The organism is Leptotrichia sp. oral taxon 218, assembly GCF_018128225.1.
Classification (GTDB): domain Bacteria; phylum Fusobacteriota; class Fusobacteriia; order Fusobacteriales; family Leptotrichiaceae; genus Leptotrichia.
This window is the reverse complement of record NZ_CP072377.1, coordinates 1-57,671: the sequence shown is the minus strand read 5'-3', so window position 1 is coordinate 57,671 and position 57,671 is coordinate 1. Positions and strand designations below refer to the sequence as shown.

Here is a 57,671-nt window from a genome sequence, read left to right as displayed (position 1 = left end):
TTCCAGTTTATCTATAAAAGTATCTTCTACACCAGGAAGAAGCTGAATTAAATAACCTCCTGCACGATTCACGCTTCCATCTTCGTTAAGTTTTACTCCAAGTGCAACAACTGACTTTATTTGTTCCGACTGTAAAAAATAACTTGCAACAATGTCTGCTATATCTTGATTTTCTAGCGCAACCATTCCAGAAAAAGGCATTTTTAATCCAATATCTTTTCTAACTTGCATTATTCCATCGCCAATAAGTTTAATTCTCCCTTTTTCATCTCTCACGAAATTTCCATCTTTGTCAATAAGTTTAGCATTTGAAGAATTTCCGACATATCCTTTTACATGGCCTTTCATATTCGCAGTTGCAACCATTTTTCCATAAGCTCCATCACCGCTTATTTCCACCGAAACTACTCCATCTTCCACTTTCAAATCTTTTCCCATCATAGCCGCAGCAGTGAGCAGTTTCCCAAAATTAACTGTTGCAATCGCATCAAGTCCATGCTTACTTTGCGCATCTTTTACAACTTGTGTTGTATCACAGACAAAAAATCTGGCACATTTACTTGTCCCTCTTATTAATTCTGATTTTTTTCCCATTTTTCCCACTTTCTGTTTTAATTTATTATTTTAGTTTTTGTTTTATGTTTTATGTTTTATGTGTAAATTATACAATATTTTTTTATATTTTCAAAATTATTTTTATTTAAAAAATAAAATAAAAAAACTCACTATCCAAAATTAATATAGTGAGAAAAAATTTTATTAAATAATATTTTTTTATTAAATAATTTATAAATCAATATCTTCTTTTCTAAGAGTCGGAAATAAAATAACATCTCTAATTGACGCAGAATTTGTCTGTAACATAACAAGTCTGTCTATTCCTATTCCAAGACCTCCTGCAGGCGGCATTCCATATTCCAGCGCTCTTATATAATCTAAATCCATTCCTTGAGCTTCGTCATCTCCCGCTTCTTTTAGTTTAACCTGTTCTTCAAATCTTTCTTTTTGATCTTGCGGATCATTTAATTCTGAATATGCGTTTGCAAATTCCCTTCCAGAAATAAACAATTCAAATCTGTCAACCCATTCAGTTTCACCTTTTTGATTTTTTGAAAGTGGAGAAATTTCTTTTGGATATTCTGTTATGAATGTTGGATTAATTAATGTTTCTTCCACTTTTTCTTCAAAGAATAAATTTAAAATTCCAAATTTTGTATAAGTTTTATCTTTTTCTAAAGGAATTCCAAATTCTTTCGCTTTTTCAACAGCTTCTTCATCACTTGAAATTGAATCAAAATCAAATCCAGTTGATTCTTTTACAGCTTCTTTCATTGTTACTCTTCTCCAAGGTTTAGCTAAATTAATAGTTTTATCTTCATATTCAATTTCATATTTTCCATGTAACTCGAAAGTCAAGTTAGAAATTAAGTCTTCTGTCAAGTCCATCATATCATTAAAATCAGCGTACGCTTGGTACAATTCCATCATTGTAAATTCAGGATTATGTTTTACAGAAATTCCTTCATTTCTAAAACTTCTATTAATTTCAAATACTTTTTCAAATCCACCAACTAATAATCTTTTTAAGTATAATTCAGGTGCGATTCTTAAGAATAATTCCATATCTAATGCATTGTGGTGCGTAACAAATGGTCTTGCAGTTGCTCCACCTGCGATTGGGTGCATCATTGGAGTTTCAACTTCCGTAAATCCTTTTTTTTCTAAATAGCTTCTAAAAAATCTAATAACTTGGAATCTTTTTTTCATAGTTTCCATAACTTCTCTATTCATTACTAAATCAACATATCTTTGTCTGTAACGAGTTTCTACATTAGTTAATCCATGGAATTTTTCTGGTAGTGGTCTTACATTTTTTGATAAAACTTCAAAAGATTTTACCCTTAAAGTTAATTCTCCAGTTTTAGTTCTAAATAACGATCCTTCAACTCCAAGAAAATCTCCAAGTCCCAATTTTTTATAAATTTCATATTGGTCTTCTCCAACTTCTTCTTTTTTAACATAATATTGAATTTGTCCAGTTGGATCTTGCAATTTTCCAAATCCATTTTTTCCCATTCTTCTGAATCCTACAATTCTTCCCGCTGTTTTAAATACTTTGTCACATGTTTCATCATATTTATTAATTTCGGCAATATCATTTACTTTGTCGTAATTTCTTCCATAAGGTTCAATCCCCAACTCTTTTAATTCTGCTACTTTTTTTAATTTTTCTCTTATTATACCATTGTCATTTGGTGTTTGATTTTTTTGATTACTCATCACTTTTCCTTTCTTTATTTTATTTTGCTTTTTTTTGTTTTTCTTTTATTTTTTCATAAAATAAATATTTAATTTTATGTTATTTATTATATTGTCATTATCCATTATATCATATTCTAACATTATTTTGTCAGTTTCTTTTTCAAATTTTTTTGTAAAAATTTTATATTTTGCATGAAATTGTTTTGTCATATAAATAAATGGCGTATGCTTACTAACTTTAAACACTTGCTTTGAATTGATTTCTCCACGGCGATAAATCTCGATAAAATCGTGATTATCAACAATTTTACAAATTCCATATTCATCGCTATAATGATATTCTTTTTTCTTGTCCAAATCTGTCACTTTTATAAGCTCAAATTCTTTTTCATAATTTTGTGAAAATTTATCGAAACTTTTTATTTTTATTTTCATAATTTTCCCTTTTTAATTTTTTTATTATTCATCCAAAAATTCATCCAGAAATTCATCCAAATCTTCGTCAATTTCTTCATCGTCGTCATCTTCAACATCCACTTCCAAAAATTCATCGTCTTCGCCATCCAGTATTCCAAAATCATTTTCATCAATTTTTTCTTCAAAATCTCCTTCTTTATCATATTCCCCAAAATCTTCATTCCAGTACATATAATCTTTATCAGAGCCATAATATTCCTCGTCCCAGATTTCTAAAATCCGCTCCTGCTCATCTTCATCCAAATCTTTTAATTCTTCTTCAATACTGTCATACAAAAAAATTCTTTTTTCTCCAGTTTCATCATCACATACCAAGTATTCCTTGCCGTCAGCATTGACATTTGCAATACAAGTAAAACTCTCCAATTCATTTTCTTCGTTATATCTCTCAAATTCTTCACCAGCCGAATACATAACTTCCTCCACTATTTATGATATTTTATATTATTATTTATTGAAATCCATCTATATATTTGTTCAACTAATATAAGTCGCATCAATTGATGCGGAAATGTAAAATTAGAAAATGCCAATCTAAAATCAACAATTTTTCTAAGTTTATCCGCCACTCCGTTCGAGCCACCGATTATAAAATTAATTTCACTATTTGTGAGTGAAATTTTTTCAATTTTTTGTGCCATTTCCACAGAAGTCAGCATCTTTCCAGATAAATCCAGCAAAATATTATAAGAATAATTTTTCTTTTCAATTATATTTATTATTCTTTCTGTTTCAATATCTATGGCATTTTTTACGCCTTTATTGTCATCTTCTTCGCTCAATTCAATTATATCCAATTTTGCATATTTTGACAACCTTTTTAAAAATTCTTCTATTCCATCTTTTATATATTTTTCTTTAATTTTTCCAACACACACTATATTAATTCTTATCATATTTTCCCCTCATTGTCAATTATTTTATTTTCTTCTCCCAAACATTTTATCCAAATCATTCTTAGTAAGTTTTACAATGATTGGTCGACCGTGGGGACAAGTGTATTTCCCAACTTCGTGTATTCTTCTCACCATATTTTGCATCTCGTCAAAAGATAACTTTTGTCCAGCTTTTACTGCACCTCTGCAAGACATCGAAATAATAATTTTTTCTCTTAAATCTTTTATTTCAACTTCATTTTTCAAATCATTCAACAATTTTTCAAAAACATTTTCACAACTTTCTCTAAAGTCAAAAACTGGCACTGCTCGAATTAAAATCTCATTTTCATAAAATTCGTCAATTTCAAAACCAAAATTGTTAAAAATCTCAATATTTTCAAATATAATTTCTTTTTCAATCGAAGTAACTTCCATTTTTTTTGGAATCAAAAGCTGAGTTGAATCAATTTTTTTTCCATAAAATTTTTCTTTTAACTCTTCGTACAAAATTCTCTCATGAATTATGTGCTGGTCATAAATTTCAAGTTCATCATTTCTTTTAACCAAAATATAAGTGTCAAAAATCTGTCCTAAAATATCATAGACAACTTTTTCTCCTTCAAATTTTTCAAATGTCCCAACTTTATAATTCGAGTTTTTTTCTTGTTTAATTTCCAAAGTTTCATTATTTTTAATTTCAAAATTTTTATTTTTATCTTTTTTAGAAAATTTATTTAAATCATAATTTATATTTTCTCCAATTTTTGAATTTTTTTCTATTTCAAAAATTTTTTTAATTTCTTCAATTTCTTGATTTTTTTCAACTTTTCCATTTTTTCCATCTTTTTTTTCATGTTCTTCATCTTTTTCAATTTTTTCAAATTTTTCACTATTTTGAAAAAATTTGTTTAAATTTTCTTTTTTTATTTCAGTTTCTTCTTTATTTTCTTTATTTTTTTCATATTCTTCTGTTCGCTTATTTTTTTGATTTTCTTGATTTTTTTCTTCAGTTTGAATTTTCCCATCAAAAGTTTCAAGGCTAAAAAATTTGTTTTCTTCAATTTTTGGAACTTCATCAGAAAATAAATCATCTTTCATTTCTTTTTTCTCGTTCAAATTTATATTTTTTTTAATCAAATTAATATTTGGTTGCCAATTTTCTCTGTCAGCGTAGTAAAAAAAGTCATCTATAGCTGATTTTATTTCACTGTAAACGATTTTATCATTGGAAAATTTGACTATTTTTTTAGACGGATGAACATTGACATCAATTTCTTTTGGGTCAGTATTATAAAAAATTATAGCAAAAGGATATTTTCCTTTCATAAGTTTTGTATAGTAACCATCTATTATTGCTCTTTCAATTGTCAACGATTTCACATATCTATTATTCACAAAAGTGAACAAAAAATCTTTTGTACTTCTCAAAATTTCCACATTTCCCAAATATCCATACTCAAATTTTTTTAAATTTTTTAAAACTGACTTTCCAAACAACTCCAAAATCGTATTTTCTATTCCATTTCCACTTGTCCGAAGAATTTTTTTCCCATCCAAATCCAATGAAAATGAAACATCGCTATTTGCAAGTGCTTCTTTTAGCACAATTTCTCTAATTTTGGAATATTCCGTAGAAGTTTTTCTCAAAAATTTTTTTCTTGCAGGAGTGTTGTAAAATAAATCTCGCACTTCCACTTCCGTTCCGACATTTTTTGAAACTTCTTCAAAATTTCTCACAACTCCGCCATAACTTGAAATTTTATATCCAACCGAACTATCTTTTGTCCTTGTCAAAATTGTCAGCTTTGAAACAGCTGCAATCGAAGAAAGTGCTTCTCCACGAAATCCGTATGTCGTCAAATTAAACACATCTTCCTTTTTCAAAATTTTAGAAGTGGCATGTCGCTCTACCGATAAAAGTGTATCATCTTTATCCATTCCAATCCCATTATCACTAATTTTGACATCGACTCCCGACTTAAAAACTTCGATTTTAATCATCGTAGCTTTGGCATCCAAAGAATTTTCAATCATCTCTTTAATCATCGAAGCTGGATTTTCCACAACTTCCCCAGCCGCAATGACATTAGACACACTTTCATCCAAAATTCTTATAATTCCCAAAAAAATTTCCCCTTTCTTTATTTATAACTCTAAAATATTACAATTCAACAGTTTTACTCATAATTATTTCATATTTTTCAGAAAATATTCCTGCCAATCTCTCCAAATCTTCTTCCAAGCAAAGAACTTTTACATTCGGACCAGCATCCATTGTAAAATAGCATTTTTCGTTATTTTTCTCTCTCAAATTTTTAACAAATTCCATAGCTTCGTAAGTTTGCTGCAAAAAATATGAAAATGGCGGATTTGATGTTTCAGTCGTCTTATGCATTCTTAGTGCATTTTCTTCAGTTAATTTCCCAACTTTTTCAAAATCATTATCTTGCAAATACTTTTTCATATTTTCAAAATCAATTTCTGATTGTTCTACCCACTCTTTAAAATATGTCGAAGTTTTTACACAACGCTCCATTCCATCCCGACTTGACACATCTTTTTTACTCTTGCTTAAAACTAAAACAATCATAGCCAATTTCAAATCAGTTTTCACTTTATAAATTTCTCCACTATCCTTGTCCCAAGCGGCGACAGGTCCAAAAAAGCTTCTGGCAGAAGAACCCGAACCATATTTAGAAATTTGTGCTAACTGTTCCTGTGATAAATTTTTTTGAATAACTTGTTACACGCTTTTATTACAGCTGATAATCCACTTGAACTTGAAGAAAGTCCCGCTGCTGTTGGCATATTATTTGTCGTTTTGATTTTTACTTTTTTATTTTTTTCATTTGATTTTGCTCTAAATAAATCCACTACTTTACTAATTTTTTCAGTGTGATTTTTATCTTGCAACTCACCATTTAAATAAAATAAATCTCTAATTCCAGAAAATTTCTTTTCATTTTTTTCAATTTCTTTTTTTATTTCAAATTCATCCACAAATTCAATTTCCGTTTCCGTATACAAATCTTTTAAAGTCAATGAAATACTGCTTGTCGCAGGTATCATTTTTTGTTTATCTTTTTTTCCCCAGTATTTTATAATCGCTATATTTGCGTACGACTTTACCTTTTCCATCTCAAATTTTCTCCATCTTAAATTTTTTTATTTTTTATTTTTAAATTTATTCTCAAATTTTTTCAATCCAAATATTGATTGCTCCATTTTCAATCAATATTTTTTTTACTTTTTCTGCAATTTTTTGTGACTTGCAAAGTGCGATAATACAGCCTCCCAGTCCACCACCTGAAATTTTTGCACCACTTGCTCCATTTTCCAACGCTTTTTCTACAAGCATCTCCGTTTTTTCAATTGTAACGCCTATTTTTTTCAATTCGTCATTCGCATTTGTCATTATTTGTCCGATTTTTTTTACTTTTTCAGTTTCAAATTTATTTTTTATCAAACTTTCAAATTTTTCTGTAAGTTCTCCCAAATTTTTTAACGGCTCTTTTGCATTTTCTCCCAAATTTCTCACTTTTTCCACAGCTTCTCTTGTATTTCCATAAATTCCCGAATCTGCAATAACTAAATATGCTCCCAAATTTATATCAATATATGAAAATCCTTTATTTTTTATAAATTTTATTGGCTTTTCACTCAGACAAGTTTTGGCGTCCAGTCCACTTGGATTTTGATGTGCTGTAGTTTCTGCAACATTTACCAATTTTTCTAGCAAATCAGTTTCGATTTTTTGATTAAAATAGTCAAATACTGCTCGAACAGCCGCAATGCTCACTGCCGCTGACGAACCCATTCCTCTTTTTGTGGGAATTTCTGATTTTATGCTATATTTTATTTTTTCTTTTTCTTTTTTCAAATATTTTAGTGCCGTAAAAATTGCAACTGAAAGAGTATCATTTTCATTACAGCAAAAATTTGTCTTGCTCTCTAAAATCTCACATTCAATTTCAATATTTTTTAGCGGAACTGCAATCGCAGGATAACCATAAACAACAGAATGTTCTCCCAGCAATATAATTTTACTGTGTGCTTTTCCAATACCTTTTTTCATTTTTTTCTTCTTTTTCCTTTTCAAAAAAATATTTTTTATCCAATTTTACTTATTTTTATTATAATATATTTATTTTATTTTAGCAAACTAAAATAGGTCAATAATAATTATTATTAACCTATTTATGATAAAAATTTTTAAATTTACAATTTAGATTTCACATTTTTTAAAAGCATTTTTACAAAATTTGCTTTTGTATCAGAGCCACCTTCAAGATTTACATTTCCTTCGATTTCCTCTGGTGAGCTATAAACTTTATAAGTCCAGTTATTTTTTGTTGCAATATTTCTCAAATTTATATTTTCTATTTTTGCAATTTCTGTAATCGTAATTTCTCCTGAAAATCCATTTTTTTCAAATAATTTTAACGCTCCCAAAACTGCACTTTCTTCATTTTTTTCAATTATAAATTCTATTTTTGAAGCATCTCTTAAATTTGAATAAATTTTTTGAGAAAGATCACCGCCTTTTTTCCAGCCGAAAAGTTTATCCGCCAATTTTCCACGGCTAACTGATGTTATCAAATATGTGGCGCTGTAATCATCATTTCTAACTACGGCTACTCCTTTATCTATCGCCGAAAATGACATCACACAAAAAATCATAAATAACATAAAAATTAACTTTTTCATCAATTTTACCTCACTAATTTTTTTTATTTTTTATAAATTTTACTGAAAATATATTTTAATATTTGTCTTGCTATCAATTTTTTCTCCAGCTTTTGGATACTGATCCACAACTTTTCCACTTCCAGATACTTTAAAGTTCGGATATTTTCCTTGTGGATAAATTGAATAAAAATCTCTTAATACAACTCCTTTTAAATCCGGCATAACATTTTTAGAAAACATTGTTTTAATTTCATTTAAATCTTTTTTATTTTCTTCAATCACTGTTTCTTTTACCGAAGGTTCAACTTTTGTTTCTCCGTCAGGACCTATTCGCTTATAGTTAATTAATTCTGTCAAAACTTTTTTTACCGACGGCAATGCCACTAAAGCTCCATAATAATTTTTACCCTTTGGCTCATTTATGGTGATAAGCAACGCATATTTAGGACGATCCACTGGAAAAAATGCGAAGAATGAACTGAAATAACGACCTTTTTGATAACCGCCTTTTCCAGATTTTTGTGCCGTTCCAGTTTTACCACCTACACGATAACCTTGAATTTGCGCATCTTTCCCTGTTCCACGGCTGACAACGGCTTCCATGTAGCTTCTGTTCAATCTTGAAACTTCATCGCTAAAAACTTTTCTTAACACAATCGGATTATTTTTTTTGACAATATTTCCATTTTCATCTTCTATTCGGTCAACTATGTAAGGTTTCATAAGTTTTCCGTTGTTTATTACAGTATTAAGCGCCATTAACATCTGAATCTGAGTCATCGCAATACCTTGACCAAATGCCACATTCGCTTTTCTCACTTCTGTCAAATCTTTTAAACTCAAAAGTTTCTTTGTCATTTCCGCAGAAGTGTCAATTCCTGTTTTTGAACCCAGTCCAACGCTTGCTAAATATTTATAAAAAGTTGCTCTGTCTAATTTTTGTGAAATTTTTACCATTGCGACATTGGATGAATGAGCTATTACATCTGCTAAACTTAAATTTCCCAAAGCTGTATCATCGTGATCTCTAACGACCCTATCTTGCACTTGAATTGAACCATTCAATTGAAATCTTGTGTCAGCACTTATTTTCTTCGACTGCAATCCCATTGATACCGTTATTGGCTTAAATATTGACCCTGGCTCAAAAAAGTCAGTAATTGTTCGATTCTTCACTTTTGAATAATCGCTTGATTTTGGATACGACGACATTGCAAGTACCTTACCAGTTTCAACTTCCAGTAAAATTCCCATTGTGGAAGTTGCATCGTACTCATTAAATGTTCTATTCAATTCTCGATCTAGCATATCTTGAATTTTATTGTCGATTGTCAATACTATATTATTCCCGTCTTTCGCTGGTTTAGACTCACCTTTATTTTTTATATTCGAAAACTTCAAAAAAGGTTCAGGTATTTTTAAAGAACCTTTAACAACTCCCATTTCTCCAGCAAGTTCCTTGTCATAATATTTTTCAACTCCATAAATACCATCATTTTCATTATTTACAAATCCCACTGTTTCTTGAAAAGCACTGATATTTTCATATCTTCGTGTATAAACAGTTTCAAATGCGATTCCCAAAAATGGATTTGTCTTTTTCTGGGACTTGTCTTTTCCTTTATTATTTTCTTTCACTTGTTTAGTGGCGGCATCAACTTCTTGCTCAATGGCGTGTTTAGCGTCTTCTTGTATTTTATAATCCAGTTTCAAATATTTTTTATTATATTTTTTCTTAATTTCATAACTATCTCTTGCTTTTTCAACATCCAAAGGTTCTATATACATTTTAAGCATATCTAATAACTTATCAATGTTTTCTTCTTTAATTATAGAAGGATCTAAAATTACTACATATTGCTCATCATCATATGCCAAGAGCTGACCATCGTCTGTTGAAATTTTTCCTCTTTTAGGTTTTATATAATTTTCTGACGAATACTGCTTTTCACCAAGCGCACTATACATGTCACCTTTTAATATTTGTAATTTAAATAAATTCCCTATTAATATACAAGTGTAAATAAAAAGAACAAAACAAAGCATCATTACTCTTATATACCATTTGTTCCACATACTCTCGGAATTAATTCTTTTATCTTTTCCACTTTTTTTATTTTCTAAATTTCGTTTAGCTTTGTTTAGAATATCACTTTTTTTTCCCATTTCTCTCCTAAATTATCCCAAAAGATTAACTTAACTTATCTAAAATTAGCTTATTTATCATTTGTGGATTAGCTTTTCCACGAGATAACTTCATAGCTTGTCCCATAAGATATTTTATTGCATTATCTTTTCCATTTTTGTAATCTTCCACCGATTGTGCATTTTCAGCCAACACTTGATCAACAATTTTCTCAATCGCACTGTCATCAGTAATTTGAACCAATCCTTTTTCTTTTACGATAATTTCAGGATCTTTATCTTCTGTCAATAAAATTTCAAATACATCTTTTGCTATTTTCGAGCTAATTGTTTTCGCTTGAATCAATTTAATTAATTTTCCTAAATTTTTCGGCGTTACATTAAATTCTGAAATCGAAATATTTTTTTCTTTCAATACTCTCAAAACTTCTGTCAACACCCAGTTTGCCGCAAGTCTTGGCTCTTTTGTATCATTTACAATTTCTTCATAATATTCAGCTAATTCTTGTTCTGAAGAAAGTGTTGCAGCTTCCATTTCATGTAATTTATACTCATTTACAAATCTTCTCGCTTTTTCATCAGCAAATTCTGGCATTTCACCTTTTACTTTTTCCAATCTTTCGTCAGAAATTACAAGTGTAGGCAAATCTGGCTCAGGGAAATATCTATAATCCATAGCTTCCTCTTTGCTTCTCATTGGCTTAGTTACAGCATTTTCCTCATCCCAAAGTCTAGTTTCCTGAACAACTCTTCCACCATTTTCAATCACTTCAATTTGTCTATTTGTTTCATATTCAATGGCTCTCATAACCGCTTTAAACGAATTTAAGTTTTTAGTTTCCGTTCTAGTCCCCAATTCTTTTTCACCTTTTTTTCTAACAGAAACATTCGCATCACATCTAAGCGACCCCAATTCCATACTTACATCACTAACTTTAGTATATTTCAATCTATCCTTCAATGTATTCAAGTACGCATAAGCCTCTTCAGCATTTTTAATTTCTGGCTTAGAAATAATCTCGATTAACGGTACAGACGCTCTGTTGTAATTCAACAATGTTTCAGAAGTTGTGTGAATACTTTTCGCCGTATCTTCCTCAATTTGAATTCTCTCAATCCCAACAACTGCTTCTTTTCCAGAATTTGTCGTAATTTTCAAAGTCCCATTTTCCGCATAAGGTTTAAAATATTGCGTAATTTGATAATTTTTTGGCGAATCTGGATAAAAATAATTTTTTCTATCAAATTGACTTTCCTCATTTATTTCACATCCCAAAGCAAGTGCCGCTTTTATCGCATAATCAAGCACTTTTTCATTCAATTTTGGCAATGCTCCTGGTTGACCAGTACATACTGGACACGCCGATGTATTTGGATGTTTGTTATCATAATCGGCATCACACGAACACCATACTTTTGTATTTGTTTTTAATTGACAATGCACTTCCAGTCCGATGACTGTTTCATATTCCATACTCATTTTCTAATATTTTTCCTTTCTTCTTCAAATCTTTCATTTCCACTTTATTTAATAAAAAACTCGCTATTCTTAAATGTTTTTTTTTATCTTTTATTATTTTAAAAAATTTTTTTACTTCTATTTTTAAAACTCAGGATATTCAATTTCCCCACGAACACCTTCAAATTTATGAGAAATATTAAACAATAAATCCTCTCTAAAATAATTTCCGATTAACTGAATTCCAACTGGCAATCCGTCAACAAATCCCGCAGGTACTGAAATTGCAGGAAGTCCAGCCATGTTTACTGAAACTGTGTAAATGTCTGCTAAATACATTTGCACTGGATCTGTGTTTTTTTCTCCTTTTTTGAATGCTGTTGTTGGAGAAACTGGTGTTAATAAAACATCTACTTCTTTTAATGCTTTTGAAAAATCGTCTCTAATAAGTCTTCTAACTTGCGAAGCCTTTTTGTAATAAGCGTCGTAGAATCCAGAACTTAACACATAGTTTCCAATCATAATTCTTCTTTTTACTTCATCTCCAAAACCTTTTGTTCTTGATTCAACATACATTTTTTCCACATCTTCGTTGCTTTCTCTCACACCGTATCTTACTCCGTCGTATCTTGACAAGTTTGAAGCAGCTTCAGCCGATGAAATTATGTAATAAGTAGAAATTGCATATTTTGAATATGGAAGTGATACTTCTTTAATTTCAGCACCTAATTCCTTCAATTTTTCCACCGAATCCATTATCACTTTTTTAATATTTCCATCTAATCCTTCTGCAAAATATTCTTTTGGAATCCCAATTTTCAAGCCTTTCAAGTCATTATTCAAACTTTCCAAATAGTTAGGAACTTCCACATTTACACTTGTCGCATCTTTTTCATCATAACCTGCAATTATTTGTAAAAGTCTAGCCAAATCCTCAGTCGATTTTGCCAAAGCTCCAATTTGATCAAGCGAAGATCCAAACGCCATAAGTCCGTATCTTGAAACTCTTCCATAAGTTGGCTTAATCCCAACAGTTCCAGTCAAACAAGCAGGTTGTCTAATACTTCCACCAGTATCTGAACCAAGTGCAATCGGTGCTTGTCCCGCTGCAACCATCGCTGCCGAACCTCCACTACTTCCACCAGGAACTCTTGTCAAATCCCAAGGATTAGAAACTGATTTTATCGACGAATTCTCATTTGAAGACCCCATCGCAAACTCATCCATATTAGCTTTCCCAATTATTGGTGTCCCAGCTTTTTTCAATTTTTCCACAACTGTCGCATCATAAACTCCCACATAATTTTTAAGAATTTTCGATGCAGCCGTAGTCAAATCTCCTTTTGATACAATATTATCCTTCAAAGCCACAGGCACTCCAAACAACAACTCATTATCATAATTTTTTCTAGCTTCTTCATTATTTTCAGAATCATATTTTTTTGCCTCATCTAAAGCCTTTTCAGGAAACACATTAGAAAATGCTCCTATTTTTTTTTCAGTTTTCTCAATTCTATCCAAAAAAGATTTTGTCACTTCTTCAGAAGTAATCTCTTTATTTTTTATCATTTCAGCTATTTCACTAGCCGTTTTTTTGTATAAACTCATTTTTCCACCTTTCTAAATTTTTTCTAAAATGTATCTAAAAATCTCAATTTTTCAAAAAATTTTTTCTCTTCCAATTTTCAAACTTCTATTCTTCAAAAATTCTACCAATCAGACATTTTTCAATACATCCTAATTATCCGCATTTTCTCCCACAACTTTTGGAACAATTATAAATTCCTCATCGCTATTTGGTGCATTTTCCAAGATCTCTTTCTTAATTCCACTATCCTTAACAACATCTTTTCTCAATACATCCTTCAAATCAAGCACATTAAAAAGTGGCTCAACCTCACTCGTATCCACACTATTCAACTCTTCCATATGGTCAAAAATTTTATTCAAATCCACTCTAAATTTTTCAATTTCATTTTCTGAAAATTCTAACTTTGAAAGCGCTGCTATTTTCAGTACATCTTCTTTGCTTAACATTTGCTATTTTCCTCCTTTATTTTTTATATTTCAATAATTAATAAAAATATCTCTTAAAAATTAATTCCCTGTAAATTTTTCTTGGTTATTTCATAAAGTTCTACTAATCTGTTGTAACTTAAAAATTTTACTCTATTATTCACTTTTAAATCTTTAAAAGCTGAGTATCCTATTTTTTCCTCAAATTCCTTTTTTCTGACTTCATCAGCAACAATAAACATCTCTGTATAAAAATCTTGTAAATCATTATACTTTAATAGTGAATTTTGTATATCTGTTGAATGTTCTACTTCAAAAAATGAATGTGGTAATTTTACTTCTTTATCATCAGAAAACCTATTATTAAACCAGATTACATCAATGGTTGAAGTTCTATTTACTATTTTAGGATAACTAAATTTTGGAACTTTTTTAAGCGATCTCAAATCACCTAATTTTTTATTAATAAAATTTTTATTCTTATCTTGATTTGGAATAAAAGTATCCATTTTTTTTAAATTTCCAATTTCTAAGAGTAATCCTTGATAGTACGAATGATTAAACTTTATCATTTCTTCAGAATTTTTATTTTTTTCATCTTCTTGGATTATTCCTCTTAACTCATTTTCTTTTCTAAATTGCTCTAATCCATATAATCCTGGCTTTATTTTATAAATTTCTTTTCTCTGCTGAACAATCCTTCGTATACTAGCAAATGGTGTTTTTGTTTTCCATTCACACTCTTCTATCTTGAAAACTTCATGATTTAATTCTCCTAAAGTAGCAACTCCCCCCAATTTTTCAAGTGTTAAAATAACAGCCTCATATTGTTTCATTTTTTATCTCCTAAAATTCAATCCATTCTGAACATTCTTCCCCATCTGTTGTTTCTAAAAACATAAGTCTACTTGTAACATTTCCTGGCTCAAGTACAAATTTTCCCTCATAATAATTTTTTTCCGCAATTTTAAAAGCTTTTCCCATATTTTCTGCTTCAATTTCAAATTCTCCTGAAACATGCTCTTCTATTACTATTTTAAATTTTTTCATTTGAAAATCAACTCTCTTTCCAAATCAGATTCTTCTTAATTTATTCTGAAATTCCTTTAATATCCTCAATAATTGTGCTAAATAAAGTAGATTTTCCTACTCAATTTACTCCTACAAACAATTTTTTATTCATAACTCTATTAAATTTCAATTCTTATTCCATATCTCCTAATCTTCCCAATTTATCTGAAATATCCACTCTTGGGTTTGTAATTTTAGAAGATAGAAGTTCTATTAAATTTTCTATATTAATTTCTTTTATCTTAACTCTTTCTTTTTCTTTTATAGATCTTGTTTTTGAATTTCCCCCTTTAGTTATTATCCAAACTTGTTTTTTAGGCTCTTTTAACGCTATTTCCATTTTTTCAACTCTTATTGTATTTTGATTTATTTGGCTAACATAGTTGTCTATTTGCATTTCTTTATAATCTTCAAAATCTTCTCTTAAAGTACAATCATACAAAATATCAAGTTCATATGTTTTAATTATTCCATCAGCTCTCCCAGCTTGTTTTTTTCTAGAATATTGATACAATTCCACACCTAATAAATTTAATACAAGTGCACAATAATCTTCAAATGTTTCACCTTTTTTTACTTCATCTAAATTTGTTTTTAAAACATTGATTATTTCATTAGATGTTTTTTCTATCAAATTATTCCCTGTAATTTTTATTGTCGGAGTATCATTACTTTTTGAAATTTCTGCTACCGAAAGAACATATCCATTTTTACTTCTCATAACTTTTAATTTAAAGAAAATTTCCTGATCATTGGTTAATCCATCAAAACTCAATCCATCTAAATAATTAATTGGAAAACTAGAATACAATATAAAGATTCTCTCAAAATTTTCAGGAAATATATGTTTATACTCTCTTCCCTTTTTATCAAGTTTTTTCAAACTTCTTATTTTACCTTTAAGGGTTTCATTTTCACTAGGAACTAAATTGACATCATTTGCATATCTTTTTGTATCATCCACTTCATTCGGAACAAAATAAACATAATCTCCAGCTTTCAAATCTTCAAGTTTAAATCCTTCTGCTAAACTAGCATTTCCAAAAATAAAATTTTTTTCATCTTTTCCATCATTGACAAGCCCGTATCCTTTTTCAACAATTATTTTTTTTATTATTCCGATTGAATATTCTTTTTTTCCCATTTTATAATCCTCCACATTATAATTTAAATTATGCATTTTTATTAACCGTAACCAAACCAAATTCCCTTTCTACTTCTTTTTTCACAAACAAAAATTCTTTCAACGATTTCTCCTCAAATTCCCCATAATTTTTTCTCAGTTCACAAACCGCATTTCTAAGAATTTCCCCTTTTCTCACTCTTTTTGATATTCCCCAAAAAACTCTATCCAAAAAATCCAAATTTTTATACCTAGCCAAAACTTTTTCTCTCTTCAACCAGTCAAAAAAACTTTTAAAATCACTTGGAAAAAATTCATCATATTTTTCAATATTTTTAATTATTTTTCTTTCAACTTTTTCCACATTTTCAAAATCAGAATTTTTACAAAATATATTCTCAAAATTTTTACACAAAAAATGGTCAACATACATATCCGACACAATCCCCTTAAAAATCCCAAATTTTTCTCGCAAAAGTCCATTCAAAAAATTTTCTTCTCTATCAGAAATTTTATCAATCAGTCTATGTAAGATTATCCCGCTTTTCAAATTTTCTTGTAATTCGATTTTCTCAACTTTTCCTTTATAAAAATCTCCAGTAAAATTGCCATAAAGCGTATTTTCATTCATTTTTTTATCAATTTCAAGTGATATAACCGAATGAGCTAAATAATTCATTTTGACTCCTGTTTTTTCAAATAGTTCAAAATCTCATCAAAATTCTCAAACTCAAAAAAATCAATCTCATTTTCTTGACAAAACTTAATCGCTCGAGTCCCTTTTCTAACAAAAGAAAAATCTGCCACTTCAATCGCCCTGTAATCCGAAGGTCCGTCCCCAACGAAATAAACCGTATAACCTTCATCTTTATATTTCTGAACAGCCTCTTTTTTGTCAACACCGTAATATTGCTCTTTATCTAAGTAAGGAAATGAAACAGTAATTTTATTCTCATCAAATTTAATATCATTTGATATAATTTCATCTTCATTCAGGTCAATTCCATAATTTCTAAGAACACCTGATATATTTAATTTTGTCCCAGCACTTACAATCTTAAATTCAATACCACTTTTCACAAAATCTACAAACGTTTCGTCAATTCCAACTAATTTCAATGTTTCTAGAAATTCCTCTTTCGTAATATTCAAGCTCTCAATCCCAGTCTGCAAATATTCCTTCATCGTAATTTCGCCACTTCGATATTTTTTCCTAATATCTTCCTTCAATTCTGGCTGATACACCGAAAGCAACGTATCCGTCGAATCTCTTTTACTAATCGTAATATCAAAATCTATTAAAAATATTAATTTTTTGCTCACATTTTCTCCTTTAGTTATCATAAATTAGCCATTTGTAAAATAAAATAATTTCAATAAATACAATTTTTTTTATTTGCTTTTTCTTTTTTCTCCATTTTTTTATAAGGGGGTTAACCTCTTATGATTATAAATACTGCTTTTAGTTTATTTACTTTTACAATTGTCTATTATCATAAATACTATTATTTCTCAATTTTTAATGACTTTATTTTTATAAACTTTTCAAATATTTAATTTCATCTTCGTTTAGCGCTCGGTATTCTCCCACTCCCAAGTGTCCCAGAGTAAGTTCTCCCACTTTTACTCTTTTTAGTGCATCAACTGTATATCCCAAAGTTTCAAACATTTTTCTAATCTGTCTGTTTCTTCCTTCAAAAATTGCAATTCTCACTTCTCTTCTATCAAGTTTTTTCACTTTTGCAGGAGCTGTCCTTCTTCCATCAATTACAACTCCATGTTGCAATGCTTCAATGTCTTTTTCTTCAATGTCACGATTTATTTTTGCAATATAGCTTTTATACAATTTTTTTCTTGGATGCATGACATGGTTGTAAATATCGCCGTCATTACTTATAATAATAAGTCCTTCTGTCATAAAATCCAGTCTTCCATATGTAAAAAGTCTTGCTTTTGATTTTATCAAATCTATTGCCAATTTTCTGCCAAATTTATCTTCATTGGAACAAAGCACTCTTTTTGGCTTATTTAAAATATAATATTCATATTTTGTATTTAATCGCACTCTTTCGCCGTCAATTCTTACAACATCTTCAGGTTTTACATCCATTCCGATAATTGCTTCTTGCTTATTTACCGAAACTCTTCCTTCGTTTATCAATTCATCAGCTTTTCTACGAGAGCAAAATCCCGTTTCAGCTATAAATTTATTCAATCTCATTATTTTCTTTACCTCGTTTATTTGTTTTATTTTATTTTATTTTATCTTAATTTATTTTGCTTTCTATAACTAAAATTTTAAATTTTAAATTTTAATAATTTAATCATATCTTTTTATTTTTATATTTTTTTATTTTTACTTTTATCTTTCATTCAATTTTTCAGATTTTTTTAATTTTTTAAATTTTTTTATTTCTTTATTTTATCACTTTCATTTTCAATAATTTTGCTTTCATCGCCATAAAGTAATTTTATCTTCTCAAATTGTTCAAATCCAGGAAGCTGAGCTTTTTTTTGAATATTTAAATAACTATAAAATTCTTCGCTCACTTCATACAAATTTGGTGTTCCTATAGCTTTCTTTTTTCCTGAAATGTAAATCAAATTTTTTTCTTGGAGAGCAGCCAAACTTTTTTCAGCACTGACTCCTCTTATCTGCTCTATTTCCAATTTTGTGACAGGACCTTTATATGCAATAATTGCCAATGTTTCCATCGCTGACTTGGACAATTTTTTTAATTTTACTTCTGGATTAAAAAAATTTTTTATATCAAGTCCAAATAGTGGATTTGATACAAAATACACAACATCATTTTCAATTTTTAAATTTATTCCGCTATCTTTTCTTTTTTCTTTTAAATTCAACAATATTTTTTCAAGCTCTTTTTTTTCTATATTATAAAATGAAGCAAGTTTATCGATTTTTAACATTTCTTTTGATAAAAATATAATTGCTTCTAACTTTTCTTCTATTTTAAAATTTTTATTTTGAGTGTTTTCATCTTTCACATTTTCACATCCAAATTTTTTTTCAAAAACTAAAATTATTAGGGATTGCCTTTAAATAAGACAAACCCCTTTTTTATTTTTAATATTCAATTGTTGGAGAAATAATTACATTTTTGTAATCATCAAAATCATCTAAAACTTTTGCAATACCATTTATAACAGCGTGAATTGCATCATCTCCAACAGTTACTTTTAATTTCAATTCTTCTTCTATTCTTTCTTTTAAAAGTCTAATTGTAGCTCCTCCACCAGACAAATAAATTCCAGTTTCATAAATATCAGCTGCTACTTCCGGTTCAATTTCTTCAATTGTTATTCTGACTTCGTCAATTATCATGTCAATATGTCTTTCAATCGCTCCTTCAATTTCAGAAGCTTTAATTTTCATACTTTTCGGAAGTCCAACACCTAATTCCCGACCTCTTATTTCATATTCTTTATTTGGATCATCTTGGCTAATTGTATTCATTTTCAACTCTTCAGCTGTTTTTTCGCCAATTAATAAATTATGTTCATCTTTTACATATTCTACAATATCGTCGTTTAAGTGATCTCCAGCAACTTTTACTGATCTTGAAAGTGCAGGTCCTCCTGATACGATAAATGCGATTTCAGTAGTTCCTCCTCCTATATCGACAATAAGATGTCCTTTTGGCTCAAATAAATCAATTCCAACTCCAATTGCAGCTGCAACAGGTTCTTCAATTAAATATACATCTTTTGCTCCAGCATCTTTCACAACTTCCACAACTGCTCTTCTCTCAACTTGTGTTACTCCACTAGGTACACAAATAATAACTCTTGCGCTATTAAATTTATCTTTTTTTAATTTACCCAAAAATTCCTCTATCATTTTTTCTGTTATTTCGTAATTAGAAATTACTCCGTTTTTAAGTGGTCTAATTATTTCTGTATGTTTTGCAGTTCTTCCTATTATTTCTTTAGCTTTTGATCCGATGAACTCCACATCTTCTGTCTTTATATTAATCGCTACATAAGTTGGCTCATCTACTTGAATTCCCTCTCCTTTTACATAGACAACAGTATTCGCTGTTCCCAGATCAATCGCTACATCACGCATTGATCTATTTGAAATATTTGTTTTAAAAAAATCTAAAAATTTCATCTAATTTCTCCTTTTCTCACATATTTTTTACTTATTTTAAATCAAATAATAGAAGATTTCTATCTCTTATTTTCAATTTTGTATTCATAGTGTATTTTACCATTTTTTTCAAATAATCTCAATTGCATTACAAAAATTTTTTTAATCATCCAGATCTTCATTTAATATTTGACCGTCATCACTAATTATTCCATTATCTTTTAACTGATTATAAATTCTTGAAGCTCTATTAAATCCTGTTTTTAATTTTCTCTGAAGCAACGAAATTGACACTCTTTGTTCCTGTCTCACCACTTTTACTGCATTGTCAAAATATGGGTCAAGTTCATTTTCTTCTTCATCTTCATTTTCAGATAAAATTTCACTTTGATATTGTACTTTTTTGGTTCTTTTTAGTGTATCGGTCAAATTTTTAACTTCTTCATCCGAAATGTAAGCTCCTTGTATTCTCTCCAATTTAGATGAACCATTAGCAAGTAAAAGCATATCACCCTGACCCAGCAATTTTTCTGCTCCCGATGTATCAAGAATAGTTCTTGAATCAATTTGAGAACGAAGCGCAAAAGAAATTCTGCTTGGAAGATTTGCCTTTATCATACCAGTGATTATGTCTGTTGATGGTCTTTGAGTTGCAACTACCAAGTGAATCCCAACTGCTCTTGCCTTTTGTGCAATTCTTGCGATAGATTCTTCCACACTGTTTGCAGCAACCATCATCAAATCTGCAAGTTCATCAATAATTATGACGATATATGGCATTTTTTCAACAAAATTCAAAGAATTATAGCTTACAATATTTCTAACTCCATTTTCCATCAATTTTTTATATCTGTTTTCCATTTCATTAACTGCCCATTTTAATGCAATTGCTGCTTTTTGTGGATCAATTACAACTGGAACAAGCAAGTGTGGAATGTCGTTATATGGCATAAGTTCCACCATTTTTGGATCAATCATTATAAATCTCACTTCTTTTTCTGATTTTTTAGAAATTAAAGTTGAAATTATTGTATTTACCGCAACCGATTTCCCTGAACCAGTTTGTCCAGCAATAAGTAAATGTGGCATTTTTGCAATGTCTATAAATTTATCTCTCCCAATAATATTTTTCCCCAAAATTACTTTTAACTCACCTTTATCAAGCTCACTATTTTTTATAATATTGGCAAAATAAACACTCTCTTTTATTTTATTTGGAGTTTCAATTCCAATTGTATTTTTTCCAGGAATTGGAGCTTCTATCCTAATGCTCTCAGCAGCTAAGTTCATCGCAATGTCATCCGCTAAATTTGTAACTTTGCTCACTTTAATTCCTTTTGGAATTACAATTTCATATCTTGTTATTGTAGGCCCATATTCATAATTTACAACTTTTGCATCAATTCCAAATTCTTTTAACACACTTTCCAAATGACTTACATTATCTCGAATACTTTTTTCAATCTTTCTTTTTGTGTCATAATCCATCGGTTTTGATTTAAAAATCTTTTCAATTGACTTTTTAACAACTTCATCATATCCTTGTTTTTTCTCAAACAAATTATTAGCTTCTTTTAATTTTTCTTCCAATTTTTTTCTTTTTCAATTACTTCTTTATTTTCAAAAGCTGAAAGTTTTGGAAACGGTTGAAAATCTAAATTTTCGTCCAACTCTTTTTTTATTTTTTCATTTTTAATTGGCGACAAGATTTCAAGTTTCATCTCTTTTTTGAATCCGAATTTTTATTTAAAGATTTTTTTTCAGTTTCAGAACTGGTCAATTTTACTTCACTTTTAAGATTACTCTCAACAACCGACTTCTCTTTTTTTTCAGTTTTACTTCCTTTAGCTTCTTGTGCGTCTTTTGCTTCCCCCGTTTCTTTTTCTTCTTTTTGTCCTCATTTTCTTTTTTCTCTAAAATTTCCATCCACTCTTTTTCTTTTTCTTTCAATTCCTCGTCAGAATAAACTTGCGTTTTTTGTAAAAAATTTTCCTTTGGTTTTTTCGAAATTTCAAAACTCAGCTTCTCACTTCTTGAATTTCTAATTTTTTCTTTTAACATTTGTTTTTGATATTCTTTATAATTAGTTTTCTTTAATTTCTCAGCATATTTTTTAGCTGCCAATTTTCTTTTTTTCTCTTTATATTCATCACTTTTCGAATATCTAATCCACTCTTTTACAAGCTCATATCCCAACTCTATCAAATCCTTAAAAACGAAAAAAATGGATATAATCATAAGAATAATAAGAAAAATTCCCATTTCAGATGAACTAATTATTTGATAAAACGGCATACTCACAATTCCGCCGATAACTCCTCCGCTCTGCTTATTAAACCCATAACTAAGCAGCTCTCTTCCAGCTTCAATAAATGTCTTGCTAAGCGGACTTCCCTTTAAGACAGAACTTCTAATTAAAATTAGTGACAAACTCAAAAACCATCCAATAAAAGCTATTATTTTCCAACGAGTGACACTCACTTTTTCCAAAAAAAATACAAAAGTTCCATAAACAATCGCACTAAATCCCAAAAACCAAGTCATTTTTCCAAAAAATAGCAAAATAAGCGAGAATAGATTATCACTGGAAGTTTTATCTGGCAAATTAACAGCTAAAAGCAAAAGAAGTATTATTCCAGCTACAATCCAGGCAAATCCTTCTATTTTTTCTTTTCTATTCATTTATTTTAATTCTCCTTTCTTTGCAATTTTCTATATAAATAAATTCAACGATAAAATTTTTATATTTTAAGAATTTACTTTATTATACAATATTTTTTAAAGTTTGTCATTTTTAAAATTTTACAAAATAAAAAATGCACTATTTATGTTAAACTTTTTAACATTTTTATGCATTTATTATTTTAAATTTTCTTTTTTTATGAAATTAGTAGTGGTAATAATAAAGCTATTAATGCTAAAATTGCTGGAACTCCCTGTAACATAAATATTTTTTTAGATGCGGTAACTGAGCCATAAAACGCTGCACATATGATACAAACAATAAAAAATACTGCTATTTGAACTTGATATTCAGTTGCTTCAATCAAGCTCCAAACTAGTCCAGAAGCTAAAAATCCATTGTATAATCCTTGATTTGCAAGAATTTTTTTTACTCTTTCATCTTTTAAAAATTCCAAATCTAAATTAAATGTTTTTTGTGCAGTTTTACTTTCAGTTCCATACATTTCGAGATATAAAATATAAAAATGCTCCAACGCCACTAAAAATATTAAAAATTTTGCTAGTATACTCAAAATTATAATTTTTCCTTTCTAAAAATAATATATATTTTTTTACTGTTTACAAACTTTAGCTAAATTAATCTTTTAAACTTAAAATAACAGGTTTTCCATCAATAATAGCAAGGCTGTGTTCATATTGAGCAGATCTTTTTTTATCCCTTGTCACAGCTGTCCACATATCAGACAATATTTTTACTTTATGAGTTCCCACATTTACCATAGGTTCTACTGTAATTACCATACCATTTTCAATTTTTGCACCAGTTCCAGCTCGACCATAATTTGGAATCATCGGATCTTCGTGCATTTCTTTTCCAACCCCATGTCCAGCAAAATCTCTGACCAAAGAAAATCCATATTTTTCAACATATTCTTGAATTGCAGCTCCTATATCTCCAATTCTATTTCCAGCTCTTGCAGCTTCAATCCCAATTTCACGAGCTTTTTCGGTAACTTCCATCAATTTTTTAGAAGTTGCGTCAATTTCTCCGACAGCATAAGTAGTCGCCGCATCTCCAAAATATCCATCCAAAACTGTAACTGTGTCAACTGTTAAAATATCCCCTTCTTTTAAAATTTTATCTTTACTTGGGATTCCGTGAACAACAACTTCATTTACAGAAATACAAGTTGCAGCTGGATATGGCGGATATGGTCTTCCTATATCATAGCCTTTTGTTCCTGGAATTGCACCTTGACTTCTTATGTAATCTTCTGCAATTTTGTCCAATTCATAAGTACTAACCCCAGCTTTTACATATTTTGGCAAAACATCTTCCAAAAGTCTTGCAATTATTTCATTAGCTTTTTTTATTTTTTTTATTTCTTCTAATGTTTTGTAAATAATCATTTCAATTCTTCTTTCTTTTTTCTCTTTTTTCTTTTTTTCTTTTTTCTTCTTTGATTTTTAATTTTTTTTATTTTTTATTTATTTTTATTTTTTTCTCTTTTTAAAATATTTTTTTTATTTTAATTTTATGTTTTTTAATTTTTTAATTTATTTTTCCAAAATTTCAACAATAGCTTTTGTAATCTCTTCCATTTTTTCTTTATGTCCGCCAACGCTGTAAACTTTATTTTGAGCTTTGTAAAAATCTAAAACTGGCGCTGTCTGTTCTTTATAAACTTTTAGTCTGTTTCTAACTGTTTCTTCGTTATCATCTGGTCTTTGGTATAAATCTTCAGGATTTTCATCAACTGGCGGATTGTATTTTATATGATAAATTTTTCCTGTTTTTTTAGACACTCTTCTTCCAGTTATTCTTTCAATAATTTCTTCGTCACTAACTTTAAGTGCGATAACTTTATCAATCTGTTTTCCAAGTCTAGCTAAAATCTTGTCCAACTCTTGCGCCTGTGCTACAGTTCTAGGAAATCCGTCTAAGATAAATCCTTCTTCGCAGTCTTTTTCGGCAAGTCTTTTTTCCACAAGTCCGTTTACAATTTCATCTGAAACTAATTTTCCTTGATCCATAAGTTCTTTAGCTTGTAATCCAAGTGGAGTTTTATTAGCGATTGCCGCTCTTAAAATATCTCCAGTTGAAATTTGTGGAATTCCATATTTTTTAACCAATTGTTTTGCTTGAGTTCCTTTTCCAGCACCTGGTGCTCCAAATAATACTATATTCATAATTTTTCCCTTTCCTTTCTTTTTTTTGTTTTGTTTTGTTTTTTGCTTTTTTGATTTAATTTTTTTTATTTAACTTAACTAAATTTTATAATAATATAATAACATTTTACAAAATTTTTTTCAATGGCGACACAACAAAAAATTTTCAATTGTTTTTTTTTCATATAAATGTTATTATTAAAACATAAATATATAAAAATAATTAAAATTAAGGAGGTTTTTTTATGCTATATCCGTTAAAATTTAAAAAAGTTTTTATTGAAAAAATTTGGGGAGGAAAAAATTTAGAAAAAAAACTGGATATTGAACTTCCGAAAGATAAAAATATCGGGGAATCTTGGGAAGTTTCTGCTCATCCAAATGGAATGGGAATTGCGCTAAATGGAAAACTAAAAGGTAAAACTTTGAAAGAAATTTATTCTGAATATAAAGATAAACTGGTTGGAAAAAAAGTTTTTGAAAAATACCCAGATAAATTTCCACTTCTTATAAAATTTTTGGATGTAAACGACAGACTTTCCATCCAAGTTCATCCAAGCGATGAAGTTGCAATGAAAAAACACAATGAATTTGGAAAAAGCGAGTCTTGGTACATTGTTTACGCAAGTGATGACGCCACTTTGATTTTAGGAACAAAACCTGGTGTCACAAAGAAAAAATTTTTAGAAAAAGTTAAAAATAATGATTTTAGCGACTTATTTGAAGAAAGATCGGTAAAAACTGGAGATTTTATTAAATAGTACAAGAACACTCGCGACGCAAGGAATGAGATGAATTGTACGAAAATTTTAGTAAGCATATAGGGAAACTTGTATGTAGACACGGAGCAAAACCGTGCAACAAAGAAACTGAATTGCTGGGAACTCTTAAAGCTAGTATAGCCACAACATAATACCTAGGTAATAATATATGGTATAAGTGTGAAGGTGGCGAAAGCAGAAAAAATATACTAGATGATGCAAGGTTAAATCCTAAACATTATGATAATAGACAATCAGCAGCTAAGCCTGAAAAGGAAAGTTCAACGGACTATCCCTCGTGAGGGGAGTACAATACAAGCGATAGGTATTGGAAGTGGTTTCGCCTAAGTCCTTGAAATAGGATATGGATAAGATATAGTCTGTGCTTGTTAGAGATAACAAGAAGTTCAAGGCTAATCTCCTTAATTTATTAAGGAGTATATATGCCAAGAGAACTGCATAAGTAGTAGCGCACTTATGTGAACGACACTTCCCACTGTTGTGGGGGTTTAAAAACTTTAAAAATATTTAAAAATAAATAAAAAATATTACTTTTTTGACAGATAAAATGTAGAATACATGGTATAATATCTCTGATGAAAAGGAGGTGATATCTATGTATTTAACTTTAAAACAGCAGGTAAAACATCTTAGTAAAAAAGAGTTTAGGAATTTAAAATATTTATCTCATATAGCCAAGAACTTAACTAATGAAGCTATATATAATATTAGACAGTATTATTTTAATAAGAAAAAGTATTTAAGTTATAACGAAAACTATAAAATGCTTAAAAATAGCGAGAACTATAAAAAATTAAATTCTAATATGGCTCAACAAATTCTAAAGGAAGTAGACGGAAGTTTCAAATCATTTTTTGGACTTTTGAAACTTGCTAAGAATGGTCAATATAATTTTAAAGATATAAAATTACCTAAATATCTTGCTAAAGATGGTTTTACAACTCTTGTTATAGGTTTTGTTAGATTAAAAGATGATATGCTGATAGTTCCTTATTCAAATTCATTTAGAAAGACACATAAGGAAATCGCAATAAAACTACCACCAGTATTAAAAGACAAGAAGATAAAAGAAATTAGAATAATACCTAAACAACATTCTAGGTACTTTGAAATTCAATATACTTATGAGGTAGAAGAAGTTCAAAGGGAATTAAATAAAGAAAATGCACTAGGAATTGATTTAGGTATAGATAATCTTTGTACTTGTGTTACAAATACTGGAGCATCATTCATAATAGATGGTAGAAAATTAAAATCAATAAATCAATACTATAATAAGACAAATGCAAAATTGCAAAGCATTAAAGATAAGCAAAAGATTAAGCGGACAACATTAAGACAAAAAAGAATAGCTAGAAAGAGAAATAATCGTATAGAAGATTATCTTTCAAAAGCGGCAAGAATAATTGTAAATTATTGTCTTAATAATGATATAGGAAAATTAGTTCTAGGATATAACGAGAATTTTCAAAGAAAATCAAATATAGGAAGTATAAATAATCAAAACTTTGTGAATATACCATATGGAAAATTAAGAGATAAATTAATATATCTATGTAAACTATATGGAATAGAATTTAGACTACAAGAAGAGAGTTATACATCAAAAGCAAGTTTCTTTGATGGAGATGAGATTCCAATATATGATAAAGAAAATCAAAAAGAATATATATTCAGTGGAAAAAGGATAAAAAGAGGACTATATCAAACAAGTAAAGGCTATCAATTAAATGCAGATTGTAATGGAGCATTAAATATATTAAGAAAAAGTAAAGTTGTGGATTTAAATATCCTATACAATAGAGGTGAGCTGGACACGCCTAAAAGAATAAGGGTAGTATAAAGCTATCAAACTTCTTAGAAAATTTTTGAATATTTTTAAAGATTTTAGAACCCTGCGACTTTAGTCGTGGGAGGTTCAGTGACATAACTCCTGGAACTGTTCATGCAAGTTTAAAAGGAAGCGTCATTTTTGCAGAAATTCAGCAAAGTTCTGATATCACTTACAGAATTTACGACTTTGACAGGATCGATAAAGATGGAAAAAAAAGGGAATTGCATTTGGATAATGCCGCTGATGTTATTGATTTTGGAAAAAAAGTGGAAATTAAAAATACAAATTTTAAAAATGGAGAAACTGAAAAAAACATAATAAAAAATAAATTTTATTCAATTGATAAAATAAAAATTTTAAATTCTTATGAAGACTTTTGCTCTGAAAGTATGATAATTTATACTGTTTTAGACGGAAACGGGAAAATTTTCTGGAATGAAAATGAATTTTTAGAACTAAAAAAAGGAGAAAATATTTTAATCCCAGTTAATTTAAAAGTACAGCTTGAAGGAAACTTTGAGATTTTGAGAACAACAATTGAAGAATAAAAAATTTTTAAAATAAAAAATAATAATTTAAATTATTTAAAAGAAAGGCAGGAAATTTTATGAAATACAACTTTGATGAAATTATCGACAGAAAAAATAATCACTCTGTAAAATATTGTGAAATTGACAAAAAATTTGGAGTTGATAAAGATAGCGACATTATTCCTCTTTGGATTGCCGATATGGACTTTAAAACAGCACAACCTATAATTGACGCCATTCAAAAAAAGGCTGAACACGGGATTTTTGGCTATGTCTACCGTCCTGATGAATATTTTGAATCGTTTATCAACTGGCAAAAGAGAAGATACAACTGGGAACCAAAAAAAGAACTTGTAAGTTTTAGTATCGGTGTTGTTCCAACGCTTGGCTCTCTTGTTCAAATTTTTTCAAAACCAAATGACAAGATTTTGATTCAAACACCAGTTTATTCAGAATTTTACGATATTAACGAAGATAACAAAAGAATTGTAATTGAAAATCGTTTTATTGAAAAAGATGGAAAATATTCACTAGATTTAGTTGATTTGGAAAATAAATTAAAAGAAAAACCAAAATTTCTTATCTTTTGCAATCCACACAACCCGCTTGGAAAAGTTTGGACTTACGACGAATTAAAAACAATTGGGGATTTATGCATAAAATACGGTGTTACTGTCATTTCTGATGAAATTCACTCAGACTTGACTTTATGGGACAACAAACACATTCCAATGGCAAGTGTTTCTGAAGAAATAAGACAAAACACAATTACTTGCACTTCGACTGGAAAAGCGTTTAATGTAGCTGGACTGCAATGTGCGACAATCGTTTTCAACAACTTGGAAACAAAAGAAAAATTTTATAGATTTTGGAAAGACTTAGAAGTTCACAGAAATAATCCATTTAACTTGGTTGCCACAATAGCGGCTTACTCTAACAGCGGAGAAGAATATTTGAACCAATTAATCGAATATTTGCAAAACAATATTTTATTTTTAAATGATTTTTTCAAAAAATATATTCCAGAAATTCAGCCAAATGTGCCACAAGCGACTTACTTAGTTTGGCTTGACTGTCGAAAATTATGTGAAAAATTTGGATTTAATCAAGAACAATTGGAAGAATTTATGCTAAAAGAAGCAAAAATTGGACTAAATCCTGGACGAAGTTTTCAAAAAGGACTGGAAGGATTTATGAGATTAAATACAGCTTGTCCTAGAAGCGTTCTGGAAAAAGCATTAAACCAATTAAAAGATGCGATTGAAAATTTCAAGCATAAATAAAATTAATACTTAACATTAAAATTACATATAAATTTGAATGAAATAACAACAGTACTGATGTTTACTGTAGTCCATACATAATGCACTTTCTCTTCTCATAAAATTAAAAGATTATAATAATCTTTTTCTATTTAACTATTTATATAATGTATAGATATTAAATAATAAAAAAGAATTAGAGGAGGTGTATTTTGATATGGAAAAAGAAATATATTTAGCTGGAGGATGCTTTTGGGGAGTACAGCACTTTTTTAAAAAAGCTCCTGGCGTTTTGAGTACAACTGTTGGCTACGCAAATGGTCAAACTTTGGAAACTAGCTATGATATTTTAAAGATGACTGACCACGTCGAAAATGTTTACATAAAATATGATTCTAACATAGTTTCACTGGAACAATTATTGACTTATTATTTTTCAATAATCGATCCCACAAGTTTAAATCGCCAAGGATATGACGAAGGTCGACAGTACAGAACTGGAATCTATTACAAAGATAGAGAAGATTTAAATGTTATCACAAAAAAAATGGAAGAAGAACAAAAAAAATATTCTACAGATATAAAAGTCGAAGTCAAAAAAATAAATCATTTCATCCCAGCTGAAGATTATCATCAAAATTATTTAGAAAAACATCCAGACAAGGAATGCCATATTGACATGGAAAACGCCATAAAAATTTTTAAAAAAGAAAAAAAAGAAGAATATTAAAAGAAGCTTAAGTTTTTTAAGTTTCTTTTTTTATATTTGTTTAATCTTGACAACAACAATTTTTGAGATACAATTATAATAGAAAAAGAAAAAAATAATTAATATTTCTATAATAAATAATAAAAGGAAGTGACTTGTTATGGTAAACCGTATCATTTTAAATGAAGTATCTTATCATGGATTTGGAGCAATTGAATCTATTCCAGGTGAAGTGGAAAAAAATAAATTCAAAAAGGCTTTTATTTGTACAGATCCTGGATTAATTAAGGCTGGAGCAGCTAAAAAAATTACTGATGTACTTGATAAATCTAATTTAGAATATTTAATATTTTCTGATGTTCAACAAAATCCTACAATTGAAAATGTAAAAGCTGGAGTTGAAAAATTTAAAGAAAGTGGTGCAGATTATATTATTGCAATTGGTGGAGGTTCTGCTATGGATTGTGCCAAAGCTGTAGCAATTATTATAAATAATCCTGAATTTTCTGATGTTCGAAGTCTTGAAGGAGTTGCAGATACAAAAAATAAATGCGTTCCAATAATCGCAGTTGCAACTACAGCTGGAACAGCTGCCGAAGTTACAATAAATTATGTTATAACAGATATTGAAAAAAATAGAAAATTTGTCTGCGTTGACCCACACGATATGCCAGTAGTTGCAATAGTTGACCCAGGAATGATGATGACAATGCCAAAAGAATTAACAGCTGCAACTGGACTTGATGCACTAACTCATGCAATCGAAGGATTTACAACAAAAGCTGCTTGGGAAATGACTGACATGTTTCATTTAAAAGCAATCGAATTAATAGCAAAATATTTGAGAAAAGCTGTGGAAAATGACGAAGAAGCTAAAGAAAAAATGGCTCTTGCCTCATATTTAGCAGGAATGGGATTCTCAAATGTAGGACTTGGAATCGTACACTCAATGGCTCATCCTCTAGGAGCATTTTACGGAACTCCACACGGTGTTGCAAACGCAATAATTTTACCAACTGTAATGGAATACAATGCTGAATATACAGGGGAAAAATTTAGAGAAATAGCAAAGGCTTTTGGAATAAAACACACTAGAAGAATGGCTCCTGAAGAATATAGAAAAGCAGCAGTAGATGCTGTAAGACAATTAGCACACGATGTAAATATTCCTGAAAATTTAAAGGGAATAATGGACATAAAAGATTTGGATTTTATCGCCGAATCAGCTTTGAATGATGTCTGCACTGGCGGAAATCCACGAGATACAAACTTGGAAGAAATAAAAGAACTTTATAAAAAATTATTGTAATTTGCAAAAAAATCTCCTAAGAATTTTTCTCAAAGGAGATTTTTTACTTTTATATTTAATTTTTATCTTTTCCAATAACTTTCCACAATGTTGGAAGTAAAAGTGTAATTGTTGTTGATTTTATCGCATCTCCAGGAAGGAAAGGCAATACTCCAACCATAAACGCATTTTTACCAGGTACAAATAATGACAATACTATTGATCCAAGTGTTAAAATAATAGCACTTGAAAGTAGCAATGAGAAAAATGTTTTCACATAAGATTTTGTAACACCTTTGTCAGATAAGTATCCTAAAATTATTGTAGCTACAATATATCCTAAAATATATCCTCCTGTTGGTGAAAATAACGATCCTGATTTAAATCCAGCAAAAATAGGAGCTCCCAAGCTACCTGCTGCAACATATGAAAGTATAGTTGCTGTCCCCAATTTTCTACCGTATAATAACGCCATCAATGTAACTCCGAATGTTCCAAGCGAGATTGGCACTGGAGTGAAAGGAAGCGGAATTATAACTTGTGACATTAACGATAAAAATGCAACTCCACCTAACACTAAAAGAATATTTTTTAAAGTTTCTTTTTCTTTTGTTTCAAAATTTGCAATATTACTAATTAAAGTATTTTCTTTCATAAAAAACCTCCGTTAATCTTATTTTATTTTATAGTATTGTAACATCTGTTATCTAAAAAGTCAATAAATCTATTTTTTTAGAAGTTTACTCTCACTCCTGTTGTAAATACATTGTTATGTCCTTTTCCTTTTTTACCGCTGTCAACTGAACCGTCGTAATTTGCATACCAGCCAAAGTTTTTATTCACTTCTGTCAATGCTCCAACTCCTACCCAAGTTCTATTTTTAGGTAATCCAATTCCTTTTACTTTGAATTTTGCATTAGACAGTCCTGTATAACTTGCATCAAAACTTAAATCTTCGTTGTTAAGAGCAGTTTGGTGAGTTACATAACCTTGGAATGTCGATTTGCTTCCACCTTTCCAGTCAACTGATTTTCCAACTCTTAATCCAACTAATCCTGAAGTTTGAGCATATGTTTTTTTATCAGCTTTTAGACCAAATTGGCTGTTATCTTCTGAAAAAGAACCTCGTCTTACTGTATCATGAGAAACTCCAACAAATGGTGTCACAACAAAGTCACCTTTTTTATTTTTAAAGTCATATCCTGTTTCCAAGTATCCTGAAATTACTTTGTCATTGTGATTAATTTTAGCTCTTGAAGCATCAGTCGGACTCAAAATAATATCTCTTTCGACATCACTATCCACAAATCCGATTCCTGCACGACCCTGTAAATATAAAGGATTTTCTTTATTTCCTAATCTTCCATACAATGAAACACCAAAGTTATTTGCATCAGATTTTCCACCGTATCTGTTAAATTTGACATTTGCTTTGGAATAAGATAATGCAGTTCCTAAAATCAAATTGTCGCCAAATTGTTTGTCAACTCCAACTTGACCACCGTAAACTTTAGTTTTTCCTTCAGCGTAACCATCCTGTTTCAATTTTCCGTTTGCTCCAAGTCCTGTTATCCAAAGTCCGAATTTATCTCCGACATTGTCAAGTGTTCCAAGCATTACAAGACGATTTGACAAGTCTTTATTCACTGTCTGTGATTGCTGGAAAGTTAGCGCTTGTGCTGAAGCGTAAATTTGTCCAGACAAACTGTCTAGTACCGCTGCACTTGAAGCACTTTTTGTAGAAAGTCCTTGCAATACTGCTGCTTTTCTCTCAAAGTTTTCCACATTTTGTGTATTTCCATTTTCAACTTCTTCGTCTAATTTTTGAAATGCTGTTTCTATGTTTGCTGCCGTATTTTGCTGCATTTCATCAGAATTTTCAGAGTCTTTTACATATGTTTCAATATTTTTACGACTAAGATTTGCTGTAACTTTGTTTCCGTTTCTTTGAACATCTACATTTACTAAATCTCTTTCATTTTCACCTTTTACAGTTCCTTCAACTGTTCCGTCTGAAGTGATTACATCATTTGTAATGCCTTTGGCTGTGACATATTTATCCTGTCCATTTTGGTCTTTTGCCGCAACTTCTACTGTCACATTATTTAATTTGACATCTCCAGCTACATGTAATGTGGAATTTGTATCTGTCTTAATTCTCGAATTTTCAAGTGAAATATATTTTCCAGCAAATGTTGTTCTACCAGTATTTTCAACTGTTCCAGCATTTGTCACATCATTTTGTATAACTGCGTTTCTAGTTGCAAGTGTCGCTTGCGGTCTCACATTAAGCGAAGATGTATAAACTCCGTTTACTTGAACTTTTCCTGCATTTACTGTTGTATTTCCTGTAAATGTGCTGTTTCCTGATAAAATTAAAATTCCTGCTCCATTTTTAATTAAACCAGCATCTCCTGAAATATCGTTTGAAAATGTGTAAGTTCCACTTGGAATATCAACTACAACATTTTCATCCAATGCAAGTTCCTTACTAAATTTAGAAGGTCCATTTAGAGCTTTGTCAATATTTATAAGACCCCATCCGTAAGTTGAATCCACTCCTGGATCTCCTATGTCAGTTGCTGTTGATAAAATAGTTTGTCTTATAAGACTTCCGTCCATCCAAGGATATTTTTCTTTAAGTAGTGCCGCTGTACCTGTAACAACCGGTGCTGCATAAGAAGATCCTGAACCTACATATCTTTGTCCTTTTATTTCAAAAATCTGGTCTCCCACAACTGTAACTGTCCAGTTTTTTGCAACTCCCGCTGGTGTCAATGCAGTAAGATTGTCCCAAGAAGTATTTCCTAGATCTGAATCTTTTTTAGATGTCAAAGAAACTACATTTATCCAACCTTTTTGCAATGTATTGTCAAAATAAGGTAAACTCGCTTCAAGCGAAGGGTTTTTATCAGTCGAGTCATTTCCTGCTGACCAGACAAATAAAGAGCCGTTAGCCACAGCATTTTTATAAAATGTTAAAACATCAGTTCCAATTTGAGTTCCATAATAATTGACATCAGTTGAAAATGGACTGAATTTAGTGACATCACTGTCAACTCCAAAAGATTGGTTATAAATTTTTACTCCGTTATTTTGTAGCGCTTGGTACATACTAAGACTTATTTCTGGATATGTTTTTCCTTCGCTATTTTGTTTTGCTGCGTCAATTGCATAAATTTCAACATTTTTTGCTGTTCCTTCAGTTGCACTTCCTAAAAATGAAGCAACTACAACTCCATGATCATCACTTTGAGTAGGTGTAGCTGTAAATCCTGAAACTGTCAACTTATGAAGTCTGCTCCCAAATTTTGAACTTAAATCAGATGCTAGAGAAGAATTTTCAAAACCGACATCAATAATCCCTACTTTTGCTCCGCTTCCAGTATAAGTTGTATCTGAATGGCTATGCTGATTATTTTTGTCATAACTTACCGAAGAATCGTTCCAAGCAATTGGTCCTGAAGCTGGTACTGCCGGTGTAGTTGTTTGTGAAGGACCACTTGATGGTGGAATTACCGGCTTTGCTATTGGATTTGAAGGTGCAACTGGTGTTGAAGAACCTGTTGTACTTCCACCTCCTCCACCTCCTCCTCCGCAGCTTACAATTGAAAAGGCAAGTATCGCTACTGCTGTATATTTTGTAAAATTATTTTTTTTCTTAAAGTTATTTTTTAAATTTTTAAGCATAATTAACTTCGCCTCCATATTTATTTAATTTATTTTATTTTATTTATTTTTCTAAATAACTGTATTTTCCACAATTTATTTTACCATATTTTTAGTGGTTTTTCTATAATGGCAAATAAACTTTTTATTTTTTTATAAAAAAATATTTTTTTATTGCTATTTTGTATAGTAAAATGTTATACTTTATTTATATTAAATTTATAAAATTTAGAGAGGAAAAAGGAAATAATAGATGCAAAATAATATTTTTTGCCAAAATTTTTTTGTAATTAGCTTTAGCTATAAAAAGATGTCAATTGAAGAAAGAGAAAATTTTGTAAAAAGTAAATATAAAACTAAGATTGAAAACTTTTTTGAAAAAGGGGATATTTTGGGATATGTTATTGTGGAAACTTGCCTTAGAATTGAAATTTATCTGGAAACTAAAAAAGATTTTGAAATAAATAATTTAATTTGTCAATTTGATTTTCAAAATATTAACTTTTTAAAAAATGATGCAGCGGTATTTCGTTTGTTTGATGTGATTTGTGGCTTGGATTCAGTTATAAAAGGTGAAGATCAAGTTTTAGCGCAAATAAAAAAGGCGTATTTTAAATGTTTAGAAAATAAAAAAACTTCTAAACTTTTAAATATAATATTTAACAGTGCAATAGAAACTGGAAAAAGATTTCGTACTGAAAGTAAAATTAATGAAAAAAATATGTCGCTTGATTCAATTTCAGTGAAATTTATAAAAGAAAAAGTAAAAAATATTGAAGATAAAACTATTTTTATAATCGGAGTTGGCGATTTAACTCAGTCAATTCTCACTTTATTTCACAAAATGGGACATAAAAATTTGATTGTGACAAATAGAAGTGAGAGAAAATCAACAGAATTAAAAAAAGTTTATGACAATATAAGAACAGCTAAATTTAGCCAAAAATATGAATTTATACAAAAAAGTGACATTATAATCAGCGCAACTTCTGCGCCACATTTAATTATGGAATATAACGGAATAAAAGAGATTTTGTGTGACAAAAAAGAGCGATTTTTTTGGATTTGGCTGTTCCAAGAGATATTGACAAAAAAATTGCAAATTTTAAAAATGTTTTTTTGTATAATTTGGACGATATTTGGGAACTTTATAACCAAAATGTGGAAAAACGGGAACAAATTGTGGAAAACTTTTTTTATTTAATTGAAGAACAACTTGAAAAATTAAAAATTAAATTGGAAAAACAGAAAAAATATTCAAAAAATTAAGGAGAAAATGTGAAAAAGATTGTTATTGGGACACGAGGCAGTATTTTGGCATTAGCTCAAGCTGAAAAAGTTAAAGAATTGCTGCAAAAAAAATTTGATTTTTTCTTAAAAAACGATACAAAAAAAATTGAATCTATTTTTAAAGAAAATTTTGAAAAATTAGAAATTGAGATAAAAATTATTGTGACAAAAGGCGACAAAAATATGCAGGATTTTGAAAAAATAAAATCGAGTACGCAAAAAGATTTATTTGTAAAAGAAATTGAGAAGGAAATGCTGGATAAAAAAATTGATTTAGCCGTTCATTCATTAAAAGATATGCCGCAAAAAACTCCAGAAGGTCTTGTAAATATTTCATTTCCTGCAAGAGAGGACTCAAGGGATGTCTTAGTCTCAAAAACTGGAAAAAGTTTAAAAGATTTGCCAAAAGGCGCTGTAATTGGGACTGGAAGTGCAAGACGAAAAAAAGAAATTTTGACTTTACGAGATGACTTATCTGTAAAAGGGATAAGAGGAAATATTCATACAAGACTAAAAAAACTTGAAACGGAAGATTATGATGCGATTGTTCTTGCTGCGGCAGGTTTAAAAAGGGTTGGATTAGAAAATAAAATTACTCAATATTTTACCGATGATGAAATTATGCCGTCTCCTGGACAGGCTATTTTGTGTGTGGAATGTCGAAATGACGATGAAATTATAAAAAATTTCCTGCTTGAAATAAATGACTGTGATACAAAATTAATTTGTGACGCCGAAAGAGAATTTTCAAAAATATTTGATGGTGGATGTCACACTCCGATTGGCTGCTATGCAAAAATTTTAGGTGATAAAATTATTGTAAAAGGAATGTATTACAACGGAAATAAAAAAATTTCTTGCAAAATTTCTGGAAAAAAAGAAGATGCAAAAAAATTGGCACAAGAACTGGCACAAAAAATAAAAAAGCAAATATGAAAAAATTTTGAAAGGATAATTGAAAGGATAAAAAGGGATAAAAATGGAAAATAATAAAGTTTTTATAGCTGGAGCTGGTTGCGGTGACGAAGAATTAATTACACTAAAACTAAAAAAAGTTATTGAAAAAGCCGACTGCATAATTTATGACAGACTTGTAAATCCAAATATTCTAAAATATAAAAAAAATTCTGCCGAACTTATTTATATGGGAAAAGAAAATTTTGAAGGTGGCGAATTGCAAAAAAAAATAAATGAAAAAATTGTCGAAAGAGCAACTCAAAATTCTGAAAATAACCCTAAAATTGTGCTTCGGCTAAAAGGTGGCGATCCTTTTGTTTTTGGTCGTGGCGGTGAAGAGATTGAAGCAATTTTGGAAAATAACCAAAAAAATGATATTAAAATAGATTTTGAAGTGATTCCAGGAATTACTTCTGCAATCGCTGTGCCAGAATACGCTGGAATTCCAGTTACTCACCGAGGAATTAATACTTCTTTTCATATTTTTACTGGACACACGAGAGAAAATGGGAAAGAACACGATTTTTCGCAAATTGCAAAATTGCAAGGAACATTAATTTTTTTGATGGGTCTTTCAAACTTGGAAAAAATCACTCAAAGTCTTATAAAATACGGAAAAAACGAAGACACTCCAGTTGCCGTGATAAAAGATGGAACGACTTCTAAACAAAAGACATTTATTGGAAATTTAAAAAATATTTGTGAAATTGTGCGAAAAAATAATGTTAAATCTCCTGTAATTATTGTAATTGGGGAAGTTGTAAGATTGCGAGAAAAAATGAAATGGTTTGAAAATAAAAAATTGTTTGGAAAAAATATTTTAATTACAAGAAACAAAAATAAACAAAAAAATATTTTGCAAAAAATAAATGAATTTGGCGGAAATGCGTTTTTACTGCCATTTATTGACATTGAATATTTAAATTTTGACTTGCCAGATTTAAAAAATTTTAACGCCATTTTATTTAACAGCGCAAATTCTGTAATTGGATTTATGAAAAAAATAAAAGATATGAGAATTTTGGCGAATGTAAAAATTGGTGTTGTTGGAGAAAAAACTGCCGAAGAAATAGAAAAATATAAAATTATTCCAGATTTTTATCCAAAAGAATACACAGTCGAAAAATTAGCTTATGAAAGTACAAAATTTACATCTAAAAATGACAAAATTTTATTTGTAGTTTCAAATATTTCACCAGTAAATACTAAAAAATACAGCAATTTATACGAAAGAAAATTTGAAAAAGTCGTAGTTTACAATACAAACGGCGTAAAATATGAAGAAGAAATTGTGGAAAACTATGTCAAAAAAAGTGATATTTTGATGTTTTTAAGTTCTTCGACATTTAAAAATTTTTGGAAAAATTTAAAAAATAAAAATTTGTTAAATGAAAAAGTTATTGCTTCAATCGGTCCCGTCACAACCAAAACTATTCAAAATTATGGCTGCAATGTTCAAATTGAGGCAAAAAGATACACAGAAGACGGACTTTTTGAAGAAATATTAAAATATAAAAAATAATAAAATTGAGGTAAAAATATGGAAATTTATGGAATTGGAACCGATATTATTGAAATATCAAGAATAAAAAATGCAATAAATAACACAGCTTTGTTTAAAAATAAAGTTTATACAAAAAAAGAAATTGAATATATTGAAGAAAAAAGAAATCCATATGCAAGTTATGCGGGACGATTTGCGGCAAAAGAAGCGGTTTCAAAAGCGTTTGGAACTGGTGTCTACGGTTTTTCCCTAAAAGACATTGAAATTTTAAATGACGAACTTGGAAAACCTTATGTCATACTTTACGGAAAAATAAAAGAACTTTCAAAAAATCTTAAAATTCAGATTAGTATTTCACATAGCAGAGAATATGCAGTTTCAACGGTAATTCTCTATAAATAAAAAAATACAGACTAAAAATATTAAATATTTTAAATTCTAAAATTTTATTTTTTATGTCTGTATATTTTTTACTTTTTTCTGAACCTCTCACGACTGAAGTCGCGAGGTTCTTAAGTACTATTTAGCTTCTTTTGAATATCTAGTATTCAAATACTGGCTAATTTCCTTAAGACTTTAATGGACAAGCTCTCCGTTGAGAACATTTACGTCCTATTGGCTCGATTCAAAACCAGTTTTTCCGTTTTTATTATACCATATGTATTTAACTATTTCAAATTTTTTGTAAACAAAAAAATATGCCATTCATCTCACGACTAAAGTTGCGAGTGTTCTGGCATAATTCATAAAAAACTTTTTTATTTATATTTTTTGACAACTTTCTCTTTCTATTAATTCAATAGGAAGAAAAACTTTTTTATGATAATGTCTCTTTCCTTCCACCAATTCAATCAAAGAATTAACCGTTTCTTGAGCAATTAATTTTGTGTCAATTTTTATAGTTGTCAAAGGAGGAGTAAAATATTGCGATAATTTTAAATCGTTAAATCCTATTATTGACATATCTTCTGGAATTTTCAGCTTTTTTTCCCGAATTGCTCTATATGCTCCCATTGCAATCGAATCATTTCCACAAAAAACTGCTGTCGGCTTATCTTCCAATTTTAAAATTTCTTTCATCATAAAGTAGCCACTTTCCATCGAAAAATCGCCAATTTTAAGATATTCTTCTCTATACAGTCCATTTTTTATCATTATTTCCTTAAAATATCTTTCTCGAAAATCCACTAAATTTTCCACAACTTTATTCCTTCCTACTAGTAACCCTATTTTTTTATGTTTTAATTTAAACATATAATTTAAAACCATTTCAACTGAATTTCTTGTGTCAAATTTTATATAATCTGTGATATTATCCGTGTCATACACATCTACACAAATAATATTTCCATTTAAAGTTTTAAAAAATTTTAACTTTTCCTTATTTATTTCACCGACAAAAATAATTGCATCTGCAAAAGAAAAAGTTGCTATTTCATTGGATTTTATTAATTTTTGGATTTCATATAAATTAAAAATCCTTATTCTAGAAAAAATTTTTTTTAATTTGTTTTCTAAATTTATTTTTAAAGAGACAAAATAAGGATCTTCTTTTTCAATTTTTTCATCAAAACATTTTATTATTGCAATATTTGACTGTGAAATTTTATTTTTCTTTCTTTTTTTTACATAATTTAGCTGTTTTACAGTTTTTAAAACTTTTTCTTTTGTACTTTTACTCACATAAAAACTATCGTCGTTATTTAATATTCTGGAAACTGTCGTTATTGAAACTCCTGCTTTTTTTGCAACTTCTCTGATTGTAGCCATTTTATCCTCCTTTCTATTAATTTAAAAATTTTTATAATATTTTATTTTTTTATTTTATCAAGATTTTTTGAATAAAAACACAGCAAAAGTAAGAACTTTTTAAAGATTAAAAACTTAGTAATGAATATATTGCATAATAAAAAAAGCAAAAAATCATTTATTTAATCAAAAATTTTTACTGCAAATGGGGATAATCCAAACTATCCCCAGTTTTTTTATTCAATTTCTTTTGTCTCTGCCACTTTTTTATACCAATATGCACTTTTCTTCGGATAACGTTTTTGTGTTTCAAAGTCAACATAGAATAATCCATATCTTTTTTCATAGCCATTTGACCAAGAAAATACATCCATTAATGACCATAAGAAATATCCTTTTACATTCGCTCCATCTCTTATGGCGTCTGAAATTACTTCCAGATGTTGTTTTATGTAGTCAATTCTGGCATCATCATAAACTGTATTGTCTTCAAAAACATCTTTATATCCTAAACCATTTTCAGTGATATAGATTTTTTTATAGTTTGGATAATCTCTTTTAACTCTAAAAATTTGATCATAAAGACCTTTTGGATAAATTATCCAATCCCAGTCAGTTCTAGGAATACTTTCGTTAGCTCTTCTTTGTCCTATACCTTTTAATTGATATTTAGAGCTTCCTTTATTTCCAGTGGCATTATGAATAATTTCATTTTCACCATCATATTCAGTCATCCAATCACTCATATAATAATTTATTCCAAGGAAATCATTTAAGTCTTTTGCTGCTTTCAATTCTTCAAAATCTTCTTCTCTTAAATCTAATTTTCCACCATTAACTTTTAAAATATGATTTACACCTTCCATTGTTTCTTTTGAATATTCACCTTTAAAAGTAGCATCTAAAATAAATTTATTATGAATGATGTCATCCAATTCAGCGGCTCTAACATCTCCAGGATTATTTGGATCATAAGGATATTTTGTTGGCAATGCACAAACCATTCCTATTTCTCCGTGATAGCCATTTTTCTTAAATAAATTAACTGCTTTTGCATGTGCTAAAACCATATTGTGATGTGATTGAAATAATTTTTCAAAATCATATTTTATTCCTGGAGGGAATTTCCCAACAAGATATTGTCCTTCTCCAATAGGTCCTATTTCATTAAATGTTGTCCAGTAATTTACTTCAGTAAATTCTTCAAAACAAAATTTAGCATAATTCAAAAAATGTTCTATATTTTCACGATTTAAAAAGTCTCCATTTGAATGTAAAACTTCTGGTGTATCAAAATGATGAAGCGTTATAAAAGGTTCAACCTTTCTTTTTTTACATTCAGCAAATAATTTATGGTAAAATTCTACTCCTTTAGGATTTACTTCTCCATATCCATTTGGAAAGATTCTAGACCATGCAATTGAAATTCTTATTCCATTTATTCCAAATTCTTCACAAAGTTTCAAATCTACTGGATATTGATTGTAAAAATCACTTGCTGGCTCAGCTGTATACCAATAATTTTCTTCCAAAAAAGTATCCCAAGCCACACGACCTTTACCATCTGTTTTTGTTGCACCTTCAGCTTGATATGCTGCTGTTGCTCCACCAAAAATAAAATCTTCTGGTAATTTTTTCATTTTTATTTTCTCCTATTTTATTTTTTAACAAGAGGAATTTTTCCCCCTTGTCATTAATAATATTTAATTTTCAAATTGTTTTTTTACAAACTCTAAACTTCCTTTTGGATCTCTTGTTAATTTAATATATTCTGCACCTTGTGTTTTTACTAATTTTATTCCTAATTTATCAGTATCTTTTTTTATATCTTCATAATTTGAAGCAACTTGAGGTGCTAAAACTATTAAATCATAATCTTTCATCATATCATAATGTGCTCCGTAAGCTCCAGCAGCTGCATCAATTGGCTCATTGTACTCTTTTGCAGCTTTTTTCAAGGCATTAGCAAGAAGTCCGCTTGTTCCACCGCCAGCACATAATACAAGTACATTTTTTTGTTCTTTTATTTTTGGTCCACCTGCTGATTCTTCAGTTTTAGTTTCTTTTTCTGGTGTTTTTAAAGCAACTTTAATTTCTTCTTTAGTTTCTACTTTATCATTTTTCATAAACTCTTTTTTACTATTTTCATTTTCTTCAGTAGCAGCTAATTTTTCTTTAGCTAATATTTCTTCATCATAGACTTTAAAGAAAGGATAATAAATAGCTGTATCGACTACAATTAATAGTAACGCTAAAATTATAGCTAAAAAACTAAATCCTGTACCTAGAACTATTCCGATTGGTCCTGGCGTAGTCCATGGCAAGAAGTATGAAAAACTGTTCATATTAAGAATATCAACGAATATTTTAAATAGCCATACATTTACAATTGGTGCTAGAATAAATGGAATAAAGAATACTGGATTTAAAACTATCGGTGCTCCAAATAAAATTGGTTCATTTACTCCAAACGCAGTAGGAATACAGGAAGCTCGACCTATTGCTTTATTTTGCTTTGATTTTGCAAGCCACATAAACATAAATGGCACTACAAGTGTTGCTCCAGTTCCTCCCATTGTTGCAACAAACATTTGTGTCCCTGGTGTTATTATATGATTTGCATGTTGTCCAGCTTGAAATAATTTTAAATTAGCATCTAAATTTATAAATGCAACTGCTGAGATTGCTGGTTCTACAATTGACGGTCCATGTATTCCGACAAACCAGAACATTGCAATAACTCCATAAATAATTGTTATTCCAACATATCCATTTGCTGCTGAGAATAATGGTTTAAAGATTTCTATTACATTTTGTGCAAATCCATGTCCTGATACTCTTCTAACGATAATGTCGATAATATATAGAAATATAATTACTGCACTAAATGGTATTACATCTTTGAATGTTTGTGATAAGTTAGGTGGAACTTCACTTGGCATTTTTATTGTAATGTCTCTTTTTATACAAAAATTATAAATTCCGACTGTTATAAATGCTGCAAAGAATCCTGTAATTAATCCTGTTGATCCTAAATATCCTTTAGCAAATCCATCTTTTAATGGATCAGCTGCTAAAACTAAAAATCCTACTATTGATGCAAGCATTGTTGAGACATTATTTATTTGATTTGTGCTTTCTAAATTTCTATTAAATGAATCAGTCAACGCTTTTGCAGTTGTTCCTGCAACTAAAAGTCCTAAAATTCCCATTGAATAATTATATGGTTTTATAATTGCATCTTCTATTTCTTTAGGCCATTTAAATCCAAAAATATTAGGAACAAATGCAACTAATACAAATAAACTTGAAAATAAAACTACTGGCATCGCTGCAATAAATCCATCCCTTACAGCTCTTAAGTATATATTTCTTGATACTTTTTCAAAAAAAGGTTTCATTTTTTCAATTTGTTTTATTACTCCAGTCATAATATTTTACCCCTTTCTTTGGTAAAGTTCTATAAAATCTTCTATTATATCCTTTAACAAAATTGTTGTCATAAGATGGTCCTGTGCATGAACGGCAATAAATCCTATCTCAATATTTTCTCCACCTGCTTCCTGCTGTATCATTTTTGTTTGTGAATTATGTGCTTCAACAAGACATTCTTCAGCCTGTTTTACTAAAGTTCTTGCCATTTCAAATTCGTTATTTCTTGCTTTTTTTAATGCTTCCAACAATTTTGAACGCGCATCTCCTGCAAAAGCAACAATTTCAAATCCAACCATTGTTACATCTTCTTTAGTCATAGTGATTTTCTCCTTTTCAATTATTATTTGGTTATTTATACGTATTTGCAAAATACAATTGTTTTTATTTGTAACAAGGGGTAGACTCCCCTTGCTAATACTACTATTTAATTTTTTTATTACATATAATTTATATTATTTTATTTTTCTTTCCAAGATGTAGCAGTTTTTGCAACTACTTCATTTAATTCTTCAATATTTTTTCTTCCAACTGTATTTAACCAGTTTACTGTAGCTTCTTCACCGTCTTTTGCGAATACTTCCACTCCATTTGCCCAAGTTGCTCTTCCACATAATACTCCATTAAATTTAGCTCCTGAATCATGAGCGAATTTCAATGTATCTTGGAATAATTTTGCACTAACTCCAGCACTTAAATAAATGTATGGCAAGTTTGTTGCTTCATCTTGTTGTTTGAAATAGCTTGCTGCTTCTTCTTTAGTATAAACAACTTCTCCATCAGCAAATCCTTCAACATATTTCATATTTACAGGAACCTCTACTTTCAATACATCTATGTTATATCTTGGTTTAGAAAATTCTTTCATTGCTTCGATAACTTTTCTTGGTTTCAATTTTGCAAATTCTGCTGTGCTGTTGTCAGCATCTTTGTAGTTGTAGCTTAAAATTTCTAAGAAGAATGGAATATCTTCAGCTACGCATTCAGCTCCAACTCTTTCCATGTATGCTCTCTTTTGATTGTTGATTTCATCACTTTCATCTATGTCATAGTATAATAAGAATTTTACAGCATCTGCTCCTTCTTCTTTTAATCTTTTTGCAGACCAGTCAACAAGGCAATCTGGCAATCTTCCAACTGCATTTGCATCATATCCAGTTTTTTCATAAGCCAATAACAATCCTGCATTTTTATCTCTAGCTTTTGCTGCATCCAATCCATATTCAGGATCTAACAAGATTGAAGAAGAGTATTTTGTTAAATGTTTTGAAACTAATACTTTAAATTCTTTTATTTGTTCAGCTGTTGCTTCTGAAGCTTGATGTTTATTCAACATTTTTTTCAAAGCTCCTCTTTGGTCAATTGCTAAAGCTGATATAAATCCATTTTCATCACTTAAATTTTCTAAATATTTTCTTTTTTGATCTGTTAATTTCATCCTTATTTCCTCCTAAAAATATTATTATCTTTATCAATTTCTGATTTATTTTGTACTTAACTTTATTTAAATTATATAAAATAAAATATAGTCATAATAAAATTTAATTTATTTTACAGCATTCAAAATCAATTTTAAAACTATTAGCTTGATTATGAGAGAATCCAAGCATATCCACCTATTCTGAAAGTTGGAAATGATTAATATACTGTATTTAGCTATTATTAAAAATCTAGATATAAATTTCAAATTTTATTCTTACACTATATAAACTTCTTTAATAAATCTTTCTTACAAATTAACTACTTCAATTTTTCCAAACAATTCTTCATATCTTTCTAAATTTACAAATCCTGTTAATTTTTCCATTGCATTTAGCATTCCAAGAACGTTTGCTTTTCTTAATAAATCTTCATCATTTGCATTTTCATGAATTGCTGATGTTATCCCTGCAACTGTCGAATCCCCTGAACCTACAGGATTTACAACTTCTATGTCAGGCACATTTACTTTATAAAATTTATCATTATGTTTCGCAAAAGCTCCATCTGCTCCAAGTGAAACAATTATCCACTCAATATTTTCAAATAATTTATCTTTTAAAACTTCTTTCAATTCATCTGGATTTTTAGACACATCTTTTCCAATTAATTGTGACAATTCTTCTGTATTAGGTTTTATCACTTTTGGTTTGTGCTCATTTTCCAAAACTTCTACTAATGCTTTTCCTGAACAGTCTAAAACAACTGGTTTCCCATATTTTTCACAGATTCCAATCATTTTTGAATAATAATTAGTTTCCAATCCATCTGGTAAACTTCCTGAAATAGCGATAATTTTAGTATTTTCATTTTTTACTAATTCTTCGAAGTGTTTTAAAAAATTTTCACTTTCAGATTTTGTTATAATTGGTCCTTTTTCTAATATTTCAGTTTGATTTCCTTCATGTAAAATTGCAATGCAATTTCTAGTTTCTCCTGAAATTTCAAAAAAATCATTTTTTATTCCTTTTTTTGATAATTTCTTTTGAATATCTGTTCCTAAAGCACCACCTATAAGTCCAGTTGCAACAACTTCATCATCTAATTGTTTTAATACTCTTGTAACATTTAAGCCTTTTCCACCAGGAGTTTTACTAACCTTAGCTACTCTATTTACAGTATCTAAATTAAATTCTTCCAAAGGATATGAAATGTCAACAGAGGGATTCATTGTCACCGTTAAAATCATTTTAACTAACTCCTTTCTTTAAAATCGAACTTAAGAAAGAAAAGAATATAAACAGGTTAAATTTTAAGTTCGATTTTAAATTTCATTATATAATCAAAAAATTTAAAAATTAAATTTTTCTAGTCTTTGTATTCTCCTCTGTCCCATTTTTCCAAAAATTCATCAAAAAAGTCATCATTTTCTTGATTAGGATTCACAGTTTCTATTGCTTTAATTTTTGCAATTAATTTTTCACTTTCTTCAGTCTTTTTATACTCTGCTTTTATAAAGGCTTCTACAATATCAAATAACAACAATTTCCCAGTTATTGCACCACCAAATCCAATTACATTTGCATTTAAATGTTCTTTTGCATAAAGTGCTGAAGTCATATCTCTTACTAGAGCTGAACGAATTCCTGGAACTTTATTTACGCTATTATTAATTCCAACTCCTGTTCCACAAATGCAAACACCTAAGTCAGCTTTTCCATTTACTACAGCTTCTCCAACTCTTCTACCATAAATTGGATAATGTGTTCTTGTAAAATCATAAGTTCCACAATCTAAAACTTCATAACCTTTTGATTTCAAAAAATCCGATAATGCCATTTTCACATCGGTTACTATGTGATCACATCCAATTGCAATTTTCATATTTTTTTACCATCCTTTTTTAATTTTCTATTTTTTATTATTTTTAAATTAAATAAACTAACACATTTTATTTAACAAAAGATAGCAAGAAGTCTCCGGCTTCTACAAGCGGGAGATGAATTGCTTTTTTTGTAAAAAAAAATTGAAAAAAGGATATATTTATGATATAATTTATTCAGTGAAATAATATAAAAGTAGGTAATAATAATGCCATATAATAGTAATTATCATTCAGTATTTGATATAAATTATCATATGATTTTTTGTATAAAATATCGAAGAGAAGTCATTGATGATGAAATTTCTAATAGATTGAAAGAGATTTTTAAAAAAATATGTCCGAAGTATAACATTGTTCTTAAAGAATGGGAACATGATGTTGATCATATTCATATGTTGATTAATGCTATGCCTAATACTGAACTTTCTAAGTTTGTAAATACTTATAAAAGTGCTTCCAGCAGGTTGATAAAAAAAGAATTTCCTGAAATAAGGGGAAGATTGTGGAAAGAATATTTTTGGAGTAGAAGTTATTTAGTTGTAAGTGTTGGAGGTGCACCGTTAGAGATAATTAAAAAATATATTCAAAATCAAAAGGAGGTGTAATTTCATGAAATATAATTTAGCATTCAAATATAGGATTTATCCAAATAAAGATCAAGAATTGTTGATAAACAAGACTTTTGGATGTGTTCGTTTTGTTTACAATACGATTTTGTATGCTGCGAATAAATTTTATGAAGAAACTGGAAAAAATAAAATGATTACACCTGCCAGTTTGAAAAGTGAAAATCAATTTCTAAAAGAAGTAGACAGTCTAGCACTTTCAAATGCTCAATTGAATGTAAAACGATCGTTTACGAATTTCTTTCAAAAGAGGGCAAAATTTCCAAGATTCAAATCTAAAAAGAATAGTGTTAAAAGTTATACGACAAATTGCGTGAATAATTCGATACGAATTGAGGAAAATAAATATTTGGTCTTGCCAAAATTGAAAAGAATAAAATTAAAATATCATAGAGAAATACCAAAGAATTATAGAATAAAGTCGGTAACACTAACAAACAGTAATGGAAATTACTATGTTTCCATCTTGACAGAATTTGAAAAAGAAATTCAAAAAGTGCCAAGTAATGATAAAATAATTGGACTTGATTTTTCAATGTCTGAATTATTTGTCAGCTCTGAAAACCAAAGAGCTGATTATCCAAGATATTTTAGGATGTTGGAGAAAAAATTGAAAAAATTACAAAAATCATTATCAAGAAAAGTTAAATTTTCTAAAAATTGGTATAAGCAAAAAGCGAAAATATCAAAATTGCATGAGTATATCAAAAATTGCCGAAGAGATTTTTTGCATAAATTATCGAAAAAATTGTCTGAAGATTATAATGCTGTGGTTGTTGAGGATTTGAATATGAAAGGGATGAGTCAGGCATTAAATTTTGGAAAAAGTGTAGGAGATAATGGATGGGGAATGTTTTTGAGAATGCTTGAGTATAAGTTGATGTTTTTAGGAAAACAATTTTTGAAAATAGATAAGTGGTTTCCATCGTCGAAAACTTGTAGTAAATGTGGAAATGTTAAAGAGGAACTGAAATTATCAGAAAGAAGTTATAAATGTGAGTGCTGTGGGATTGAAATTGATAGAGATTACAATGCGGCATTGAATATAAAAAACATTGGAAAATTGATGTTGGAATATTAGGGAAATAAAAAAAACAGGGCAGGGACTGTCCGAAGAGCTTGGTAAATATATTTGGCTAACAGAAGCAGATACTTCCCAAGAAGCTCCCGCTTCTAAAAGCGGGAGTAGTTCACCATATCTACTCTAATTTGATGTCTTCCACCATCATAAGGAGCACTTAAAAAATCTTTTACGATATTTTTAGCAAGTCCTTTTCCAACAATTTCAGAACCTATTGTAATAATTCTAGAGTTGTTATGTCTTCTAGTCATATATGCTGATCTTTCATCAGAAACTTCTGCTGCTATCATTCCTTTTATTTTTGTAGCAACCATAAAACTTCCTGCACCATATGCATCAAACACAATTCCTAAATTATCATCATCTGATAAAACTTCTTTTGCTACTGCATAAGTTGTATCTACAAAATCTTTATCTTCTGATTTATCAATTACATCATACCCATTTTCTAAAAGATAATTTTTGATATAATCTTTTAAACTTTTGCCGTCCGTATCAGCACCTAATATTACTTTCATCACGGTCATCTCCTTTATTTTAATATTCTTTTTACTTTTTCTGTTAAGAGTATACCTCAAAAAAAACAAAAAACAATAGTTTTTGTTTGAATATTAAACATAAAATTGTTTGTTTGTTTAGTAAACAAAATTTTTAATACTTATTTTTTTATTTATTTTTTCAAATTTTATTTTTGGTAAACAAAATATAATTATAATTTAAATTATAAAAAAATTTTTGACTTGACGATTTGAATTTAAAATTTGATAAAAAAAAAGCACCTCCAAACTCTTAAGTTTTTTGGTACAATAATATATTTTTTTTTTACTTTTTTTAAATAATTAGATTTACATATTTTTCAATTTTATTTAATATTTCTTTTTCAGTATTATTTATCACAATTCCTGTTAATTTATCCAGTGTGTAAAAATTTATAAAATCTATTTTTTCAAATTTTGAATCATCTGTGAGTAAATATTTTTCTTCTGAATTACTCAAAGCTATTTCTTGTGTATAACTTTCCTCAAATGTAGAAGTCATAATATCATTTTCTTTTATCGCATTGCAGCTAAAAAATATTTTATTAAAATTTATATTTTTTAAAATTGTATTCGCTATTTCTCCCACAAATGACCTCGTTATTTTTCTAAATTCTCCTCCAACAAGAAACACGCTAAAAGTTTCACTTTTTTTCTCAGACAAAATTTCAAAAATAGGTAAACAATTTGTCAAAACTCTAAGTGACTTAAAGTTAATTTCTTTTGCCAACAATTCAATTGTTGTCCCTGGACCAAGAAAGATTGTATCTCCTTCTTCTATAAGTTTTACAGCTTTTAGAGCTATTTCTCTCTTTTTTTCCATATTTAAAATATATTTATCTTCATGCGATAACTCCTTATATTGAGAAACATTATTACTTTTAGCGCCACCATGCGTTCGCTTTAGCACCCCAATCTCTTCCAATTCTGTAAAATCTCGTCTAACCGTCATATCAGAAACATTCAAGCACTCCACTATATCCGAAACTCTCACAGTTCCTTTCTCTTCAACTATTTTCGTTATTGCTTCCAATCTCTTATTTTTGCTTAGCATCCTAAAAACACCTTCTTTTTTTATTTAAATCCCTTGTAAAACTATATATTACTATTTTACCAAACTTTTTTAAGTTTTTAAAGTGTCAAATTTTAGAAAAATAAAAATAATATTTTTAGTACAAATAAACTTACAAAAATGTTATAATAAATACAATTATTACTATACTTATATTTTAAGAAAGGATTTTTAATAAATTATAAATGAGCATATTATCAAATATTGCAGTCCCTGTTGCAAAATTAGTAAATATAAAAAAATATAAAGAAAAAGATTTTTTAAATCCAAGAAGAGACACTGATTTTTTAAATAAAAAATTTTTTGATAATTCTCTAAATATAGAAGAACAATTTATAGATGGATTTCAAATGCTAACAATTTTTAAAAATAATTCAAAAAATAAACATATTATATTTTTACACGGCGGAGCATATGTTATGAAAGCCGTTAAAGGACATAAAACTATAATTGAAACAATGGCAAAAAAATATAATTTAAAAGTCACATTCATCGACTACCCTCTTGCACCTGAAAACGATATTCAAAAAGCGCATGAAATTTTAATAAAAACATATAAAAAAATCACTTTAAAATACAAAGATGATGACTTTTTTTTATTCGGCGATTCTTCTGGCGGAGGATTAGCGCTCTCTTTTTTGCAACAATTAAAAAATATAAACGATGTCCCTTTTCCCAAAAAAACTGTTTTAATGTCCCCTTGGGTCGATGTTTCCATGTCAAATAGTAAAATCAAAGATTTTGAAAAAAAAGACCCACTTTTGCCATTAAATGGATTAATAGCGACAGGAAAGCAATTTGCAGGAAGTTTGGATACTCAAAATCCTCTAATTTCCCCAATATACGGAAATATGGACAATTTAAAAGAAATTTTTTTAATTTTTGGAACAAATGAAATTTTATACCCTGATTGCTTAAAATTAGAAAAATTGCTAAAAACTTCAAATGGCACAAAAGTAAAGACAAAAATTGGAAAAAATTTATGTCACGACTGGATTTTAGCACCACTAAAAGAAACAAAAGTAACGATTGATGAAATATGTAATTTTTATCTAAATTCATAAATTTTAGGAGGAAATTTGAAAAATAATAACAATTTAAACAATTTAGAAAACTCAATAAACAAAGAAAAAAACGAAGAAATTTTAAAAATTTATAAAATTATTAAACCAGAAATAAAAAAAGCTATTAAAGGCTACAAAAAAGCGTGGAACAAGTCAGAAAAAGAAATTTTTGCAGAAATAGCATTTTGTATCTTAACCCCACAATCCAAAGCAAAAAATGCTTGGAGTGCAATCACAACTTTAGTTGAAAACAATCTTTTATATACTGGAAGTTCATCAGAAATAGTAGAATACTTAAATATTGTAAGATTCAAAAACAATAAATCAAAATATTTAATAGAACTGAGAAATTTAATGACAAAAAATAAAAAACTTCAACCGAAAAAAATATTATCTGAAATTGGTGATACTTTGGAAAAAAGAAAATGGATTTTAAAAAATATAAAGGGAATGGGATTAAAAGAAGCGAGCCATGTCTTAAGAAATCTTGGTTTTGGAGAAAATATAGCAATTTTAGATAGACATATATTGAGAAATTTGAAAGAACTAAATATCATTGACAATATTCCAAAAACAATTACTGAAAAAAAATATTATGAAATAGAAGAAAAAATGAGAAATTATTCAAAATTTTGCAAAATAGACATGGACGAATTAGATTTAGTTTTATGGTACAAAGAAGCTGGAGAAGTTTTTAAATAAAATTTTTTATTTCACACACTACCAATTCTAAGAAATATAGGATTGGAATTTTTTAATACAAAAAAATGGCGTCCCCGGTTGGACTCGAACCAACGACCCTCTGATTAACAGTCAGATGCTCTAACCAGCTGAGCTACGGAGACGCAAAAGAAAAAGTTTGGCGACTACCTATTTTCCCTAGTACGGACTAAGTATCGTAGGCGTAAGCAGACTTAACTTCCGGGTTCGAGATGTAACCGGGTGTATCCCTGCTGCAATGGTCACCAAACAAGTAATTAAATGTCAAAAGACAATGAGAAATAAATAGTAGGCAAGTAAAAGATTAAAAAAGCTTAAGTAATATTAGTACTGGTCAACTGAATGCATTGCTGCACTTACATCTCCAGCCTATCGACCACATAGTCTCTATGGATACTGTGAATACTCATCTTAAAGGGGGTTTCTCGCTTAGATGCTTTCAGCGATTATCCTGACCAAACGTGACTACTCAGCCGTGCCACTGGCGTGACAACTGATACATCAGAGGTTTGTCCATCCCGGTCCTCTCGTACTAAGGACAGAACTTTTCAGTATTCAAGCGCCTGCAGTGGATAGGGACCGAACTGTCTCACGACGTTCTGAACCCAGCTCGCGTGCCTCTTTAATGGGCGAACAGCCCAACCCTTGGGACCTTCTCCAGCCCCAGGATGAGACGAGCCGACATCGAGGTGCCAAACACTTCCGTCGATATGGACTCTTGGGAAGTATCAGCCTGTTATCCCCGGGGTAGCTTTTATCCGTTGAGCGACGGCCCTTCCATGAGGGACCGCCGGATCACTAACTCCTACTTTCGTACCTGCTCGACCCGTCGGTCTTGCAGTCAAGCTCCCTTATGCGTTTGCACTCGAAGGTTGATTTCCATCCAACCTGAGGGAACCTTTGAACGCCTCCGTTACTCTTTTGGAGGCGACCGCCCCAGTCAAACTGCCCACCTAGCACTGTCTCCGCAAGCGGATTAGAATTTCGACAACATATGGTTGGTATTCCAACAGCGACTCAGAAAAGACTGACGCCTTAACTTCGAAGTCTCCCAACTATCCTATACACACATTGCCAAAACCCAATGCCAAGCTACAGTAAAGCTCCACGGGGTCTTTCCGTCCTACTGCAGGTAGCCGGTATCTTCACCGGCATTACAACTTCACCAGGTCTCCAGCCAAGACAGCTCTCAAATCATTTCACCATTCGTGCAGGTCGGAACTTACCCGACAAGGAATTTCGCTACCTTAGGACCGTTATAGTTACGGCCGCCGTTCACCGGGGCTTCAAATTGGAGCTCTCACTCCTCCTCTTAACCTTCCGGCACTGGGCAGGTGTCAGCCCATATACGTCGCCTTTCAGCTTAGCATAGACCTGTGTTTTTGGTAAACAGTTGCTTGAGACTCTTCACTGCGGCCTGTTTCCCCTGGGAGTGTTTCTCTCTTTAGGTATATCAGGCACCCCTTCTCCCGAAGTTACGGGGCTATTTTGCAGAGTTCCTTAGCTAGAGTTATCCTGTCGGCCTTAAGTTTCTCACTCTGTCCACCTGTGTCGGTTTAGGGTACGGGCACTAACGAGTCTTGTTAGAAGTTTTTCTTGGCAGTGTAGGATCTGTGACTTATGCAAAAGCACTTACCCATCAGGTCTCACCTATAGACACGCGGATTTACCTGCGTGTCCAAGCTACGCCCTTAGAAAGGCTAATCCGACAGCCTTCTCACATACCTTACTGCGTCACTCCATCACTCAAACGACTGATAGTGGTATAGGAATATTAACCTATTTACCATTCGCAATCACATCTCTGCTTACGCTTAGGTCCCGACTTCCCCGGGGCGGACGAACCTTCCCCCGGAAACCTTGGACTTCCGGCCGGAGGGATTCTCACCCTCCTTCTCGCTACTCATTCCTGCATTCTCGCTTCTGATGTCTCCAGCCGGCCTTACAGCCGGCCTTCATAGACCTACAGAACGCTCTCCTACCAAGCGGCAAAACCGCTTCCACAGCTTCGGTTTATGTCTTTAGCCCCGTTACATCTTCGGCGCAGATACTCTCGACCAGTGAGCTATTACGCACTCTTTTAAGGAATGGCTGCTTCTAAGCCAACCTCCTGGTTGTCTGTGAATATCCACCTCCTTTCCCACTTAGACATAATTAGGGACCTTAGCTGGTGGTCTGGGCTGTTTCCCTTTTGTCCGTGGACCTTATCATCCACGGACTCACTCCGAATCAGTAATAAATGGTATTCGTAGTTTGCTTGATTTCGGTAAGCAATATGCCCCCTAGATCATACAGTGCTCTACCCCCAGATATCTAAAATTCAGGCTGCACCTAAATGCATTTCGGAGAGAACGGGCTATTTCCTAGTTCGATTGGCTTTTCACCCCTAGACCTATCTCATCTCCCAACTTTTCAACGGCGGTGAGTTCGGCCCTCCACTGAGTCTTACCTCAGCTTCAGCCTGGACAGGCCTAGATCACTAGGTTTCGCGTCTATGACTAGCGACTGAGACGCCCTATTAAGACTTGGTTTCCCTTCGGCTTCATTAATTAACCTTGCCACTAATCATAACTCGCAGGATGATTAACCAAAATCCACGCAGTCACCCCGAAGGGCTCCTACCGTTTGTAAGCACACGGTTTCAAATTCTATTTCACTCCCTTGCACAGGGTTCTTTTCACCTTTCCCTCACGGTACTCTTCACTATCGGTCAATAACAGTATTTAGCCTTGCGTGATATGGTCCACGCGGATTCACGCCAAATTCCTCGTGCTTGACGCTACTCGGGAGTTTCAAGTCATAGCATAGCATATACATGATACAGGACTATCACCTTCTATGGTTCAGCTTTCCATCTGATTCTACTTACTGCTAGACTACTTAGACATTATGGCATCAGTCATATGAAATCCCACAACCCCGTACCGGCAATGCTGCCAGCTTGGCACCGGTACGGTTTAGGCTTATCCCAGTTCGCTCGCCGCTACTTAGGGAATCGTTTTTACTTTCTTTTCCTCCTGCTACTTAGATGTTTCAGTTCGCAGGCTTACCACTTTCGTGCATACTCTTCAAGTATGCGGGTTGCCCCATTCGGAGATTCAGGTGTCATTGATTATGTGCATCTCGACCTAACTTATCGCAGCTTATCACGTCCTTCATCGGCTGTTATTACCTAGGCATCCTCCGTGTGCCCTTAATTAGCTTTTTTTTATTAACAGAATAATCTATTTTGTTGTAATCTTTTACCTACTATTCATTTCCCATTGTCCTTAAAATTGGTGGAGATAAGCGGGTTCGAACCGCTGACCTCTGCCTTGCAAGGGCAGCGCTCTCCCAACTGAGCTATATCCCCAAACAAGAATGGTGGGCATGGCTGGACTCGAACCAGCGACCCCTGCGTTATCAGCACAGTGCTCTAACCACCTGAGCTACACGCCCAAAACTAAAGAAGAAGAAGTGTAAGAAAAACTCTCCTTAGAAAGGAGGTGATCCATCCGCACCTTCCGGTACGGATACCTTGTTACGACTTCACCCCAATCACTATTCACACCTTAGATACCTTCTTCCGAAAGGTTAGACCGGCAGCTTCAGGTGCAAACAACTCTCGTGGTGTGACGGGCGGTGTGTACAAGACCCGAGAACGTATTCACCGCGGCATTGCTGATCCGCGATTACTAGCGATTCCAACTTCATGAAGTCGAGTTGCAGACTTCAATCCGAACTTGGACTGGCTTTAGAGGTTAGCTAAGCATTGCTGCATTGCGGCTCTCTGTACCAGCCATTGTAGCACGTGTGTAGCCCAGATCATAAGGGGCATGATGACTTGACGTCATCCCCACCTTCCTCCTGCTCTTCGCAGGCAGTCTCGCTAGAGTCCCCAACTTAATGATGGCAACTAGCGATAGGGGTTGCGCTCGTTGCGGGACTTAACCCAACATCTCACGACACGAGCTGTCGACAGCCATGCACCACCTGTCACTCGGTTCCCGAGGGCACGGTGATGTTTCCATCACCTTCCGAGGATGTCAAGATCTGGTAAGGTTCCTCGCGTTGCGTCGAATTAAACCACATGCTCCACCGCTTGTGCGGGTCCCCGTCAATTCCTTTGAGTTTCAGCCTTGCGGCCGTACTCCCCAGGCGGATTACTTATCGCATTAACTTCGGCACGGACACTCTTCATGCCCACACCCAGTAATCATCGTTTACAGCTAGGACTACCAGGGTATCTAATCCTGTTCGCTCCCCTAGCTTTCGCACTTCAGCGTCAGTTATCGTCCAGTGAACTATCTTCATCATCGGCATTCCTACACATATCTACGAATTTCACCTCTACTCGTGTAGTTCCGTCCACCTCTCCAATACTCTAGCCAGGTAGTTTCCAAGGCAAGCTGCTGGTTGAGCCGGCAGTTTTCACCTCGGACTTATCTGGCCGCCTAGATGCCCTTTATGCCCAATAATTCCGGATAACGCTCGCGACATACGTATTACCGCGGCTGCTGGCACGTATTTAGCCGTCGCTTCTTCTGCAGGTACAGTCACTTTCTTCCTCCCTGCTGAAAGCACTTTACGATCCGAAAACCTTCTTCGTGCACACAGAATTGCTGGATCAGGGTTGCCCCCATTGTCCAATATTCCCCACTGCTGCCTCCCGTAGGAGTAAGGGCCGTATCTCAGTCCCCTTGTGGCCGTCCACCCTCTCAGGCCGGCTACCTATCATCGCCTTGGTAAGCCGTTACCTTACCAACTAGCTAATAGGACGCAAAGCTCTCAAATGGCATCTCTTTTCATAAACTCACTATGCAGCAAGTTCATAATATCTGGTCTTATCAGCCGTTTCCAGCTGTTATCCCAGTCCATTCGGCAAGTTCTTTACGCGTTACTCACCCGTCCGCCATGGTTTCACGGTGCAAGCACCGCTTCCCCATCGACTTGCATGTGTTAAGCATTCTGTCAGCGTTCATCCTGAGCCAGGATCAAACTCTTCATTCAATAATATATTTCTATATCTTTTTTTCACCTTTTATTCATTGACGAGATTTATTGCTAAATCTTGACTTGCTTTTTATCTATCACACTACTTTTCTTCTTCTTTTTTCATTGTTCTTGGTGTCGACTCTTTTCTTATCGACGAAATATATTATATCAAAAAAAATTTTTGTTGTCAACACTTTTTT

General features: G+C 30.7%; 53 protein-coding genes, 3 tRNA genes, 3 rRNA genes and 1 pseudogene (1 of these 60 running past the window's edge). 15 read left to right on the top strand and 45 right to left on the bottom strand.

Going from position 1 to position 57,671, the window contains the following annotated elements; genetic code table 11:
• From J5A73_RS00295 to J5A73_RS00165, 28 genes are all read right to left on the bottom strand, one after another.
• Positions 1 to 594: the 5' portion of an Hsp33 family molecular chaperone HslO gene (locus tag J5A73_RS00295; protein ID WP_211615605.1), read on the bottom strand. The gene continues 354 nt to the left of window position 1, outside the view; the window shows 594 of its 948 coding nt (coding positions 1-594); it begins with the start codon at positions 592 to 594; its stop codon lies off the left edge, out of view.
• A gap of 192 nt (positions 595 to 786) precedes the next feature.
• Positions 787 to 2,280, bottom strand: a complete 1,494-nt coding sequence (gene lysS / locus J5A73_RS00290) for a lysine--tRNA ligase (RefSeq protein ID WP_211615603.1) — start codon at positions 2,278 to 2,280, stop codon at positions 787 to 789.
• Between the two features lie 45 nt (positions 2,281 to 2,325).
• A complete protein-coding gene (locus J5A73_RS00285) occupies positions 2,326 to 2,697 on the bottom strand; it encodes a DUF1934 family protein (RefSeq protein ID WP_211615601.1) in 372 nt (123 codons plus the stop codon).
• A 24-nt stretch (positions 2,698 to 2,721) separates the two neighbouring features.
• A complete protein-coding gene (locus J5A73_RS00280) occupies positions 2,722 to 3,153 on the bottom strand; it encodes a hypothetical protein (RefSeq protein ID WP_211615599.1) in 432 nt (143 codons plus the stop codon).
• 11 nt (positions 3,154 to 3,164) lie between these two features.
• Positions 3,165 to 3,635 carry a 23S rRNA (pseudouridine(1915)-N(3))-methyltransferase RlmH gene (locus J5A73_RS00275; protein WP_211615597.1) on the bottom strand — a complete coding sequence of 157 codons (471 nt, stop codon included), beginning with the start codon at positions 3,633 to 3,635 and terminating at the stop codon, positions 3,165 to 3,167.
• Between the two features lie 24 nt (positions 3,636 to 3,659).
• Positions 3,660 to 5,741 (bottom strand): DNA mismatch repair endonuclease MutL, encoded by a 2,082-nt coding sequence (gene mutL / locus J5A73_RS00270; protein WP_211615595.1) that lies wholly within the window; start codon positions 5,739 to 5,741, stop codon positions 3,660 to 3,662.
• Between the two features lie 37 nt (positions 5,742 to 5,778).
• The gene (mvaD, locus tag J5A73_RS10345) at positions 5,779 to 6,318 is read right to left on the bottom strand and encodes a diphosphomevalonate decarboxylase (protein WP_249069432.1); all 540 of its coding nucleotides are present in this window, start codon (positions 6,316 to 6,318) and stop codon (positions 5,779 to 5,781) included.
• Positions 6,319 to 6,323: 5 nt separating this feature from the next.
• Positions 6,324 to 6,755, bottom strand: a complete 432-nt coding sequence (locus tag J5A73_RS10340; RefSeq protein ID WP_249069301.1) for a hypothetical protein — start codon at positions 6,753 to 6,755, stop codon at positions 6,324 to 6,326.
• A gap of 52 nt (positions 6,756 to 6,807) precedes the next feature.
• Positions 6,808 to 7,692 carry a mevalonate kinase gene (gene mvk / locus J5A73_RS00260; protein ID WP_211615593.1) on the bottom strand — a complete coding sequence of 295 codons (885 nt, stop codon included), beginning with the start codon at positions 7,690 to 7,692 and terminating at the stop codon, positions 6,808 to 6,810.
• Between the two features lie 143 nt (positions 7,693 to 7,835).
• Positions 7,836 to 8,324, bottom strand: a complete 489-nt coding sequence (locus tag J5A73_RS00255) for a hypothetical protein (protein ID WP_211615591.1) — start codon at positions 8,322 to 8,324, stop codon at positions 7,836 to 7,838.
• 39 nt (positions 8,325 to 8,363) lie between these two features.
• Positions 8,364 to 10,472 carry a penicillin-binding transpeptidase domain-containing protein gene (locus J5A73_RS00250; protein WP_211615589.1) on the bottom strand — a complete coding sequence of 703 codons (2,109 nt, stop codon included), beginning with the start codon at positions 10,470 to 10,472 and terminating at the stop codon, positions 8,364 to 8,366.
• A 25-nt stretch (positions 10,473 to 10,497) separates the two neighbouring features.
• Positions 10,498 to 11,931 carry an Asp-tRNA(Asn)/Glu-tRNA(Gln) amidotransferase subunit GatB gene (gatB, locus tag J5A73_RS00245; protein WP_211615587.1) on the bottom strand — a complete coding sequence of 478 codons (1,434 nt, stop codon included), beginning with the start codon at positions 11,929 to 11,931 and terminating at the stop codon, positions 10,498 to 10,500.
• 123 nt (positions 11,932 to 12,054) lie between these two features.
• Complete coding sequence (gatA, locus tag J5A73_RS00240) at positions 12,055 to 13,518, bottom strand: Asp-tRNA(Asn)/Glu-tRNA(Gln) amidotransferase subunit GatA (protein ID WP_211615585.1); 1,464 nt, start codon at positions 13,516 to 13,518, stop codon at positions 12,055 to 12,057.
• Positions 13,519 to 13,647: 129 nt separating this feature from the next.
• Positions 13,648 to 13,947 carry an Asp-tRNA(Asn)/Glu-tRNA(Gln) amidotransferase subunit GatC gene (gene gatC / locus J5A73_RS00235; RefSeq protein WP_021745911.1) on the bottom strand — a complete coding sequence of 100 codons (300 nt, stop codon included), beginning with the start codon at positions 13,945 to 13,947 and terminating at the stop codon, positions 13,648 to 13,650.
• Between the two features lie 53 nt (positions 13,948 to 14,000).
• On the bottom strand, positions 14,001 to 14,762 hold the full coding sequence (locus tag J5A73_RS00230; RefSeq protein ID WP_211615583.1) for a hypothetical protein: 762 nt from the start codon (positions 14,760 to 14,762) through the stop codon (positions 14,001 to 14,003).
• 10 nt (positions 14,763 to 14,772) lie between these two features.
• Positions 14,773 to 14,976, bottom strand: a complete 204-nt coding sequence (locus J5A73_RS00225; protein WP_211615581.1) for a DpnD/PcfM family protein — start codon at positions 14,974 to 14,976, stop codon at positions 14,773 to 14,775.
• 154 nt (positions 14,977 to 15,130) lie between these two features.
• Positions 15,131 to 16,141 (bottom strand): hypothetical protein, encoded by a 1,011-nt coding sequence (locus tag J5A73_RS00220; protein ID WP_211615579.1) that lies wholly within the window; start codon positions 16,139 to 16,141, stop codon positions 15,131 to 15,133.
• Between the two features lie 28 nt (positions 16,142 to 16,169).
• The gene (locus J5A73_RS00215; RefSeq protein WP_211615577.1) at positions 16,170 to 16,799 is read right to left on the bottom strand and encodes an ACP phosphodiesterase; all 630 of its coding nucleotides are present in this window, start codon (positions 16,797 to 16,799) and stop codon (positions 16,170 to 16,172) included.
• Complete coding sequence (locus J5A73_RS00210) at positions 16,796 to 17,443, bottom strand: MtnX-like HAD-IB family phosphatase (protein ID WP_147002848.1); 648 nt, start codon at positions 17,441 to 17,443, stop codon at positions 16,796 to 16,798. Before J5A73_RS00210 ends, J5A73_RS00215 begins: the two co-directional genes overlap by 4 nt.
• Before the next feature lie 211 nt (positions 17,444 to 17,654).
• Positions 17,655 to 18,341 carry a pseudouridine synthase gene (locus J5A73_RS00205; RefSeq protein WP_211615575.1) on the bottom strand — a complete coding sequence of 229 codons (687 nt, stop codon included), beginning with the start codon at positions 18,339 to 18,341 and terminating at the stop codon, positions 17,655 to 17,657.
• 188 nt (positions 18,342 to 18,529) lie between these two features.
• On the bottom strand, positions 18,530 to 19,129 hold the full coding sequence (scpB, locus tag J5A73_RS00200) for an SMC-Scp complex subunit ScpB (protein ID WP_249069300.1): 600 nt from the start codon (positions 19,127 to 19,129) through the stop codon (positions 18,530 to 18,532).
• A gap of 79 nt (positions 19,130 to 19,208) precedes the next feature.
• Positions 19,209 to 20,255 carry a rod shape-determining protein gene (locus J5A73_RS00195; protein ID WP_211615573.1) on the bottom strand — a complete coding sequence of 349 codons (1,047 nt, stop codon included), beginning with the start codon at positions 20,253 to 20,255 and terminating at the stop codon, positions 19,209 to 19,211.
• A 141-nt stretch (positions 20,256 to 20,396) separates the two neighbouring features.
• Positions 20,397 to 21,824, bottom strand: coding sequence for a DNA translocase FtsK (locus J5A73_RS00190; protein WP_249069298.1), 1,428 nt, complete (start codon positions 21,822 to 21,824; stop codon positions 20,397 to 20,399).
• A complete protein-coding gene (locus tag J5A73_RS00185; RefSeq protein WP_211615571.1) occupies positions 21,809 to 21,955 on the bottom strand; it encodes a hypothetical protein in 147 nt (48 codons plus the stop codon). The genes J5A73_RS00190 and J5A73_RS00185 overlap by 16 nt, the downstream gene beginning before the upstream one ends.
• Before the next feature lie 61 nt (positions 21,956 to 22,016).
• Entirely contained in the window at positions 22,017 to 22,916 is a 900-nt protein-coding gene (locus J5A73_RS00180) for a hypothetical protein (RefSeq protein ID WP_211615569.1), read from the bottom strand.
• A gap of 197 nt (positions 22,917 to 23,113) precedes the next feature.
• Positions 23,114 to 23,491 carry a DUF1304 domain-containing protein gene (locus J5A73_RS00175; RefSeq protein ID WP_211615567.1) on the bottom strand — a complete coding sequence of 126 codons (378 nt, stop codon included), beginning with the start codon at positions 23,489 to 23,491 and terminating at the stop codon, positions 23,114 to 23,116.
• 64 nt (positions 23,492 to 23,555) lie between these two features.
• On the bottom strand, positions 23,556 to 24,329 hold the full coding sequence (map, locus tag J5A73_RS00170) for a type I methionyl aminopeptidase (protein ID WP_211615565.1): 774 nt from the start codon (positions 24,327 to 24,329) through the stop codon (positions 23,556 to 23,558).
• A 147-nt stretch (positions 24,330 to 24,476) separates the two neighbouring features.
• Entirely contained in the window at positions 24,477 to 25,109 is a 633-nt protein-coding gene (locus tag J5A73_RS00165; RefSeq protein ID WP_211615563.1) for an adenylate kinase, read from the bottom strand.
• Positions 25,110 to 25,333: 224 nt separating this feature from the next.
• Between J5A73_RS00165 and J5A73_RS00160 the strand changes: the two genes are divergently transcribed.
• The 7 genes from J5A73_RS00160 to fucO all read left to right on the top strand — a co-directional run bounded on the left by J5A73_RS00160 (position 25,334) and on the right by fucO (position 31,514).
• The gene (locus J5A73_RS00160) at positions 25,334 to 25,849 is read left to right on the top strand and encodes a type I phosphomannose isomerase catalytic subunit (RefSeq protein ID WP_211615561.1); all 516 of its coding nucleotides are present in this window, start codon (positions 25,334 to 25,336) and stop codon (positions 25,847 to 25,849) included.
• 35 nt (positions 25,850 to 25,884) lie between these two features.
• A complete protein-coding gene (locus J5A73_RS00155; RefSeq protein WP_211615559.1) occupies positions 25,885 to 26,001 on the top strand; it encodes a MarR family transcriptional regulator in 117 nt (38 codons plus the stop codon).
• A 464-nt stretch (positions 26,002 to 26,465) separates the two neighbouring features.
• Positions 26,466 to 27,713 carry an RNA-guided endonuclease TnpB family protein gene (locus J5A73_RS00150; protein ID WP_211615557.1) on the top strand — a complete coding sequence of 416 codons (1,248 nt, stop codon included), beginning with the start codon at positions 26,466 to 26,468 and terminating at the stop codon, positions 27,711 to 27,713.
• A 212-nt stretch (positions 27,714 to 27,925) separates the two neighbouring features.
• Positions 27,926 to 28,252 carry a hypothetical protein gene (locus tag J5A73_RS00145; RefSeq protein WP_211615554.1) on the top strand — a complete coding sequence of 109 codons (327 nt, stop codon included), beginning with the start codon at positions 27,926 to 27,928 and terminating at the stop codon, positions 28,250 to 28,252.
• Positions 28,253 to 28,311: 59 nt separating this feature from the next.
• Positions 28,312 to 29,517 (top strand): MalY/PatB family protein, encoded by a 1,206-nt coding sequence (locus J5A73_RS00140; RefSeq protein WP_211615552.1) that lies wholly within the window; start codon positions 28,312 to 28,314, stop codon positions 29,515 to 29,517.
• A gap of 196 nt (positions 29,518 to 29,713) precedes the next feature.
• A complete protein-coding gene (gene msrA / locus J5A73_RS00135) occupies positions 29,714 to 30,226 on the top strand; it encodes a peptide-methionine (S)-S-oxide reductase MsrA (RefSeq protein WP_211615550.1) in 513 nt (170 codons plus the stop codon).
• Between the two features lie 139 nt (positions 30,227 to 30,365).
• Positions 30,366 to 31,514, top strand: a complete 1,149-nt coding sequence (fucO, locus tag J5A73_RS00130) for a lactaldehyde reductase (protein WP_211615548.1) — start codon at positions 30,366 to 30,368, stop codon at positions 31,512 to 31,514.
• A 55-nt stretch (positions 31,515 to 31,569) separates the two neighbouring features.
• Here the strand turns inward: fucO and J5A73_RS00125 are convergent, their stop codons facing one another.
• Positions 31,570 to 32,148: a biotin transporter BioY gene (locus J5A73_RS00125; RefSeq protein ID WP_211615546.1), complete on the bottom strand. Its 579-nt coding sequence runs from the start codon at positions 32,146 to 32,148 to the stop codon at positions 31,570 to 31,572.
• Between the two features lie 77 nt (positions 32,149 to 32,225).
• Positions 32,226 to 35,183 carry an autotransporter domain-containing protein gene (locus tag J5A73_RS00120; protein ID WP_211615544.1) on the bottom strand — a complete coding sequence of 986 codons (2,958 nt, stop codon included), beginning with the start codon at positions 35,181 to 35,183 and terminating at the stop codon, positions 32,226 to 32,228.
• A gap of 232 nt (positions 35,184 to 35,415) precedes the next feature.
• On the opposite strand from J5A73_RS00120, the pseudogene hemA reads away from it, so the two are divergent.
• The 4 genes and pseudogenes from hemA (at position 35,416) to acpS (ending at position 39,315) form a co-directional block, all read left to right on the top strand.
• Positions 35,416 to 36,431: pseudogene (hemA, locus tag J5A73_RS00115) on the top strand (glutamyl-tRNA reductase).
• A gap of 9 nt (positions 36,432 to 36,440) precedes the next feature.
• The gene (gene hemC / locus J5A73_RS00110) at positions 36,441 to 37,388 is read left to right on the top strand and encodes a hydroxymethylbilane synthase (RefSeq protein WP_211615542.1); all 948 of its coding nucleotides are present in this window, start codon (positions 36,441 to 36,443) and stop codon (positions 37,386 to 37,388) included.
• Between the two features lie 43 nt (positions 37,389 to 37,431).
• Entirely contained in the window at positions 37,432 to 38,931 is a 1,500-nt protein-coding gene (gene cobA, locus J5A73_RS00105) for a uroporphyrinogen-III C-methyltransferase (protein ID WP_211615539.1), read from the top strand.
• An 18-nt stretch (positions 38,932 to 38,949) separates the two neighbouring features.
• Positions 38,950 to 39,315, top strand: a complete 366-nt coding sequence (gene acpS, locus J5A73_RS00100; protein ID WP_211615537.1) for a holo-ACP synthase — start codon at positions 38,950 to 38,952, stop codon at positions 39,313 to 39,315.
• Positions 39,316 to 39,675: 360 nt separating this feature from the next.
• On the opposite strand, the gene J5A73_RS00095 is transcribed toward acpS, so the two are convergent.
• The 7 genes from J5A73_RS00095 to lacB form a co-directional block, all read right to left on the bottom strand.
• Positions 39,676 to 40,683, bottom strand: a complete 1,008-nt coding sequence (locus J5A73_RS00095) for a LacI family DNA-binding transcriptional regulator (RefSeq protein WP_211615535.1) — start codon at positions 40,681 to 40,683, stop codon at positions 39,676 to 39,678.
• A 215-nt stretch (positions 40,684 to 40,898) separates the two neighbouring features.
• Positions 40,899 to 42,302, bottom strand: coding sequence for a 6-phospho-beta-galactosidase (gene lacG / locus J5A73_RS00090; RefSeq protein ID WP_211615533.1), 1,404 nt, complete (start codon positions 42,300 to 42,302; stop codon positions 40,899 to 40,901).
• 63 nt (positions 42,303 to 42,365) lie between these two features.
• Entirely contained in the window at positions 42,366 to 44,093 is a 1,728-nt protein-coding gene (locus tag J5A73_RS00085) for a lactose-specific PTS transporter subunit EIIC (protein ID WP_211615531.1), read from the bottom strand.
• A gap of 6 nt (positions 44,094 to 44,099) precedes the next feature.
• Positions 44,100 to 44,414 carry a PTS lactose/cellobiose transporter subunit IIA gene (locus tag J5A73_RS00080; protein WP_211615529.1) on the bottom strand — a complete coding sequence of 105 codons (315 nt, stop codon included), beginning with the start codon at positions 44,412 to 44,414 and terminating at the stop codon, positions 44,100 to 44,102.
• Positions 44,415 to 44,554: 140 nt separating this feature from the next.
• Positions 44,555 to 45,532: a tagatose-bisphosphate aldolase gene (lacD, locus tag J5A73_RS00075; protein WP_211615527.1), complete on the bottom strand. Its 978-nt coding sequence runs from the start codon at positions 45,530 to 45,532 to the stop codon at positions 44,555 to 44,557.
• Positions 45,533 to 45,823: 291 nt separating this feature from the next.
• Positions 45,824 to 46,762: a tagatose-6-phosphate kinase gene (locus J5A73_RS00070; RefSeq protein WP_211615525.1), complete on the bottom strand. Its 939-nt coding sequence runs from the start codon at positions 46,760 to 46,762 to the stop codon at positions 45,824 to 45,826.
• A 119-nt stretch (positions 46,763 to 46,881) separates the two neighbouring features.
• Complete coding sequence (gene lacB, locus J5A73_RS00065) at positions 46,882 to 47,397, bottom strand: galactose-6-phosphate isomerase subunit LacB (protein WP_211615523.1); 516 nt, start codon at positions 47,395 to 47,397, stop codon at positions 46,882 to 46,884.
• 207 nt (positions 47,398 to 47,604) lie between these two features.
• On the opposite strand from lacB, the gene tnpA reads away from it, so the two are divergent.
• Positions 47,605 to 48,003, top strand: coding sequence for an IS200/IS605 family transposase (gene tnpA / locus J5A73_RS00060; protein ID WP_211615521.1), 399 nt, complete (start codon positions 47,605 to 47,607; stop codon positions 48,001 to 48,003).
• Between the two features lie 4 nt (positions 48,004 to 48,007).
• Positions 48,008 to 49,105: an RNA-guided endonuclease TnpB family protein gene (locus J5A73_RS00055; RefSeq protein ID WP_211615518.1), complete on the top strand. Its 1,098-nt coding sequence runs from the start codon at positions 48,008 to 48,010 to the stop codon at positions 49,103 to 49,105.
• Positions 49,106 to 49,197: 92 nt separating this feature from the next.
• On the opposite strand, the gene lacA is transcribed toward J5A73_RS00055, so the two are convergent.
• Positions 49,198 to 49,623 carry a galactose-6-phosphate isomerase subunit LacA gene (gene lacA, locus J5A73_RS00050; protein WP_211615516.1) on the bottom strand — a complete coding sequence of 142 codons (426 nt, stop codon included), beginning with the start codon at positions 49,621 to 49,623 and terminating at the stop codon, positions 49,198 to 49,200.
• A gap of 313 nt (positions 49,624 to 49,936) precedes the next feature.
• A complete protein-coding gene (locus tag J5A73_RS00045; protein ID WP_211615514.1) occupies positions 49,937 to 50,695 on the bottom strand; it encodes a DeoR/GlpR family DNA-binding transcription regulator in 759 nt (252 codons plus the stop codon).
• Positions 50,696 to 50,898: 203 nt separating this feature from the next.
• Between J5A73_RS00045 and J5A73_RS00040 the strand changes: the two genes are divergently transcribed.
• Entirely contained in the window at positions 50,899 to 51,777 is an 879-nt protein-coding gene (locus tag J5A73_RS00040) for an alpha/beta hydrolase fold domain-containing protein (protein WP_211615512.1), read from the top strand.
• Positions 51,778 to 51,792: 15 nt separating this feature from the next.
• Positions 51,793 to 52,479 (top strand): N-glycosylase/DNA lyase, encoded by a 687-nt coding sequence (locus J5A73_RS00035; protein WP_249069296.1) that lies wholly within the window; start codon positions 51,793 to 51,795, stop codon positions 52,477 to 52,479.
• A 66-nt stretch (positions 52,480 to 52,545) separates the two neighbouring features.
• On the opposite strand, the gene J5A73_RS00030 is transcribed toward J5A73_RS00035, so the two are convergent.
• The 6 genes from J5A73_RS00030 to J5A73_RS00005 all read right to left on the bottom strand — a co-directional run bounded on the left by J5A73_RS00030 (position 52,546) and on the right by J5A73_RS00005 (position 57,486).
• Positions 52,546 to 52,622, bottom strand: a tRNA-Asn gene (locus tag J5A73_RS00030).
• Between the two features lie 12 nt (positions 52,623 to 52,634).
• Positions 52,635 to 52,747 (bottom strand): 5S ribosomal RNA (gene rrf / locus J5A73_RS00025).
• A gap of 54 nt (positions 52,748 to 52,801) precedes the next feature.
• Positions 52,802 to 55,705 (bottom strand): 23S ribosomal RNA (locus tag J5A73_RS00020).
• 68 nt (positions 55,706 to 55,773) lie between these two features.
• Positions 55,774 to 55,849 (bottom strand) — tRNA-Ala (locus J5A73_RS00015).
• Positions 55,850 to 55,858: 9 nt separating this feature from the next.
• A tRNA-Ile gene (locus tag J5A73_RS00010) sits at positions 55,859 to 55,935 on the bottom strand.
• A 40-nt stretch (positions 55,936 to 55,975) separates the two neighbouring features.
• A 16S ribosomal RNA gene (locus J5A73_RS00005) occupies positions 55,976 to 57,486 on the bottom strand.
• Together the 16S, 23S and 5S rRNA genes with 3 tRNA genes alongside form the textbook arrangement of a ribosomal RNA operon.
• Positions 57,487 to 57,671: the final 185 nt, after the last annotated feature.

Bases quoted from the DNA above. Each gene is read 5' to 3' on its own strand.
- lysS (WP_211615603.1), bottom strand. From the start codon at position 2,280: ATGAGTAATCAAAAAAATCAAACACCAAATGACAATGGTATAATAAGA.
- gatA (WP_211615585.1), bottom strand. From the start codon at position 13,518: ATGAGTTTATACAAAAAAACGGCTAGTGAAATAGCTGAAATGATAAAA.
- J5A73_RS00080 (WP_211615529.1), bottom strand. From the start codon at position 44,414: ATGACTAAAGAAGATGTAACAATGGTTGGATTTGAAATTGTTGCTTTT.
- tnpA (WP_211615521.1), top strand. From the start codon at position 47,605: ATGCCATATAATAGTAATTATCATTCAGTATTTGATATAAATTATCAT.
- J5A73_RS00070 (WP_211615525.1), bottom strand. From the start codon at position 46,762: ATGATTTTAACGGTGACAATGAATCCCTCTGTTGACATTTCATATCCT.
- J5A73_RS00085 (WP_211615531.1), bottom strand. From the start codon at position 44,093: ATGACTGGAGTAATAAAACAAATTGAAAAAATGAAACCTTTTTTTGAA.
- lacD (WP_211615527.1), bottom strand. From the start codon at position 45,532: ATGAAATTAACAGATCAAAAAAGAAAATATTTAGAAAATTTAAGTGAT.
- J5A73_RS00125 (WP_211615546.1), bottom strand. From the start codon at position 32,148: ATGAAAGAAAATACTTTAATTAGTAATATTGCAAATTTTGAAACAAAA.
- J5A73_RS00195 (WP_211615573.1), bottom strand. From the start codon at position 20,255: ATGAAATTTTTAGATTTTTTTAAAACAAATATTTCAAATAGATCAATG.
- J5A73_RS10340 (WP_249069301.1), bottom strand. From the start codon at position 6,755: ATGGAAAAGGTAAAGTCGTACGCAAATATAGCGATTATAAAATACTGG.
- cobA (WP_211615539.1), top strand. From the start codon at position 37,432: ATGGAAAATAATAAAGTTTTTATAGCTGGAGCTGGTTGCGGTGACGAA.
- J5A73_RS00055 (WP_211615518.1), top strand. From the start codon at position 48,008: ATGAAATATAATTTAGCATTCAAATATAGGATTTATCCAAATAAAGAT.
- J5A73_RS00140 (WP_211615552.1), top strand. From the start codon at position 28,312: ATGAAATACAACTTTGATGAAATTATCGACAGAAAAAATAATCACTCT.
- lacG (WP_211615533.1), bottom strand. From the start codon at position 42,302: ATGAAAAAATTACCAGAAGATTTTATTTTTGGTGGAGCAACAGCAGCA.
- J5A73_RS00095 (WP_211615535.1), bottom strand. From the start codon at position 40,683: ATGGCTACAATCAGAGAAGTTGCAAAAAAAGCAGGAGTTTCAATAACG.
- J5A73_RS00205 (WP_211615575.1), bottom strand. From the start codon at position 18,341: ATGAGATTGAATAAATTTATAGCTGAAACGGGATTTTGCTCTCGTAGA.
- J5A73_RS00040 (WP_211615512.1), top strand. From the start codon at position 50,899: ATGAGCATATTATCAAATATTGCAGTCCCTGTTGCAAAATTAGTAAAT.
- J5A73_RS00220 (WP_211615579.1), bottom strand. From the start codon at position 16,141: ATGGGAAAAAAAGAATATTCAATCGGAATAATAAAAAAAATAATTGTT.
- J5A73_RS00225 (WP_211615581.1), bottom strand. From the start codon at position 14,976: ATGAAAAAATTTAAAATAGTAATAGAAGAGCATGTTTCAGGAGAATTT.
- J5A73_RS00160 (WP_211615561.1), top strand. From the start codon at position 25,334: ATGCTATATCCGTTAAAATTTAAAAAAGTTTTTATTGAAAAAATTTGG.
- J5A73_RS00185 (WP_211615571.1), bottom strand. From the start codon at position 21,955: ATGAAACTTGAAATCTTGTCGCCAATTAAAAATGAAAAAATAAAAAAA.
- lacA (WP_211615516.1), bottom strand. From the start codon at position 49,623: ATGAAAGTAATATTAGGTGCTGATACGGACGGCAAAAGTTTAAAAGAT.
- acpS (WP_211615537.1), top strand. From the start codon at position 38,950: ATGGAAATTTATGGAATTGGAACCGATATTATTGAAATATCAAGAATA.
- gatC (WP_021745911.1), bottom strand. From the start codon at position 13,947: ATGTTAAGCAAAGAAGATGTACTGAAAATAGCAGCGCTTTCAAAGTTA.
- J5A73_RS00255 (WP_211615591.1), bottom strand. From the start codon at position 8,324: ATGAAAAAGTTAATTTTTATGTTATTTATGATTTTTTGTGTGATGTCA.
- map (WP_211615565.1), bottom strand. From the start codon at position 24,329: ATGATTATTTACAAAACATTAGAAGAAATAAAAAAAATAAAAAAAGCT.
- J5A73_RS00230 (WP_211615583.1), bottom strand. From the start codon at position 14,762: ATGAAACAATATGAGGCTGTTATTTTAACACTTGAAAAATTGGGGGGA.
- J5A73_RS00250 (WP_211615589.1), bottom strand. From the start codon at position 10,472: ATGGGAAAAAAAAGTGATATTCTAAACAAAGCTAAACGAAATTTAGAA.
- gatB (WP_211615587.1), bottom strand. From the start codon at position 11,931: ATGAGTATGGAATATGAAACAGTCATCGGACTGGAAGTGCATTGTCAA.
- J5A73_RS00275 (WP_211615597.1), bottom strand. From the start codon at position 3,635: ATGATAAGAATTAATATAGTGTGTGTTGGAAAAATTAAAGAAAAATAT.
- J5A73_RS00120 (WP_211615544.1), bottom strand. From the start codon at position 35,183: ATGCTTAAAAATTTAAAAAATAACTTTAAGAAAAAAAATAATTTTACA.
- J5A73_RS00180 (WP_211615569.1), bottom strand. From the start codon at position 22,916: ATGAATAGAAAAGAAAAAATAGAAGGATTTGCCTGGATTGTAGCTGGA.
- J5A73_RS00285 (WP_211615601.1), bottom strand. From the start codon at position 2,697: ATGAAAATAAAAATAAAAAGTTTCGATAAATTTTCACAAAATTATGAA.
- lacB (WP_211615523.1), bottom strand. From the start codon at position 47,397: ATGAAAATTGCAATTGGATGTGATCACATAGTAACCGATGTGAAAATG.
- mvk (WP_211615593.1), bottom strand. From the start codon at position 7,692: ATGAAAAAAGGTATTGGAAAAGCACACAGTAAAATTATATTGCTGGGA.
- fucO (WP_211615548.1), top strand. From the start codon at position 30,366: ATGGTAAACCGTATCATTTTAAATGAAGTATCTTATCATGGATTTGGA.
- J5A73_RS00215 (WP_211615577.1), bottom strand. From the start codon at position 16,799: ATGAATTATTTAGCTCATTCGGTTATATCACTTGAAATTGATAAAAAA.
- J5A73_RS00045 (WP_211615514.1), bottom strand. From the start codon at position 50,695: ATGCTAAGCAAAAATAAGAGATTGGAAGCAATAACGAAAATAGTTGAA.
- J5A73_RS00280 (WP_211615599.1), bottom strand. From the start codon at position 3,153: ATGTATTCGGCTGGTGAAGAATTTGAGAGATATAACGAAGAAAATGAA.
- J5A73_RS00150 (WP_211615557.1), top strand. From the start codon at position 26,466: ATGTATTTAACTTTAAAACAGCAGGTAAAACATCTTAGTAAAAAAGAG.
- msrA (WP_211615550.1), top strand. From the start codon at position 29,714: ATGGAAAAAGAAATATATTTAGCTGGAGGATGCTTTTGGGGAGTACAG.
- J5A73_RS00165 (WP_211615563.1), bottom strand. From the start codon at position 25,109: ATGAATATAGTATTATTTGGAGCACCAGGTGCTGGAAAAGGAACTCAA.